The 44,146-nt window shown below is 42.7% G+C and carries 63 protein-coding genes and 3 pseudogenes; 2 read left to right on the top strand and 64 right to left on the bottom strand.

Annotation, left to right across the window (positions count from 1 at the left end; genetic code table 11):
- The 13 genes and pseudogenes from istB to cpu_RS12230 form a co-directional block, all read right to left on the bottom strand.
- A pseudogene (gene istB / locus cpu_RS14060) lies at nt 1-266 on the bottom strand (IS21-like element ISChy4 family helper ATPase IstB); the annotation flags it as partial.
- Nucleotides 263-517: pseudogene (locus cpu_RS12285) on the bottom strand (IS21 family transposase); the annotation flags it as partial. The pseudogenes cpu_RS12285 and istB, both read right to left, overlap by 4 nt.
- Before the next feature lie 464 nt (nt 518-981).
- Nucleotides 982-1,110: an AgrD family cyclic lactone autoinducer peptide gene (locus cpu_RS14310; RefSeq protein ID WP_077177349.1), complete on the bottom strand. Its 129-nt coding sequence runs from the start codon at nt 1,108-1,110 to the stop codon at nt 982-984.
- Nucleotides 1,088-1,540: a hypothetical protein gene (locus cpu_RS12280; protein ID WP_075860279.1), complete on the bottom strand. Its 453-nt coding sequence runs from the start codon at nt 1,538-1,540 to the stop codon at nt 1,088-1,090. The genes cpu_RS14310 and cpu_RS12280 overlap by 23 nt, the downstream gene beginning before the upstream one ends.
- Nucleotides 1,541-2,228: 688 nt before the next feature.
- Complete coding sequence (locus cpu_RS12275; protein WP_077177348.1) at nt 2,229-2,366, bottom strand: cyclic lactone autoinducer peptide; 138 nt, start codon at nt 2,364-2,366, stop codon at nt 2,229-2,231.
- Between the two features lie 111 nt (nt 2,367-2,477).
- Nucleotides 2,478-3,044, bottom strand: a pseudogene (locus tag cpu_RS12270) (accessory gene regulator ArgB-like protein); the annotation flags it as partial.
- 79 nt (nt 3,045-3,123) lie between these two features.
- On the bottom strand, nt 3,124-3,300 hold the full coding sequence (locus cpu_RS14165) for an ATP-binding protein (RefSeq protein WP_200800695.1): 177 nt from the start codon (nt 3,298-3,300) through the stop codon (nt 3,124-3,126).
- Nucleotides 3,301-3,308: 8 nt separating this feature from the next.
- Nucleotides 3,309-3,587 (bottom strand): GHKL domain-containing protein, encoded by a 279-nt coding sequence (locus cpu_RS14160; RefSeq protein ID WP_075860276.1) that lies wholly within the window; start codon nt 3,585-3,587, stop codon nt 3,309-3,311.
- Nucleotides 3,588-3,721: 134 nt separating this feature from the next.
- Nucleotides 3,722-4,195, bottom strand: coding sequence for a ferritin-like domain-containing protein (locus cpu_RS12255; protein WP_075860275.1), 474 nt, complete (start codon nt 4,193-4,195; stop codon nt 3,722-3,724).
- Between the two features lie 37 nt (nt 4,196-4,232).
- Nucleotides 4,233-4,664, bottom strand: a complete 432-nt coding sequence (locus tag cpu_RS12250; protein WP_075860274.1) for a zinc ribbon domain-containing protein — start codon at nt 4,662-4,664, stop codon at nt 4,233-4,235.
- Between the two features lie 33 nt (nt 4,665-4,697).
- Nucleotides 4,698-5,606 carry a LysO family transporter gene (locus cpu_RS12245; RefSeq protein ID WP_075860273.1) on the bottom strand — a complete coding sequence of 303 codons (909 nt, stop codon included), beginning with the start codon at nt 5,604-5,606 and terminating at the stop codon, nt 4,698-4,700.
- Nucleotides 5,607-5,644: 38 nt separating this feature from the next.
- Nucleotides 5,645-6,436: an enoyl-CoA hydratase/isomerase family protein gene (locus tag cpu_RS12240; protein ID WP_075860272.1), complete on the bottom strand. Its 792-nt coding sequence runs from the start codon at nt 6,434-6,436 to the stop codon at nt 5,645-5,647.
- Between the two features lie 452 nt (nt 6,437-6,888).
- Nucleotides 6,889-7,296, bottom strand: a complete 408-nt coding sequence (locus tag cpu_RS12230) for a YckD family protein (protein ID WP_075860270.1) — start codon at nt 7,294-7,296, stop codon at nt 6,889-6,891.
- Between the two features lie 322 nt (nt 7,297-7,618).
- Here cpu_RS12230 and cpu_RS12225 point away from each other — a divergent pair, with 322 nt between their 5' ends.
- Complete coding sequence (locus cpu_RS12225) at nt 7,619-8,407, top strand: hypothetical protein (protein WP_075860269.1); 789 nt, start codon at nt 7,619-7,621, stop codon at nt 8,405-8,407.
- A 53-nt stretch (nt 8,408-8,460) separates the two neighbouring features.
- Here cpu_RS12225 and argH read toward each other — a convergent pair whose 3' ends face one another.
- From argH to cwlD, 12 genes are all read right to left on the bottom strand, one after another.
- Nucleotides 8,461-9,834, bottom strand: coding sequence for an argininosuccinate lyase (gene argH / locus cpu_RS12220; protein ID WP_075860268.1), 1,374 nt, complete (start codon nt 9,832-9,834; stop codon nt 8,461-8,463).
- 15 nt (nt 9,835-9,849) lie between these two features.
- Nucleotides 9,850-11,061 carry an argininosuccinate synthase gene (locus tag cpu_RS12215; protein WP_305764301.1) on the bottom strand — a complete coding sequence of 404 codons (1,212 nt, stop codon included), beginning with the start codon at nt 11,059-11,061 and terminating at the stop codon, nt 9,850-9,852.
- A gap of 37 nt (nt 11,062-11,098) precedes the next feature.
- The gene (gene argF / locus cpu_RS12210; protein ID WP_075860266.1) at nt 11,099-12,076 is read right to left on the bottom strand and encodes an ornithine carbamoyltransferase; all 978 of its coding nucleotides are present in this window, start codon (nt 12,074-12,076) and stop codon (nt 11,099-11,101) included.
- Complete coding sequence (locus cpu_RS12205) at nt 12,063-13,259, bottom strand: acetylornithine transaminase (protein ID WP_075860265.1); 1,197 nt, start codon at nt 13,257-13,259, stop codon at nt 12,063-12,065. The genes argF and cpu_RS12205 overlap by 14 nt, the downstream gene beginning before the upstream one ends.
- A 15-nt stretch (nt 13,260-13,274) precedes the next feature.
- Nucleotides 13,275-14,159, bottom strand: coding sequence for an acetylglutamate kinase (gene argB / locus cpu_RS12200; protein WP_075860264.1), 885 nt, complete (start codon nt 14,157-14,159; stop codon nt 13,275-13,277).
- Nucleotides 14,160-14,173: 14 nt separating this feature from the next.
- Nucleotides 14,174-15,373, bottom strand: a complete 1,200-nt coding sequence (argJ, locus tag cpu_RS12195) for a bifunctional glutamate N-acetyltransferase/amino-acid acetyltransferase ArgJ (RefSeq protein WP_075860263.1) — start codon at nt 15,371-15,373, stop codon at nt 14,174-14,176.
- Nucleotides 15,374-15,385: 12 nt separating this feature from the next.
- Entirely contained in the window at nt 15,386-16,402 is a 1,017-nt protein-coding gene (gene argC / locus cpu_RS12190) for an N-acetyl-gamma-glutamyl-phosphate reductase (protein WP_075860262.1), read from the bottom strand.
- A 148-nt stretch (nt 16,403-16,550) separates the two neighbouring features.
- Complete coding sequence (locus cpu_RS12185) at nt 16,551-17,783, bottom strand: MFS transporter (protein WP_075860261.1); 1,233 nt, start codon at nt 17,781-17,783, stop codon at nt 16,551-16,553.
- Nucleotides 17,784-17,877: 94 nt separating this feature from the next.
- Entirely contained in the window at nt 17,878-18,870 is a 993-nt protein-coding gene (gene amrS / locus cpu_RS12180; RefSeq protein WP_075860260.1) for an AmmeMemoRadiSam system radical SAM enzyme, read from the bottom strand.
- Between the two features lie 10 nt (nt 18,871-18,880).
- Complete coding sequence (amrA, locus tag cpu_RS12175) at nt 18,881-20,281, bottom strand: AmmeMemoRadiSam system protein A (protein WP_075860259.1); 1,401 nt, start codon at nt 20,279-20,281, stop codon at nt 18,881-18,883.
- Nucleotides 20,282-20,518: 237 nt separating this feature from the next.
- Nucleotides 20,519-22,441, bottom strand: a complete 1,923-nt coding sequence (locus cpu_RS12170) for an OPT family oligopeptide transporter (protein WP_075860258.1) — start codon at nt 22,439-22,441, stop codon at nt 20,519-20,521.
- 190 nt (nt 22,442-22,631) lie between these two features.
- Nucleotides 22,632-23,357, bottom strand: coding sequence for an N-acetylmuramoyl-L-alanine amidase CwlD (gene cwlD, locus cpu_RS12165; RefSeq protein WP_075860257.1), 726 nt, complete (start codon nt 23,355-23,357; stop codon nt 22,632-22,634).
- 172 nt (nt 23,358-23,529) lie between these two features.
- Here cwlD and cpu_RS12160 point away from each other — a divergent pair, with 172 nt between their 5' ends.
- Nucleotides 23,530-24,045 (top strand): ferritin-like domain-containing protein, encoded by a 516-nt coding sequence (locus cpu_RS12160; RefSeq protein WP_075860256.1) that lies wholly within the window; start codon nt 23,530-23,532, stop codon nt 24,043-24,045.
- A gap of 195 nt (nt 24,046-24,240) precedes the next feature.
- Here the strand turns inward: cpu_RS12160 and rpsI are convergent, their stop codons facing one another.
- From rpsI to cpu_RS11965, 39 genes are all read right to left on the bottom strand, one after another.
- The gene (rpsI, locus tag cpu_RS12155) at nt 24,241-24,633 is read right to left on the bottom strand and encodes a 30S ribosomal protein S9 (protein WP_075860255.1); all 393 of its coding nucleotides are present in this window, start codon (nt 24,631-24,633) and stop codon (nt 24,241-24,243) included.
- Between the two features lie 25 nt (nt 24,634-24,658).
- Nucleotides 24,659-25,075, bottom strand: a complete 417-nt coding sequence (rplM, locus tag cpu_RS12150; RefSeq protein ID WP_200800696.1) for a 50S ribosomal protein L13 — start codon at nt 25,073-25,075, stop codon at nt 24,659-24,661.
- 118 nt (nt 25,076-25,193) lie between these two features.
- Nucleotides 25,194-26,198: a sodium:calcium antiporter gene (locus cpu_RS12145; RefSeq protein ID WP_075860253.1), complete on the bottom strand. Its 1,005-nt coding sequence runs from the start codon at nt 26,196-26,198 to the stop codon at nt 25,194-25,196.
- A gap of 15 nt (nt 26,199-26,213) precedes the next feature.
- Nucleotides 26,214-26,936 carry a tRNA pseudouridine(38-40) synthase TruA gene (gene truA / locus cpu_RS12140; RefSeq protein ID WP_075860252.1) on the bottom strand — a complete coding sequence of 241 codons (723 nt, stop codon included), beginning with the start codon at nt 26,934-26,936 and terminating at the stop codon, nt 26,214-26,216.
- A 4-nt stretch (nt 26,937-26,940) separates the two neighbouring features.
- Nucleotides 26,941-27,753, bottom strand: coding sequence for an energy-coupling factor transporter transmembrane component T family protein (locus cpu_RS12135; RefSeq protein ID WP_075860251.1), 813 nt, complete (start codon nt 27,751-27,753; stop codon nt 26,941-26,943).
- A complete protein-coding gene (locus tag cpu_RS12130) occupies nt 27,746-28,585 on the bottom strand; it encodes an ATP-binding cassette domain-containing protein (protein ID WP_075860250.1) in 840 nt (279 codons plus the stop codon). Before cpu_RS12130 ends, cpu_RS12135 begins: the two co-directional genes overlap by 8 nt.
- On the bottom strand, nt 28,570-29,403 hold the full coding sequence (locus cpu_RS12125) for an energy-coupling factor transporter ATPase (RefSeq protein WP_075860249.1): 834 nt from the start codon (nt 29,401-29,403) through the stop codon (nt 28,570-28,572). Before cpu_RS12125 ends, cpu_RS12130 begins: the two co-directional genes overlap by 16 nt.
- 1 nt (nt 29,404) lies before the next feature.
- Nucleotides 29,405-29,743 carry a 50S ribosomal protein L17 gene (gene rplQ, locus cpu_RS12120; RefSeq protein WP_075860248.1) on the bottom strand — a complete coding sequence of 113 codons (339 nt, stop codon included), beginning with the start codon at nt 29,741-29,743 and terminating at the stop codon, nt 29,405-29,407.
- 13 nt (nt 29,744-29,756) lie between these two features.
- Nucleotides 29,757-30,698: a DNA-directed RNA polymerase subunit alpha gene (locus cpu_RS12115; RefSeq protein WP_075860247.1), complete on the bottom strand. Its 942-nt coding sequence runs from the start codon at nt 30,696-30,698 to the stop codon at nt 29,757-29,759.
- A gap of 39 nt (nt 30,699-30,737) precedes the next feature.
- The gene (gene rpsD, locus cpu_RS12110; protein ID WP_075860246.1) at nt 30,738-31,364 is read right to left on the bottom strand and encodes a 30S ribosomal protein S4; all 627 of its coding nucleotides are present in this window, start codon (nt 31,362-31,364) and stop codon (nt 30,738-30,740) included.
- Between the two features lie 15 nt (nt 31,365-31,379).
- Nucleotides 31,380-31,766: a 30S ribosomal protein S11 gene (gene rpsK, locus cpu_RS12105; protein ID WP_075860245.1), complete on the bottom strand. Its 387-nt coding sequence runs from the start codon at nt 31,764-31,766 to the stop codon at nt 31,380-31,382.
- Nucleotides 31,767-31,784: 18 nt separating this feature from the next.
- A complete protein-coding gene (gene rpsM, locus cpu_RS12100; RefSeq protein WP_075860244.1) occupies nt 31,785-32,156 on the bottom strand; it encodes a 30S ribosomal protein S13 in 372 nt (123 codons plus the stop codon).
- Nucleotides 32,157-32,174: 18 nt separating this feature from the next.
- Nucleotides 32,175-32,288 (bottom strand): 50S ribosomal protein L36, encoded by a 114-nt coding sequence (rpmJ, locus tag cpu_RS12095; protein ID WP_003448032.1) that lies wholly within the window; start codon nt 32,286-32,288, stop codon nt 32,175-32,177.
- 21 nt (nt 32,289-32,309) lie between these two features.
- The gene (gene infA, locus cpu_RS12090; RefSeq protein WP_075860243.1) at nt 32,310-32,528 is read right to left on the bottom strand and encodes a translation initiation factor IF-1; all 219 of its coding nucleotides are present in this window, start codon (nt 32,526-32,528) and stop codon (nt 32,310-32,312) included.
- Between the two features lie 16 nt (nt 32,529-32,544).
- On the bottom strand, nt 32,545-32,838 hold the full coding sequence (locus cpu_RS12085; RefSeq protein WP_075860242.1) for a KOW domain-containing RNA-binding protein: 294 nt from the start codon (nt 32,836-32,838) through the stop codon (nt 32,545-32,547).
- Between the two features lie 24 nt (nt 32,839-32,862).
- Nucleotides 32,863-33,609: a type I methionyl aminopeptidase gene (map, locus tag cpu_RS12080; protein ID WP_075860241.1), complete on the bottom strand. Its 747-nt coding sequence runs from the start codon at nt 33,607-33,609 to the stop codon at nt 32,863-32,865.
- Between the two features lie 12 nt (nt 33,610-33,621).
- Nucleotides 33,622-34,881, bottom strand: coding sequence for a preprotein translocase subunit SecY (secY, locus tag cpu_RS12075; RefSeq protein WP_075860240.1), 1,260 nt, complete (start codon nt 34,879-34,881; stop codon nt 33,622-33,624).
- Nucleotides 34,882-35,322, bottom strand: coding sequence for a 50S ribosomal protein L15 (gene rplO, locus cpu_RS12070; RefSeq protein ID WP_075860239.1), 441 nt, complete (start codon nt 35,320-35,322; stop codon nt 34,882-34,884). It lies immediately after the preceding gene.
- An 11-nt stretch (nt 35,323-35,333) separates the two neighbouring features.
- A complete protein-coding gene (gene rpmD, locus cpu_RS12065; protein WP_075860238.1) occupies nt 35,334-35,516 on the bottom strand; it encodes a 50S ribosomal protein L30 in 183 nt (60 codons plus the stop codon).
- Between the two features lie 12 nt (nt 35,517-35,528).
- Nucleotides 35,529-36,032 carry a 30S ribosomal protein S5 gene (gene rpsE, locus cpu_RS12060; RefSeq protein ID WP_075860237.1) on the bottom strand — a complete coding sequence of 168 codons (504 nt, stop codon included), beginning with the start codon at nt 36,030-36,032 and terminating at the stop codon, nt 35,529-35,531.
- A gap of 17 nt (nt 36,033-36,049) precedes the next feature.
- Entirely contained in the window at nt 36,050-36,418 is a 369-nt protein-coding gene (gene rplR, locus cpu_RS12055) for a 50S ribosomal protein L18 (RefSeq protein WP_075860236.1), read from the bottom strand.
- Between the two features lie 26 nt (nt 36,419-36,444).
- Nucleotides 36,445-36,993: a 50S ribosomal protein L6 gene (gene rplF, locus cpu_RS12050; RefSeq protein ID WP_075860235.1), complete on the bottom strand. Its 549-nt coding sequence runs from the start codon at nt 36,991-36,993 to the stop codon at nt 36,445-36,447.
- Nucleotides 36,994-37,015: 22 nt separating this feature from the next.
- Nucleotides 37,016-37,414, bottom strand: a complete 399-nt coding sequence (rpsH, locus tag cpu_RS12045) for a 30S ribosomal protein S8 (protein ID WP_075860234.1) — start codon at nt 37,412-37,414, stop codon at nt 37,016-37,018.
- Nucleotides 37,415-37,432: 18 nt separating this feature from the next.
- Nucleotides 37,433-37,618 (bottom strand): type Z 30S ribosomal protein S14, encoded by a 186-nt coding sequence (locus cpu_RS12040; RefSeq protein WP_011345178.1) that lies wholly within the window; start codon nt 37,616-37,618, stop codon nt 37,433-37,435.
- A gap of 16 nt (nt 37,619-37,634) precedes the next feature.
- Nucleotides 37,635-38,174, bottom strand: a complete 540-nt coding sequence (gene rplE / locus cpu_RS12035; protein WP_075860233.1) for a 50S ribosomal protein L5 — start codon at nt 38,172-38,174, stop codon at nt 37,635-37,637.
- Between the two features lie 24 nt (nt 38,175-38,198).
- Nucleotides 38,199-38,522, bottom strand: coding sequence for a 50S ribosomal protein L24 (rplX, locus tag cpu_RS12030; RefSeq protein WP_075860232.1), 324 nt, complete (start codon nt 38,520-38,522; stop codon nt 38,199-38,201).
- Nucleotides 38,523-38,534: 12 nt separating this feature from the next.
- Nucleotides 38,535-38,903 (bottom strand): 50S ribosomal protein L14, encoded by a 369-nt coding sequence (rplN, locus tag cpu_RS12025; RefSeq protein WP_075860231.1) that lies wholly within the window; start codon nt 38,901-38,903, stop codon nt 38,535-38,537.
- Nucleotides 38,904-38,934: 31 nt separating this feature from the next.
- Nucleotides 38,935-39,231 carry a 30S ribosomal protein S17 gene (gene rpsQ / locus cpu_RS12020; RefSeq protein ID WP_075860230.1) on the bottom strand — a complete coding sequence of 99 codons (297 nt, stop codon included), beginning with the start codon at nt 39,229-39,231 and terminating at the stop codon, nt 38,935-38,937.
- A 17-nt stretch (nt 39,232-39,248) separates the two neighbouring features.
- Entirely contained in the window at nt 39,249-39,458 is a 210-nt protein-coding gene (rpmC, locus tag cpu_RS12015; protein ID WP_075860229.1) for a 50S ribosomal protein L29, read from the bottom strand.
- On the bottom strand, nt 39,448-39,879 hold the full coding sequence (rplP, locus tag cpu_RS12010) for a 50S ribosomal protein L16 (RefSeq protein ID WP_075860228.1): 432 nt from the start codon (nt 39,877-39,879) through the stop codon (nt 39,448-39,450). Before rplP ends, rpmC begins: the two co-directional genes overlap by 11 nt.
- A 2-nt stretch (nt 39,880-39,881) precedes the next feature.
- Nucleotides 39,882-40,550 (bottom strand): 30S ribosomal protein S3, encoded by a 669-nt coding sequence (rpsC, locus tag cpu_RS12005; RefSeq protein ID WP_075860227.1) that lies wholly within the window; start codon nt 40,548-40,550, stop codon nt 39,882-39,884.
- 1 nt (nt 40,551) lies between these two features.
- Nucleotides 40,552-40,893 carry a 50S ribosomal protein L22 gene (rplV, locus tag cpu_RS12000; RefSeq protein ID WP_075860226.1) on the bottom strand — a complete coding sequence of 114 codons (342 nt, stop codon included), beginning with the start codon at nt 40,891-40,893 and terminating at the stop codon, nt 40,552-40,554.
- 20 nt (nt 40,894-40,913) lie between these two features.
- The gene (gene rpsS, locus cpu_RS11995; RefSeq protein ID WP_075860225.1) at nt 40,914-41,198 is read right to left on the bottom strand and encodes a 30S ribosomal protein S19; all 285 of its coding nucleotides are present in this window, start codon (nt 41,196-41,198) and stop codon (nt 40,914-40,916) included.
- A gap of 21 nt (nt 41,199-41,219) precedes the next feature.
- Nucleotides 41,220-42,044: a 50S ribosomal protein L2 gene (gene rplB, locus cpu_RS11990; RefSeq protein ID WP_075860224.1), complete on the bottom strand. Its 825-nt coding sequence runs from the start codon at nt 42,042-42,044 to the stop codon at nt 41,220-41,222.
- A gap of 29 nt (nt 42,045-42,073) precedes the next feature.
- The gene (rplW, locus tag cpu_RS11985) at nt 42,074-42,361 is read right to left on the bottom strand and encodes a 50S ribosomal protein L23 (protein WP_075860223.1); all 288 of its coding nucleotides are present in this window, start codon (nt 42,359-42,361) and stop codon (nt 42,074-42,076) included.
- Complete coding sequence (gene rplD, locus cpu_RS11980) at nt 42,362-42,982, bottom strand: 50S ribosomal protein L4 (protein ID WP_075860222.1); 621 nt, start codon at nt 42,980-42,982, stop codon at nt 42,362-42,364.
- 27 nt (nt 42,983-43,009) lie between these two features.
- Entirely contained in the window at nt 43,010-43,639 is a 630-nt protein-coding gene (gene rplC, locus cpu_RS11975; protein WP_075860221.1) for a 50S ribosomal protein L3, read from the bottom strand.
- Nucleotides 43,640-43,651: 12 nt separating this feature from the next.
- Nucleotides 43,652-43,960 carry a 30S ribosomal protein S10 gene (rpsJ, locus tag cpu_RS11970; RefSeq protein ID WP_075860220.1) on the bottom strand — a complete coding sequence of 103 codons (309 nt, stop codon included), beginning with the start codon at nt 43,958-43,960 and terminating at the stop codon, nt 43,652-43,654.
- Nucleotides 43,961-44,055: 95 nt separating this feature from the next.
- A partial coding sequence (locus tag cpu_RS11965) for an EF-Tu C-terminal domain-related protein (RefSeq protein ID WP_143299322.1) occupies nt 44,056-44,146 on the bottom strand: 91 nt, incomplete at its 5' end.

The following is a 44,146-nucleotide window of genomic DNA, read 5'->3' as shown; positions in this document are numbered from 1 at the left end:
TTTATCAGTTTTTCATCGATACTGGGCTGGAAGGTAAAGTCAAATTCCTTCAGGGTCTTTTTATACGGAAGCCGGGCGAGTTTTGACCTTACTTCGACATTTCGCCTTAGCCTTTCGGCAAGTTCAGTTTCAAGCAGGTCATTTAAAAAATCAACATATGTGCTATTTTCCCGCTGGGCCCTTTCCAGGAGGGCGTCAAGAAAAGCTGCTGCGCTTAAAAGCCCAAGTTCTTCAAGGTGGGAACGAGCTTTTTCAAGGTCTATCATACTGTGCCCACCTCCAGGAGGCTTTCGTAAACCCCCAGAGGACGCTTCTCAACTTCCAGGGAAGATAACTTGATCGCCCTCGGCCTGGGATAAAACATGCCCTCGGCTTCTTTTAGACCCTTATACTGGTCTTTGAGGAAAACGGTGCTCCTTGAGCGGTAATGCTTTTCGTGGACAGCTATCACCTTCCCATCATAGAGGATTTCGATTTTACCGTTTTTGTCCCTTACAACCACCTTTTTTCCGCTATACCATTGGTAAGTTCCTTATCCTGAATTAATCCACATGAATTTAAAATTAATGCAACAAACAATAAAATCATTATAAAAAATGTGAATCTTTTACTATTTGTTAATATAAACATTATTCATTTACCCCCTCCATGCTAACGCAGTAAGTAAGAAAATAAAGTTTTTTCGGTAAAGAAGTTTACAATTGGGTCAATTAAATTGCTTATTAGAAATGGTGTACCTCTTGGTTTTTTCTGGTTACTCCAATTTTATACAATTCCACCATTCAATTTCAATAGGTATTGTCTATAAAGGTAAAATCCCTGTCTGAAAAGTCGTTTTCATTGTCGGAAACTTCCTTTTCATTGATTTAAACTTCCGTGAATTCTCCTTTGAAGGTACAAAAAAAATTGCTCTAACTAACCCAAGAGCAATTTTTTCACAGACAATATTTTAGTAGCATCTTCAGGAATTATCACCAGTAATTAATTTTGTTTAAGGTGTTCGGATACTTTTGGTTGGTACCACAGAAAGAAACTTGTCTTAAAAAAATAAGCAAATATTGCGTTAGTTAGTGTAGATCTAATACATCTAATTAGTATGAGTAGTAACATTTGATTTAATAAAACCTTTAATAAAGTCAGATAATCTTTTGTTATAAATGATACCTTCTTTACTATTATCCTTTACATAAAAATATTGTTCAACAAAATCAGAATATAGTATAAGTTTATTTCCGTTATGATACGTAAATATCAATAACACAGTCGATTTTGGATCCTCTATTGGTCTATAAGGTCTCTGGCTTTGATTGTATAATTTTATAATTTGGTAAAATAAAATGTTATTTTTATCAAATACATATTCCTTATCTTCACACAATAAAGTTATCTTTGTAATTTCGTTACTATTAATTTTTTTAAAATAATACTTATAATTTGCATTAATTGAATTTGCTTTTATATATACAAATGCAAGTAAAATAAAAATTAAGCTAAATATTGCAAAAAATAATTTATAATTAAAATTATCTTTAGTTTTCATTATTTAAAATCAACTCGCTAGATTTTATTAAATTTTTATCCTCAAGTTCCCAAAATAAACTTGGCATTCTTTTTTTCTGGGGATTTTTACAAATAAATCATCCATAGAATTATCAACCAAAAAAACAGATGATTCGTTGTTTAAATCAACTAAAAATTTACCTTTTAGGTAACCTGTTAAATCAATAACACCTTTAAGTTCACTATTTCGCCGGCTTATTTCTTTTTTTAGTTCTAAGCCTATTCAGATCACCACCTTCGCAATTAATTGTCCTTCTCCATTTAAGATTTTTCTTTTTCCCCGAACTATGCCACCTCCTTAATCGTTAAAATGATTTTTATTAAGAAAAAAACCCTCCATGCTAACGCAATAAGTAAAAAAATTAAGTTTTTTCGGTAAAGAAGTTTACAATTGGGTCAATTAAATTGCTTATTAGAAATGGTGTCCCTCTTGGTTTTTTCTGCTTATTCCAATTCTAAACAAATCCTCCATTCAATTTCAATAGGTATTGTCTATAAAGGTAAAATCCTTGTCTGAAAAGTCGTTTTCGTTGTCTGAAAATTCTTTTTCATTGATTTAAACTTCCGTGAATTATCTTTCAAAGGTACAAAAAAATTGCCCTTGCTAAACCAAGAGCAATTTTTTACATACAATATTTAGGATCACCTTCAGCAATTAAAACTAGCAATTAATTTCGTTTAAGGTGTTCTGGTACTTCAGGCTGGTACCACAAAAAGAAACTTGCCGGTTTAATGCTAAGAAAACCTGCATAAAGAGCCAGGGTTGCTACAGCGGAAAGAAAAGTGAGTTTTACCCTTTTAAACATGCTACCGTCCCCCCTTTTTACATGTTTTAATGCTTTCTATATATAAATTTTGTTATAATCTGCATTTTCTTTATCTAATAAATCAGTCTTGCTTAGCAAAAATGTAAGGAGCTATGCAAAAAATTTACCAAGCATACGGTCAATTCTACCTATCATCCGGCAACCGGCCGGGCATAAACTTAACAGCTGAACGGTAAAACCTCCCATACTGGCTAAAATAACAGGAAAAGTCACCGATATTTCAGCCCGGTTAAATAATGATAAAATCATAACGGTAACCCAGGTAATAACGTAGATTGCTGAAAGCTTTTTGAATTTTCCCTTTTTCTCTGAAGGGATTGGTTTGTTTGGATTGTCCACCGGAGCCCACTTTTTTACAAAATATAGTCCCACCAACGCCAGCGCAATTACAGAAAGCAGCAATAAGTTTTCCTTAACATACGGAGCAATTAAAAGAGCCAAAATGCCTATTAAAAGCAGTGTGGTTGAGCTAAATATCAAGCAACGCATATATGTAATGCAATGGGCTCCCCCGGAAAGTAACCGGAATATACTGGAAGTAATTAGTGCTGCCAAAACGTAAGGAACTATCCCCAACCAGTAGGAAAAACCAATAATTATTAACCCTTTTAATAAAGCTCCAAGGATTATTTCCATTCCGTACCGTAACACTTCGGTATTCTTCGGATCAAGGTCTAACTCTCAGGCCAAATAACGGGCCAAACCCGAAGCAGTATTTTTTATATTAACCACCCTTTCACCTCCCCGAGCCACTTTTATCCGGTATCCGAACCGTAAAGATAGTCCAGTTTGCATCACTTTTTACCTGAATATTTCCGTTATACTTCTTCACAAGTTTTTTCACGCTGTAAAGCCCCATCCCCCTGCCCTCGCCTTTGGTAGAAAATCCCGGTTCAAAAATTTTTTCAATCAACTCCGGCTTTATCGGCAAGCGTAGTTTCTAACTATAAAAACATAACCCATTAAGTCTTTTGTAAGTTCCACCTCTACCTTTCTTTGATCCGAAGGCAGTTTTTCGACCGCTTCAAAAGCATTGTCTATCAAATTTCCCAAAACAATAAAACCGGTAGAGACATCCTGTCCAATTTTACTTTCCTCCATTTTTCCTGGCACTTGTATGACAACCAAAGTGTACTTTGGTAAGTAATTCTCCACAAAATCTCTAATTCCTTTTAAAGCAGTATAAAGTCCACCTGCCAATTGGTTCAAGTTCCCTTATCGGCATTGTTTTAGCTAATACATTCCATAGAGGGAATTTCCAGCAAAAACTTGTGCCCTCCTCAAGGCCAAAAAATAAACAGCAGGAAAGATTAACAATCCTGCTGCCAAGGATTTTAAGATATTAGCTTTTTACTTAGCTTTAACACGTGTCCCCGTTCTTCGTTTATTAATTTATCGACCATAGCTTTATCTTTATCATCAACTAAATTTTTTAATTCCAGGAAAAACAACAAACTATCTTTTTCAAACTCCAAAGCAAATTTTAAAGCTTCATTGGCATCCGAAATTTTCGCTGCCACCTCTTCAACTTTTTTACCCTGGAAAAGATGAAGATTAACGATACTTTCTAAATACTGCCGGTATTCATCAAAATAGCTTTCCGGCAGGTTTTCCACTTTAGCTTCGCCAAGCATCCTTTTAAAATCTTCTTCGTGCTTTACTTCTTCATCGGCCAGCTCATCAAACAGTTTTTCTAACTCCGTTCCGGCAAAAGTCACCGCAAACTGGCGGTACATGGCAAGGCCGTTTCTTTCCACACTTACGGCAAATTCTAAGACTTCTCCTAAACTAAGTTTTCCAAGATGCATGATAAAACCCCCTGTTACTCTTTTTTAATTATATTCTTCATTTTTCGAAAAATCCCTTTTTATTCTTACCGGTAAATATTTTTTTCGCCACTTTTAACCAAAAATAAGTGATAAGAACCGTAAATCCCAAAAGCAACAGTTCGTTAAGTCCTTCACTTAAAATAATTTCTATCGATTCCCTTACTCCAAGCATTTCTTTTAAGCTCTTAATAAACTGGGAAAAAGTAAAAATACAAACAATAAGCCACAGTATCCCCATAAAGATCAATCCTCTAATAACCCCCGGCTTGCTGGATAAAGGTTTATCCAAAAGCCGCCGGCTAACATGTACCCCTTGCCACATCGCAGCCGCCGGGTCAATGATTACTTGGTTTAGGTCAAGGTTATTGCCGCAGTTTTTGCAAATTTTAACTCCTTCTTCATTTAAAAAACCGCAGTAAGGGCAAAGGGGTGAGGTTTGAGAAACCATCTGTAAACTCCCCCTTAAGGTAAATGCTTACCTCTAAAGCAGGGTTAAAAAAGGCAGGACTATTGGCACAATAATTGTTAATACCGTCCCAGATAAAAGGGCGATAGCCCCGTAATAGGGTCCCTGGACCCGGGTAATTACCCCTAAGGTGGTATCCATGGAAGTAGCTCCGGCCACCGATAGAGGAAAATACGGGAAAAGGCGGGCTAATAACGGGGTTAAGAGGATAGTAAATAACTCCCGTAAAACATTGGCTAAAAATCCAATTGTCCCGGCTTCAATCCCCAGGTTTTTGGCTAAAATGGCGGTAGTTACGCTGTAAAACCCCATGCCGCCTGCGGATGAAACCGCGATTCCTGGATTTATGTTAAATATTAATGAAGCAGCAAAACCCCCAGCAATACTTCCTAAAAGAGCTAACAGAGGAAAGGAAATTATTTTTACCCCTTTTTCGCGCACCTTTTTTATGAGTTCCCGATCTCCGCCAAAGCTAACGCCGGTTCCCAGGTACAAAAAAGCAAGGGCAAAGGTAATGATCCTGTCACTTAGGTTAAGAAATTTTTCCGGTAAAAGATATGCTCCCCCTACTCCTCCTAAAACCACCGTTAAAACTAAGACACCTACAAATTTAAGGTCATCGTGAGTTTGGGAAAGATTTTCTTCAGCTACTTCTACTTTGGCTTTTCTTTCAAAAAGGTAGATTAAAAGCATACTCCCCAAAGCCGCAAAAAGCATAATTCCAAAACTTTTAAGCCCAAGAACCATAAGGTTTTTTAAAACTTCCTCGTTGGTAGCAAGTTTTGCTCCAATCACAAAAAGTAGAACAAATAAAGAAAGACTAAACATTTTAACAAAAATGCGGTTTAAAAAGTAAGACCACTTAAAATATCCCAAAACAAAACCCAGAGAGAATAAAACAAGCGGTAAAGCTATATAAAACAATGCCTATTCCCCTACCCTTATAAATTTTCTTTTTTAGTTTATCTTCCTTTAAACTTGGGAGGTCTTTTTTCAATAAAGGCATTAACCCCTTCCCGGTAGTCTTCGGTTTCCGCCACTAAAGACTGATAAAGCCGCTCATATTCAAAGAAAGTATTTAAGTCCAAAGATGGAGCTAAATGTAAAAGCTTTTTTGCATAGCCGTAGGCCCGGGTGGGGCCTTCCGCTAACTGCTTCGCTAAATTCATCGCCTCATCTAAATAAAGGTCATCATCCACCACCCGGTTTACTATTCCCAGTTCATAAGCTTTTTCTGCTGAAAACCGGTCGGCAGTAAAGATTAGTTCTTTCGCCCGGTGTACTCCTAAGGTTCGGGCCATAAAAAACAGGCCCGAAAGGTCGGGCAGTAACCCTACCTGGGCAAACGCCATGGAGAAAATAGTTGACCGGGCGGCAATAATAATGTCGGTGGCAAGAGCAATACTAAGTCCTGCCCCAACTGCATAGCCGTGAACTGCTGAAATTACCGGTTTTTCCAGATTAATTAAAAGGGTCAACCAATTATGCACTAAGTTTTCCATTAAAGTAGCCCGCTGGTCCGCCGGTGTTTTGGCAAAGTTAGCAAGCATCCTTTTCACATCGCCACCGGCACAAAAACCGGGACCGGCACCGGTTAAGACCACCGCTCGTATATTTTCGTTATTTTTAACCTGAAGGAGAATTTCGGCCAATTCCACCTGCATTTCTTCATTAACCGCATTGACAACTTCCGGACGGTTTAAGGTTATTATCCCCACTTTGCCGTTTTGTTCAAAAAGTACCGTGTTACCCACTTCCTCATTCCCCTTTGCTCATATTTTCCTCATTATTATAAGGGGTTTGTGAATAATTTTCAAACTTTTTAGGCAAAACTTTTAACTTTTCCTTAACACTTTTTGTGAATGAGAGCACTTGTTTTTGAATGATTTTTTGTATACAATATACTTAGAGCAGGAGGTGCCACCGATGACAATTTTTTATTATGAAATTCTCGCCCTGATAAATAAAAACCATTAAAACTTTTGCGCTTGGCCCCTGCTTTTCAGCGTACTTTAACAAAAACTTTACCAAAACCCTCTGGTATTTATGATGTTTTTGGTATACAATATGCACTGCAAGCTTCCTTAGTTTAACGTTTCTTTTTCTTAATGTACACAACCCGAATCTTCCCGCCAAAATTGGCGGGTTTTTTATTAAGCATAAAAAAAGAGCCTTCCGTAAAGGAAAGCTCTCTTTACCTAATAAACTAATTGGTTGCCGGAGGGGTAGTTGGAGCATAAGCACCGCCGCCAAATCCGCAGCCACCAAAGCCGCCTCCAAATCCGCAGCCGCCATATCCAGCTAAAGCGTTAGGACAGGCAACTCCAGGGCCAAAGCCGTAACCACCGGCACCAGGTCCGGGAGTAACAGCAGCAGGATTTTTCTCAAGATAGTCAAGTCTTGCATCGATGTTCTTTTTAATCACTTCACCCTGCTCTTTAGTTAATAGCCCAGCTTTCACCCGCACATCCACCATCTTTTTCTGGACCTCAGCCATCTGACGGTACAATCCTTTAAGTTCCTCTAACTGCGGATTGGTAACTGCAGCAATTGCCGGAACGGCTATGGCCAGCAGTAAAACAACAATTAAACCTACCAGAAGTTTTTTGTTCATTGTTCCACCTCCCGTTTCTTATTTCCTGCTTCTAAATTTACCACCAAATCTTTAGCAAACCGTGCCGAATTTGTTACGATTTTGTTACAGAAAACAGTATCCGGTAAACTACCGAAACATTAAGCGCTGAACCTAATAGTAACCACCCGTAATAATTAAAACAACAGCAAAAAATATTACCTCAGGGTTACGAAGAGAGTAGGAAAGGCTAAAGTTAACCTAATTAGATTTCATCATATGATTTAAAAAAATAATCTTTGCCAAAAGTACACAAAAAATTTTAAAATATTTTTAAAAAAGTTCAATAACAAGGTGAGAATTGATGTTTTACAAAAAGCTTCAAGAAATCGCCAATGAAGATACTCGAAACTTTTTTAACGAATATGCTCCCCACCGGGAAAAACTGATGGCCGAAATCTTAAAGGCAAAATCTTCCGGACGGGCTATTATCCTGGGAGCAGGAAATTGCAATGACATAGATTTAAATGAGCTCAGTAAAAAATTCGACCAGGTTTTTCTTCTCGATATTGATGTAACGGCAATGGAACTGGGATTGCAAAGGCAAAAACCCATTTATCCGGAAAAAATTAAAATTTTAGAATTTGATTTAACCGGTATTTTAGCCAACATTCAACTGGTAATCCGGGATACTTCCCTGGATACACTCTTAGAGGCCTTAAAAGCGGTAAACGATAATCCAAAACACCCCGAAGAATTCGAACAAAGCTTTGATTTGGTTGTATCCGCCGGTGTTATTACCCAGATAATTTATCCGTTAAAAGCAGCCGATTTCATGGCCGGCTTTTATTCCATCCATGATTTGTTGGAATTCTTAAGAGACCGTCTTTTTCGTCAACATCTCAAGTTAATTTTCCGGCTTTTAAAGGATGACGGTCGAGCAATTTTTACCGTTGACCATCCGCTGCTCGATTATCCCCCGGAAGAAGCAGTTAAATGGCCCAGACTTTATATCCGAAGAACTTCCAGGCTCTACGATGAACTAATTGAAGAGTCTCCTTTAGAAGATGCTATCCCACCTACCTACTGGCACTGGGAAATACCGGGGAATCACTTTCTCGTGGAATGCCATATACTAAAGCGCAAACTCTAATAAAAACCCCTTTCGGTCTTTAAATTGCCAAAAAAAACCACCCGCGCGGGTGGTTATTTTGCTAATGCTTCCCGGGCTTGTCTTAACTGTTCAATTACCGCCTGAGGGGCAGGCCCCCCGAGAAGCTCCCTTTTAGCTAAGACATTTTCAATTTTAAGCTTTTCGTAAATATCCTCTTCGATTAATGGCGACATCTCTTTAAGCTCATCCAAGGAAAGCTCCAACAGTTCCCTTCCAGTTTTTTCGGCTTTTAACACCAGTTCTCCAGTAATCCTGTGAGCTTCTCTAAAAGGAACTCCTTTTTCCACCAGGTATTCGGCCAAGTCGGTAGCATTAAGAAATCCTTTTAAAGCCGCCTTATACATAGCCCCCTGGTTAAATTTAATTGTTTTCAGCATTCCAGTAAAAACCCTTAAACTTCCCTTTAAGGTATCGACGGTATCAAAAAGCGGCTCCTTATCTTCCTGCATATCCTTGTTATAAGCTAAGGGCAAACCTTTCATCATCGTTAATACCGCCATTAGATTGCCGTATACCCTGCCGGTTTTACCCCGGATAAGTTCGGCAGCATCGGGATTTTTCTTCTGGGGCATCATGGAAGAGCCGGTAGCATACCGGTCATCAATTTCCACAAAGGAAAATTCTTTGCTATTCCAAAGAACAATTTCTTCGGAAAAGCGGCTTAAATGCATCATCGTAGTGGCCGCCGCAAAGAGAAATTCTAAAATATAGTCCCGGTCCGATACCGCATCAAGACTGTTTTCACAGACACCATTAAAACCTAAAAGTTCGGAAACAAACTCCCGGTCTAAAGGTAAGGTGGTACCGGCCAGTGCTCCGGCTCCCAGCGGCGACCTATCAGCCCGTTTTAAACAATCGTAAAAACGGCTTCGGTCCCGGTCAAACATCCAGAAATATGCCAAAAGATGATGGGCCAGGGTCACCGGCTGCGCCCGCTGCAGGTGAGTATAACCGGGCATGATAGTGTTTAAATGCCCTTCGGCCAGATTAATTAAAGTTTCCTGGAGCTCTTTTATAAGAGCAATAATAGCCGTACCTTCTTTTTTTACATAAAGCCGGGTGTCTAAAGCCACCTGGTCGTTACGGCTACGACCGGTGTGGACTTTTTTCCCCACGTCCCCGATTTTCTTAATTAACAGCGTTTCAATATTCAGGTGAATGTCTTCGGCTTCAGGGGAAAAATCCACCTTACCGGCTTTTATCTCCTCTAAAATTTCTGTAAGTGCCCCAACAATTTTCTCTTTTTCCTCATTGGTGATTATACCCTGCCGGGCCAGCATCGTCACATGGGCAATGCTCCCCCTGATATCTTCTTCGTAAAGCCGCCAGTCAAAGTGGATTGAGGCATGAAAATCCCGCATTTCCCGGTCGGTATCCTTTTCAAAGCGTCCACCCCAGAGCTTCATTTTCCTCTCCTTTACCTACTTCTGGTATGGTTTCTGGGTCATAGCCCTTACTTTAAGTGGAAGGCCAAATAAATTAATAAATCCTTCGGCATCCTTCTGGTTATAGAGGTTATCTTCACCAAAGGTAGCTAAATCTTTAACATAAAGGGAGTAAGGAGAAGTTATACCGGCCGGGTAAATATTTCCTTTGTAAAGCTTAACTCTGACTTTTCCTGTAACCGTTTCCTGGGTTTTGTCCACAAAAGCTTCCAGAGCTTCCCTTAGAGGCGTAAACCATAAGCCATCGTAAATAAGTTCGGCATACTTTAAGGCTACCATCTGTTTAAAGTGCATGGTCTGCCGGTCTAAAGTTAAGCTCTCTAACTCCCGGTGAGCAAAGGTTAAAATGGTCCCTCCGGGAGTTTCGTATACTCCCCGGGATTTCATACCCACCAAACGGTTTTCCACCATGTCGGCAATACCTATTCCGTGCTTGCCGCCAAGCTCATTAAGCTTAAAAATTAATTCCACCGGCGAAAGTTTTTCCCCGTTTACCGCTACCGGTTCTCCTTTAACAAACTCTATTTCTACATACTCCGGCTTGTCCGGGGCTTTTTCCGGAGGGTTGGTAAGTAGGAGCACATTTTCCGGCGGTTCAACGGCCGGGTCTTCTAAAATACCCCCTTCGTGGGAAAGATGCCAGAGGTTTCTATCCATGCTGTAAGGCTGCTTCTTGGTAACCGGTACCGGAATCCCTCTCTTTTCGGCATAATCAATGGCATCTTCCCGGGATTTTATCTCCCATTCCCGCCAGGGAGCGATGATTTTTAAATCCGGATTTAACGCTTTAACGGTAAGTTCAAAACGTACCTGGTCGTTACCCTTACCGGTTGCCCCGTGAGCTACCGCCACCGCCCCTTCCTTTTCCGCTATCTCCACCAACTTTTTAGCAATAAGCGGACGGGCTACCGAAGTTCCCAGAAGGTATTTATTTTCGTACACCGCTCCTGCTTTCAGCATGGGAAAAACAAAATCCCGGACAAACTCTTCCTTAACATCTTCAATATATATTTTGGCAGCGCCGCTCTTAATCGCCTTTTCCCTTAAAGGTTCTAATTCTTCCCCCTGGCCCACATCGGCCACCATGGCAATAACTTCGTAACCGTAATTTTCTTTAAGCCAGGGAATAATAATCGAGGTATCCAGGCCACCGGAATAAGCCAAAACTACTTTTTCCGCCATATTTATGCCTCCCGTTGTATTTTTATACGCATTAAATCCTAAATTATCCTAAGAGTAAAGTCAAGATAGCCTTTTGGGCGTGCAGCCGGTTTTCCGCCTCAGCAAAGACCACCGAATGTTCACCATCGATCACTTCGGCGGTCACTTCTTCACCCCGGTGGGCCGGCAGGCAGTGGAGGAAGATAAAGTCCTGCTTGGCATGGCTTACCAGTTCACCGTTAACCTGATAGGGTTCAAAGACTTTAACCCGCTCAGCACTTTCCGCCTCCTGCCCCATCGAAGCCCAAACATCGGTTACCACCACATCGGCACCGGTAACCGCTTCCACCGGATTGTGGGTTAATAATAATTTTGTTCCCCACCTGCTGGTTTCCTTTTGGGCAATTAAACTTACTTTTTGATCCGGTTCATAGCCCGGTGGGGTAGCTACGGCCACCTCCATACCTACCTTGGCTGCACCAATCATTAACGAATGGCAGACGTTGTTGCCATCCCCTACCCAGGCCACCTTTAAACCTCTTAACTGCCCCTTATGTTCTTTAATTGTCAGTAAATCCGCCATGATTTGACAGGGGTGTTCGTAATCGGTAAGACCGTTAATAACCGGCACGTCGGCATAGTAGGCCAGTTCTTCTACTTCGCTATGACTGTAGGTGCGAATCATAATACCATCCACCATCCGGGATAAGACCCGGGCAGTATCGGCAATCGGTTCACCACGGCTTAGTTGCGAGTCGGTAGCGGTTATAAAGAGAGGATATCCTCCTAACTGCACCATACCCACTTCAAAGGAAACCCTGGTCCGGGTAGAATTTTTGCTAAAAATCATGGCCAAGGTTTTCCCTTTTAAAATCGGAGTCGAAATTCCCTTTTTTTGCCGTAATTTTAACTCCGAAGCTAAATCCAATACTTCCTCTATCTCCTCCCCGGTCAAATCGTTCATTGAAAGAAAATCCCGTCCCCGGTAGGATGCTATCATCTTTTCTAATTTCTCGGCAAAGGCGAAATCATAAAGCTCCATCGATGCCTGCCTCCTTTACGGCCAGCAAAATTTTTTCCGACGCTTCCCGGATTTCTTCCCGGGTAATTATTAGCGGAGGTACAATCCTTAAAATCCACTCCCCAATGTTATTTATTAACACTCCTTTGGCTAAAAGTATTTCAGAAACCCGGCCTGCTCCCGGGAAATTCAGCTCAATTCCCAGCATAAGTCCGTATCCCCGCACTTCTTTGATACCCGGTGCATCCGCTAAGAGGCTATAAAATAACTTACCTTTATCCAAAACCTCCTCTAAAAATCCCGGCGCTAAAACTTCTTCAAGAACGGCCAAAGCTGCGGTACAGGCCAGGGGATTTCCCCCGAAGGTCGAAGCATGGTCCCCCGGCTCAAAAGCCTTGGCCACTTCTTCTTTGGCCAACACCGCCCCAATGGGTACCCCTCCGGCAAGGCCTTTGGCCAGGGTAATGATATCCGGCACCACCCCGAAGTGTTCAAAAGCAAATAATTTGCCCGTCCGGCCAACCCCCGTCTGTACTTCATCAAAGATAAGCAAGATATTTTTTTCCCGGCAAAGTTCTGCTACTTTTTGCAAATACGCGGGGTCAGCCGGATTTACTCCCGACTCCCCCTGCACCGGCTCTAAAATAACCGCTGCAGTTTTGGAAGTTAGAGCTTTTTCCAGGGCATCCAAATCATTATAGGGCACGTGAACAAAACCGGGCACCAAAGGTCGAAAAGGTTTCTGGTATTTTTCCTGACCGGTAGCCGAAAGGGCTCCCATGGTTCTTCCATGGAAAGAGTTAACGGCAGAAATAATTTCGTATTTTTCTTCCCCTTTTTGCCACCAGTATTTGCGGGCAAGCTTTATAGCCCCTTCCACCGCTTCCGCCCCGGAATTGGCAAAAAATACCCGATCAAAGGGGGAATTTTCCACAAGCTTTTGGGCCAGTTCCACCTGGGGCCGGGTGTAAAATAAGTTACTGGTATGGTGTAAAGTTTTAACCGCCGTTTCGACCGCTGCCGTTAACTTGGGATGAGCATAACCCAGGGTATTTACCGCAATGCCCGCAACCAAATCCAGGTATTTATTCCCCGCATCATCGTAAACATAGGAACCCTTACCGGAAACCAAATAAACCGGTTTTCGCCGGTAAGTTTGCATTAAGTATTTACTTTCCTTTTCAATGAGCTCCTTGTACTCCATCGCTACCTCCCATTTTCAGGGAGTGAGCATTGTGCCCACCCCAGCATCGGTGAAAATTTCTAATAGCAATGAATGGGCAATACGGCCATCGATAATGTGCACCGAACCAACGCCCCGCTTTATAGCGCTTATGGCACTTTCGGCTTTGGGAATCATCCCGCCGCGGATTACTCCCCGGTTAATTAGCTCTTTCACTTCAGCAATACTGGCCTTGGAAAGAAGAGAATTTTCGTCCTTTTCATTAAGCAAAATTCCGGGAGTATCGGTTAAAACAATCAGTTTGTCGGCTTTTAAAGCTACTGCCACCTCAGCCGCCACTTCATCGGCGTTTATGTTATAAAATTCCCCGCTACCATTGGAGCCCACCGGCGCAACTACTGGAATGTAGCCTTTATCAATTAAAGTTAAGAGAATTTCCGGATTTACTTCCGAAATTTCCCCTACATACCCGAGATCAAGGTACTCTTCCCCCGTAGGCTCCGGATTTTTCGCAAGTTTTTTATGGGCTTTTATAAGTCCCGCATCCTTCCCCGAAAGGCCCACCGCTTTGCCTCCGGCTTTTTCAATAAGTCCAACAATCTCTTTATTGACCTTTCCCACCAGCACCATTTCCACTACTTCTAAGGTAGCTTCGTCGGTAACCCTCAACCCATTTATGAAGTTTGACTTTATGTTTAGCTTATTTAACATGCGGCTGATTTCCGGGCCACCGCCGTGTACTACCACCGGGTTAATCCCCACAAATTTCATCAATACTAAATCATTAATAACCGCTTCTTTTAACTGGTCACTGACCATGGCATGACCGCCGTATTTAATGACTATTGTCTTGCCGTAAAACTTTTTAATATAGGGAAGAGCTTCTATTAAAACTTTAGTTTTTTCCAAGTATTTTTCCATCTTTTTCCCACCTTCTAAGTCCGGTAACTGGCATTGATTTTCACGTAATCGTAGGTTAAATCACAACCCCAGGCTACCGCATTTGCATCGCCTTCGTTTAAATCAATGGTTACTATTACTTCCTCGCGAGCCAATTCTTCTTTAGCTTCTTCCTCCGAAAAAGGAAGGGGTACGCCCTTTTGCAATACTTTTACCTTACCCAGGTAAATATCGATTTTCTCCACCGTTATTTCTTCTCCGGCATACCCAACCGCAGTAATTATCCGTCCCCAGTTAGCATCTTCCCCAAAAACCGCTGCTTTAAAGAGGTTAGAAGAGGTAACTGTTCGCGCAATTTTCCGGGCTTTCTGAAGGCTTTCAGCGTTAATCACCCGTACCTCGATAAGCCGGGTCGCTCCTTCCCCGTCCCGGGCAATAGCTTTTGCCAAATAAATTGCCACGTATTCCAGAGCATTCTTAAATTTTAAGTAAGCTTCTTCCTCTTTACTTTCTACCCAGACTCCAGAAAGTCCATTGGCTAAAACCGCCACCATATCGTTGGTACTGGAATCGCCATCCACCGAAATCATATTAAAGCTTTCGTCTACCACTTCCCGCAATGTTTCCTGTAAAAGCTCTTTTTCCATACCAATATCGGTGGTAATAAACGCCAGCATTGTCGCCATGTTAGGGTGAATCATTCCTGAACCTTTAGCTATACCACCGACCTTCACCGTCTTCCCGTAAACTTCAAATTCTACCGCAATTTCTTTGGGAACCGTATCGGTGGTCATAATCGCTTCCGCCGCAGCTCCGCTTCCCTCCCTGGATAAAGCCTGGCAGGCCATCCTTATTCCATTAAGCACCTTATTAACAGGAAGCGGCACGCCGATTACCCCGGTAGAAGCCACCAGAATCTGCGAAATAGGTATTCCCAGGCATTTTCCTGTTTCATCAAGCATCTGGCGGGCAGCCAGCATTCCCTCTTCGCCAGTACAGGCGTTGGCATTGCCGCTATTGACTACAATGGCTGAAATAAGCTGGTCTTTGATATTTTCCATAGATAAAAGTATTGGCGCTGCCTTCACTTTATTGGTCGTGAAAACCGCAGCTCCTACCGCCGGTTTTTCGGAAAAAATCACCGCTACATCTTTTTTGCTCTTTTTTATCCCCGCATGAACCCCGGCCGCCAAAAAACCTTCGGGTGCAGTAACTCCACCTTGAATTTTCTTCATTTTAACTCCCTCCTAAAAGTAAATTCCCGTATTTTTAAGTCCGCAGGTTTCATCAAGTCCGGCCATTAAATTCATATTTTGCACCGCCTGCCCCGCAGCCCCTTTGCCCAGGTTGTCAATGGCCACAGTAATTATCACTTTTCCACCTGGTTCCTTATTTAACGCAATTAAAACATTGTTAGTCCCTGCCACCGCTCTGGTTTCCGGTAAATATCCTTCCGGTAATATCTTTATAAATGGATTATCATGGAATTTATTTAAATAAATTTTCCTCAATTCCTCAGTAGAAAGATTTTGCTTTAGGTCTAAGTATATTGTCCCTAGAATTCCTCGTTTCATCGGAATCAGATGGGGGGTAAAGATTACCCTTAAGCCTTGGGCATAATTGTTTAGAATATTTTCCATTTCCGGTAAATGCCGGTGCACACCACCAACTCCATAAGGGCGAAAGTTTTCAGCAACTTCCCCAAAAAGCATCTCCCTTTTAGCCGATCTTCCGGCACCCGTAACCCCCGACTTCATATCGCTGATGATCACCCCTTGAAGCAAATCCTTTTCGGCTAAAGGAAGAACCGCCAGCAAAAACGCTGTCGGATAGCATCCTGGATTGGCTATAAGCCTGGCAGTTTTTATTTTTTCGGAAAAATATTCCGAAAGACCATATACAGCTATTTCCACTAGCTCGGGAGCCGGATGCGGTCCGTACCATTTTTCATAAACCGCAAGGGGCAGCCGAAAATCCGCCGATAAATCGATAACTTTCACCCCTCGTCGGACAAGTTCTCCAGCATAACGACCACTTTCTCCGTGGGGTAGAGCCAAAAAGGAAAAGTCAAATTCTTCCTTAGCAAGCTCATCAAGCGGTTTTATTTTCCCGGCAAAATCAAGCCCTAAAAAGTTTTGCCGGAAGTCTATCTCTCCATCCCCTCGACTAAAGAGAAATAGCCCCGACACTTTTGGATGCATAGACAATAATCTTACCAGTTCTGCCCCCGTATAACCAGTGGCACCTACTACCGCAACTTTCAAGGCTACCCCTCCTTTTTCTGATATATTTATAATATTACATACTTTTGTATAATTATGCAATATTTTTCCCAAAAAAATTTCCGGGTATTTATTGAGCCCGGAACTAAACTTTATTATTGTCGTTGCCTCCTCCTTAATTTTTATTCATTTAAACCTCTTGCCCAAGATACGAATACTTTTTAAAAGCTAAATAATAAAATGCCGTTCCGCAAAAATACAGTATACCAACTGTCGTAAAAATCAAGGGGTAGCCTCCTGCTTTAAAAATTAAGGCACTAATCGGGCCTCCTAGAGCCCAACCTAAGGAAAAAGTAGCCTGATTTAAACTTAAAATAAGTCCTTTACGGGAAGGATCAATAATTAAAACATTAGCAGCTTGAAAAAGTGGCGTTCCAGCATTCATAAAAGTATGGCGAACCAGAAAAACTACCACCGCCCAGGATAAATAGGGAACATACCCCAGATAAACGGTAAAAGGAAGGGATAAAAAGTTTAAAATAACAAAAGCCCGCACTAACCCAAAGTAACGGGCAGACTTCGTTCCCAGAATCATTGCCAAAGACGTAAGGCCCTGGGCTCCCGCCAGCGCAAGGCCGATAAAGGTATTAGTAACCCCAAAACGGTTAGCAAAATAAAGATTAATATAAGGCATAAAAAGCCCCGATCCCGTTCCTATTAAAAGTGAAAATATAAAGATAGCCCTAAAAATGGGAAAATCTTTTTTATCCGAAAAAATCCCAAATATAATCTTTTTAAGATCCTCTTTTATTTCTACTTTCCGTCCCTTTTCCAGGTTAGTTAAAAATAAATTTCCCACTAAAAAAATTAAAGCCCCTAAAATTAGCGAGGCCCGGTAGCTGTTTTTCAGGGATAATATTCCGGATAAAAGGTCAGTAATGGCCCCTCCTCCGAAATTTCCCAGCATTGAGGCAATCATAATAGACGAATAGTGTAAGCCAATTAATTTTACTTCTTCCCCCGGCCGAGAAACTTCCGATAGATATGGTACACCATTTACCACCAGCACCGAAAATCCCAGGCCAAAAAGAAAAGCAGCCAGAATTATCAGGCCAGGAGTTTCAAATACTCCTTGAAGAATTAACATTCCCCCGGCAGCAAAACTTCCCCAAAAAATAAAACGGCGCCGGCCATACCTATCCCCAATGTAACCGGCAGGAATCATAAACAAGGCCTGGGCTAAGGAGCTTGCCGCCACCACCTGACCCGCTACCTCCATCCCCAAACCCAGCTGCTTTAAATATAAATTAAAGAGTACCTGATAGATTCCATAACCAATATTCACAAAAAGCTGGGATATTAAAAATTTTTTTGCACTTTTTCCTGCAGTAAAAAAAGCTTTAATAATTGACTGTTCCCCCATAGTTTGCTCCTAAGTTACAAATTTTCTTTTTAATATATAAAATAAAACTGGTGGTGTTTTTTATTATTTATACCTCTTTTAAAAAAATCCTTCTTTAGAGAATAACTTTAACTTTATTTTTACATTGCCGGCAGGTATTTTCCAAAAGTCCAGAGGTATCTACTTCAAAATAATTCCGCCGAATTAACAACGCCCCACAGTTAGGGCAAAAAGTATCATTAAAAATTTCAGGTAAATTCCCCAGGTAAACATAGTTTAAATATTTCCTTGCTAACTTTTGCGCCCGCATTAAACTTTCCACTGGAGTAGGCGGTAGATTAAATTTATACCTGGGGAAGTACCGGGAAAAGTGCAGGGGAATATCCGGATTTAAATTTGCTAAAAAACTTGCTAATTCCTCAATTTGTTCATAAGTATCATTCAGCCCCGGAACAAGCAAAGTAGTTATCTCCACATGGACGCCATACATTACTGAAGTTTTTATCACCTCTAAAACCGGAGTAAGACTCCCTTGACAAACCTGATGATAATACTCCTCGGTTATCCCTTTTAGGTCAATATTGAGAGCATCTATAAAAGGTAAAAGCTTTTCTAAAGGTTCTTTATTGATAAATCCATTGGTAACTAAAACGGTTTTAAATCCGAGTTTTTTTAGTAAAGGAGCCGAAGCAAAAATATACTCGTACCACACGGCCGGTTCCGAATAGGTATAAGCTACCCCAATCATCCCCTCCCGTTGATATCTCTGGGTAAACTTAACCAAATCTTCGGGTAAAAGTTCGTCACCATTTATAGCAAGATGGGCTATTTCATAGTTTTGGCAAAAACCACACTGAAAATTACAGCCAAAAGTACCAAGGGAAAGGATTTGGCTTCCCGGATAAAAGTGATAAAGTGGTTTTTTTTCGATTGGGTCAAGGTTTACTGCTGTAACCAATCCATAATTTAAGGAATAAAGTTTGCCTTCTATATTTTTTCTTACCCGACACCGACCAGCCTTACCGTTTGCTATCCGGCATTGATGCGGACAGAGATGGCACTGGACAAAAAAATTACCCAAAGTTTCATAAAACAAGGCCTCTTTCATCGCGCCACCTCTAATAATAGCGTTCCACCAAAAACCTTTCAATTTTCACCGACTCGTCGGGAGCTATACCTGCTTTTCGTCGAGCAATGTCTAGCTGCTTTTCAACCGTATCTACCCCCTCTAAAGCGGGAAGTAGTAATCCCCGGCGGTAGCCTTTGGAGACAATTACCCCGTATTTTTTAGGATCTAACTCAGAAAGGTCTGATACTTCTTCTGGAGGATAAAGGATGTCCACCGAATAGGTAAGTTCATCCAATTCCTTTTCTTCCACCGGCTCAAACCGTGGGTCATTTAACCCCGCTTCCAAACTGTTTTTTATAATCTCTTCCGCCAAATTACCGGTAGTCGGCGCTATCGTACCAATGCACCCTCGAAGCTCCCCGTCTTTTTTTAGCGAGACAAACACTCCCGCTTTACGGCTAAAAATCTCCGGCAACGGCATTGGCGGGGTAATGGTCTTTCCGGTACGGACGTAAGTTTCAAGAGCCTCCCGGGCAAGCCGCACATAAGGCGACTCCTGTTCCCGGCGCTTTTTTATTTCTTCCTTTTTTTTATTCATTAATTTTGGATAAAAATTTCGATTCGCGTCTTCCTCTCCTTTTGCCACTTCCGCCACCATATAGCCTACCCCAAAAGGCCCTTCGTAGCTAAGCACTCTGCTTCTTACCTGGTATCCTTCAAAAGCACCAAATAACATAATGAAGGAGCGAAGTCCGCACTCCCCGGCCTGTTCAGCAAAACTTGTATCTAGAGTCAAAAGCTCCCAGGGATCCCCTTTGGAAAATATCTCAACCATCATCCGGTCAAAGTATCGTCCTGAAGGATCATAACCTGCAGGAGCATCTTCGGTAAGTCGATGGGATAAGTCGCCAGAGGCAATGAGGGCAATTCGACGTTGAAATTTTGCCGCAACTTCTTTGATTACAGTCCCTAACCGGTAGAGCTCGGAAAAAGGTATTAACCCCTGGCTTACCACCACAAGCTTATACTTTCGCTCCGGGTCTAAATAATAAAGCGGTACCATCGTTCCGTGATCAAGAGAAACTGGAACTCGCAGTACCCGGGCCAGGCTTTCATCAATCCCGGCAACCGCAAGCCCTTCTTGTTTAGCTGCCGCAATTAACGCTTGGGCCAGTTCCCGGTCGTTCTGGTAAGAAAAATTTACATTATAAGCCCCAAAATAGCCAAAGTTTCCGGAAAGTTTATCATTAATATTGATCGCTACCACGTCACTAAAAAGGGGAGCATGCGGAGAAATAACCACTAAAGTCTCGGGATTCATGTTCCTTAACTTTTCCTTAAGCTCTAGCAAAGCATTAATAGTTTTTTGACAAGCTTTTTCTTCCCCCCGCCCTATTTCCGGTATGATAAGCGGCGGATGGGGAACGGCAAAACCAATAAAATCCCCCATTTTTAATCCTCCCCAGTGTCCAATTCCTTAGGACAGTAATCTTTTGGTTCCTGGCAATATGCCTCACACCATTCACAACTACCGTACTCGGCACAATCAAAACAAACACAGGATAAACAGAGGTTAGGCATACCACCACTCCATTCAATGGATTTCTTTAAAATTTATTATATGTAATTTTAGCCAAAATTAAAATAAAAAAGAGGCTGTCTTAAAGGACAGCCCTCAGCAAGTTTTCTATGCTTCTTTTTTACCCCTTGCTACATATCGGAACAAGATTAAACCCAAAACAACAAACATGGCAAAGCCCCACCAGGGATTACCGGATATTGGTAAGTTACTAAAAAACGCTACTTTATCCGAAAGTCCCTTATAGGCCAAGAAAGCGATAACTATCCCCATCAAAGCATCTCCGGCAATTAAACCAGAAGCAAATAAAATTCCTTTTTCCACTTTTTCCTTTAAGATTTCACCGGAAAAGGTTCGGTCAACAATCCAGCGAATTATTCCACCAGCTAAAACTCCGGTACTTAAGTGCAAAGGGAGGTATAAGCCAATTGCCACCGGTAAAATTGGAAGTTTTAATACTGCTAGGATAATACCAATTACCACCCCCGCCAAAACCAGGGCCCAGGGAAGGGTTCCGGTCATAACCCCTTTCACAACCATCGACATTAAGGTTGCCTGAGGAGCCGGCACTCTATCGGTACCAAGGCCATAAGCCTGGTTTAGCATTAAGATTACCCAGCCAACAATTACGGTGCTCGCAATACCACCTATTAAAACCCCGATTTGCACATATTTAGGAGTAGCCCCGATGATATGCGCAGTTTTTAAGTTTTGCGCTAAGCTACCGGCAATGGAAATAGCCACACAAATGGTAGCACCGGTAGTGATCGAAGCAATCATGCCAGTAGTCCCCACAACCCCAGTAGCTTTTAAGAGTAAGGTACTTGCTAAAAGAGCAGCAATCGTCATCCCCGATACCGGCAGGTTAGAAACACCAACTAAACCAGCAATCCGGGCTGAAACTGCAGCAAAGAAAAAGCCGAAGAGAATAATTGAAAGAGCACCCATCCAGGTTACTTTCATTTGGGGAACAATAATTGCGGTAATAAAGACACCAAGAACTCCAAAGAAAATAGCAACAACGCTAATATCCTGATTAGTGCGTTTTTGTTCCCCGCTTTGCCCCTTACTTAAGCCACCCATCGCTGCTTTAAAGGAGTTAATAATCATGGGTAGCGACCGGCCAAGGCTTATAAAACCACCAGCAGCAACCGCCCCTGCACCAATATAGCGAATATATTTTGACCAGATTGCCCAGGCATCCATTTCGGCAATGGGAACGGTGCTAGGGAAAATTGGATTGGGAACCCCTGCCCCAAAGTAAGATATAAGCGGGATTAAAACAAACCAGGCAAGTAATCCTCCAGCAAACATGTAAAGACCAATTTCTAAGCCTACAATGAAGCCTACGCCCATTAGTGAGGCTAAAATGTCAAAACCAAAAATACCGTTTTTAAACCCCGGAATTTTCCATTCGATTTCTTCTTTAAATAGACCAAAAGCCCCAGATAACAGCTTATAAATACCACCAATAAGTCCACCCCATAAGATTCCGGCCGCTGAAGAACCACCAACCTGCCCTGCTACTAAAACTTCAGCGGTAGCCATCCCTTCAGGATAGGGCAAAATCCCATGCTCGTCCACCGTTAGATTTTTCCTTAAAGGTACTACAAATAATACTCCCAGGATTGTCCCCAGGGTAGCTACTACTGCAATTTTGGCTAAAGTAAATTGATCTTTAAAGCCCCAGATGATTAATGCGGGAAGAGTGAACATCACCCCGCTGGCAATACTCTCCCCGGCAGATCCAATAGCCTGAATAATGTTTGTTTCCAAAATATTTTGCCGCCGTAATAAGCCACGAATAATTGCTGTACCCAGCACCGCACCGGGAATGGAAGCCGATACGGTCATTCCCACTTTTAACCCCAGGTATGTATTGGTCGCACCAAATAATAAAGCTAAAATAATACCCATAATAAGCGAAACAACAGTCATTTCCGGCAAACGGGTTGATGCTGGTACGTACGGTTCATACTGATCACCGGGTACACCGCCATATGCAGTGTGGGATAAACCTTTTTTCTCCACGTCTCTTACCTCCGTTTTTCAGTGTTTTTTGTTAGTTTAAACCAAGCTTTAAATTTTTACTCCTACTGTAGCTCGCCATCCTACAAAATATATTTGTATACAGAGTAAATTATACATACTCTACATAATTCGTCAATCTTTTTCTTTCTGTATAAAAATAGGGCCAGTCCCTAAGGACTGCCCTAGATTGCTATTCTTGGTCAAAATATCTTAAAACCGCAAAATATATTGCCAAACTTACTTTTTCCCGATATTCGGGATTTAATAATAGCTTTTCTTCTTCCGGATTTGATAAAAAACCTACTTCGGCAATAACCGAGGCCATACGGGAGTTCCGGTTAATAAAATAATCCCCCGCTTGGGCAACGCGGTTGGTATTAGCTAAAATTGTTTTGAAGCTTTCTTGCAGTAGCTCGGCCAGTAACTTTCCCTTAACGTCGCTTTTCTGGTAAAAAGTCTGAGCTCCCCGATACTTGCGTTCGGGAAAACTGTTGGCGTGAATACTTATTAATATCTCAGCCTTTCTATCCTCGGCAATTTGAATTCGGCGGGCTAAATCCTGTTTTTTCCGGACAGAATTTCCTTTTATAGCCGGATCGGCCAGATCGTAATCGCCAGAACGGGTAAGATAAACTTGGGCCCCTGCCATTTCTAATTTTGCAGCCACCCTACGGGCAATATCAAGGGTAATTTTTTTCTCTACTGCTCCCTGTTGACCCTTACACCCAGGGTCCTGTCCCCCATGCCCCGGATCTAGAACAATAATACGGTGAGCAACCGCTACTGATAGTACTCGTACTTCCCGATTTAGTAAGATATTTCTAACGACTCCCCCTAAGATTGCCAAAACTATCATCACCACCAGGACTGTTAAAACTTTGCGTAGATTTAGGTTGAATACTCTAAAGATTATCATCCATTGCACCTCCGGCTTGTAAATTATATGCCAAGCCAAAGGGCATTATTATTTGGTTTAAGAAAAAATGTTAATATGTAACTCCTCCTCTTCAGCATTCCTGAACCGTTGTATTATCCCAAAACTTTTTCCAGCCATAAAATATAATATCACGAATAAAGGAGGGATAAAAATGAACCACACAAATAAAACCCGCCTAACTTCTCCTTATCCTCCAGTCAAGGTTGAATCTCCCAATATCATGTATGCTGAAATTTTAATGGACGATTATGCCGGTATCGCCGGTGAACTTACCGCCATTACCCAGTACTTGTACCATCATTTAGAAAGCGAAAAAGTATCCCCATTAACTTCCGCCCTCTTTAAAGAAATAGCTTTAGTTGAAATGCATCACCTTGATATGGTTGGCAGGTTAATAATGGAGTTCGGCGGTAACCCCACCTATCGGGGAAGTTTTGGCAATAATTTCGCTTACTGGAGCGGAAGCTTTGTTAATTATTCCCAAAGCATAAGAGAACAATTGATTGCCGATATCCAGGCAGAAAAGACTGCAATTGAAAATTATCAACGGCATGCAGCAATTATTGATGACCCTTACGCCCGGGCAGTTCTCTACCGGATTATTGAAGATGAAGAACTTCATTTAAAATTATTCCGGGATGCGTTAAAAAATTTAAGGGAAGGTTAATCCTTCCCTTTTACCTTATTTAAAAAAGCTATTTTTAATCCCGGAACAGTCGTTTTTTTACCCTAACAACCTTATGACATTTTTCTGAATATTTTTATTTTACCATTAAGACCTTAATTTTGCAAATTCGACTGCAGCACCAAACCATTATGGGCCTAAAGAAAAAACCAGGCATAAACGCCTGGTTTTTTCGTGTTATCTCTTGGTCCACTGGGGTCTTCTCCGGGATTTCCTGAAACCGTATTTTTTCCGTTCGACCATCCGCGGGTCCCGGGTAAGGAATCCTGCTTTTTTCAGGGCAGGTCTAAGCGATGCATCCGCTTGAACCAAAGCCCGGGCAATGCCCAGCCTTACAGCTCCTGCCTGGCCGGAAATGCCCCCGCCATGAACTTTGGCCTTAATATCAAACTTCCCGAGGGTATTGGTCAGTTCCAAGGGTTGCTTAACAATAATCTGCAGGGTTTTTCTCGGAAAGTATTCTTCTAGAGCTTTACCATTTACCGTAATGTTCCCTTCGCCGGGAACCACAAAAACCCGGGCGACCGCTTCTTTTCTCCGGCCCGTACCGTAGAAGTTAACTACTGCCATCTAAAACGCCTCCCTTCGCCCGTATCTAAAACTGCCAGATTTCCGGCTTTTGAGCTTGATGCGGATGTGATTCCCCGGCATAAACCTTAAGCTTTTTAAATAGCTTTCTCCCCAGCCGGTTATGTGGAAGCATCCCTTTAACAGCTTTTTCAAAAGCCAGGACCGGATTAGTTTTCATTAAGATACCATAAGGTATTGCTTTTAAACCGCCAGGATAACGGCTGTGACGGTAAAACATTTTCTTTTCTAATTTTTTTCCAGTCAATACCGCTTTCTCCGCATTGATAATAATTACAAAATCACCGGTATCAACGTGCGGAGTAAACTCCGGTTTATGTTTGCCTCTTAAAAGCTTGGCCGCTTCACTGGCAACCCGGCCAAGGGGTTTACCAGCAGCATCTATGACATACCATTTCTTTTCCACTTCATTGGGCTTAGCCATGTATGTGGTTCTCACCTTGTTCCCTCCTTTTGCCGTAACTATAGCGGTACTGCCAATGGGGGCTCGTCACTGGCAAATACCTATACCATTATAATTTTAGGGGAATACCCATAAGCTGTCAAGCAATTCTTCCGCCAAAGATGTAAATAATATAAAAAATATAAATTAAACCGCTTAAAATTAACACCCCGGCCGTTAAACCCTTACGAGTTTTAGCTAAAAATAAATCTATAGCTGCTGCAAAAATCGCTAATAGACCACTTATTAAAACCTCCGGCGATAACTTCCAGGAAGTGAAGGAAATACCTATAGAGGTAATTACCGAACTTTGAAAAACCATCGCACCGGTAATATTTCCTAATGCTAAGGTATCTTTACCGTTTTTCATCCAAACCACACTATTAAACTTTTCGGGAAGTTCTGTGGCAATTGGGGTAATCACTAGTGATAAGGCCATTGGAGCTATTCCTAAAATATAAGCTAATTTTGTTAAATTGACAACAAAATACCTTGCTCCAATTATGATTAACAGCAGACTCACAATAAGCTGCAGGATTATTGCCCGTATACGCGGTATTGACCTTTTGGGAGTAAAGATTAACGGGTCAACTTCCCCAATTTCCCCACTTTCATCATTTAACGTTTTATAAACATAAATTACATAACCTAAAATCAAAATTAGCGCCACAGCACGATGAATTGATGTCCAGGGAATAAAAGCTGCTACATAGGCAAGGATATAAAAAAAGAGAAAACTTTTAATATCTCTAAAAAATATCCGTCGGTCCAATAAAATTTCTCTACCAAGAGGACGTCTTTGGCTAAAGAGAAGCGCGGACGCTCCAGTAACTAAAAAACCAACGGTTATGAGCATAAATGGCGCACCTAAGATGGCCCCAATTCCAATTTCTGAGCTGTCGGCAGTGTTTCCCCCAAAAAATATAGCAATAACCGGTATCATGGTTTCCGGAAGAGCAGTACCTACCGCTGCAAAAATACTACCCACTGCCCCCTGGTTAAATCCAAACCGACGACCAAACCATTCTACCGCATTGGTAAAGGTCAACGCTCCAGTTAAAATGACCAGGAGATTAAATAATAAAAGGCCTCCTAGGTACGTCAAAAGCTTTCCCCTCTTTCAATAAAAAACTTTCATTAAAAAAAGTCCCCGAGCCGGAGCGGTCTTACCGGTAAGATTGCGATTTTTAGTTACCAATATTTCTTTAATTCTCTCGGGTTCTCCCTTTTCAAGGCCTATTTCTACTAATGTTCCGGTTATTCTCCGGGCCATTTTGTATAAAAATGAATTGGCTACAAAGGTAAACCAGCCCAGCACCCCATCTTCTTGGTAAGTCGCTTGATACATAGTTTTAACTGGGTTTTTAGCGCTGCTCCCAACTGCCCCAAAGCCACTAAAATCATGGGTTCCACTTAAGTACTCCAAAGCCTTTTTAACCTTTTCCCGATTAAGCCTTTGGGGTAAAGCCCAGGCATAACGTTCATAAAAAGGTGATGGAGGGCCAAAATATAGGTAATAATTATACTGCTTTTTCTGGGCTGAAAACCGGGCATGAAAATTTTCTGGTACAATTTGCGCGGAAATAACCCGGATTTCCGGTGGTAGAGTGTTATTTAAGATTTCTGGTATTTTCTCAACTGGTGCCCGCCACTTGGCCGAAAAATTTACCACCTGCCCCAGGGCATGAACCCCTGCATCCGTTCGTCCCGCTCCCACAACTTTTACCGGCTCTTTTACAATTTTATGAAGTTTTTCTTCTAAAATACCTTGAATTGTCCGGTGGGTATTTTTTTGCTTTTGAAACCCGGCCAATGAAGTTCCATCATAAGCCAGGATAAGCATAAAATTAGGCAGGAAGACCACCCCAACGCTTTAAAATTAAAAGTATTGCCGCCAACAGAATATCTGTAAGCAGTATAAAATAGTCAATCCTTGAATATCTTAAGGGCTTTAATTTTCCCCGGGGAGCACCGATCCGATATCCCCGGGCTTCCATTGCCACTGCCAGTTCATCTGCTCTTTTAAAGGCATTAATAAATAAGGGCACTATTAACGGTAACATTATCCTAGCTTTATTAGCAAGTCCCCGGGCATTAAAATCCACCCCTCGGGATTCCTGGACTTTTATTAACCGCTCAGCCTCAGCGGTTAAAGTAGGAATAAACCTCAGGGCAATGGTTAGCATTAAAGCAATCTCCCCGTAAGGAACACCAATTTTCCCAAAAGGTTTTAAAAGCTTTTCTAAGCCGTAAGTAAGTTCACTGGGGGAAGTAGTAGCTGTAAGGAGATACGCAGATAAAAGCATAGCAATTAACCGTAAAAATACCACACCACTATTAATTAATCCTTCCCGGGTAATCGCAAGGGGTCCAATTGCCGCAACTTTTTCCCCGGGAGTAAAGAAAAGCTGTAAGATTAACGCAAAGATCAGGATAAAAACTATCGGTCTTAGGGCCTGCCAAAACATTTTCGGTTTAATCCCAGCAACAAAGGTCAGGGCGATGATTACCGCTACCAAAATCCCAAGGGGAATTAATTTGTCCAATAAAAAAACCAGGATAACCGCAACTAATAAACTCAAAAACTTGGTACGCGGGTCTAAATGGTGGATAAGGCTGTTTCCTGGAATGTACTGGCCTATGGTATTAATGTTAAGCATTGCCCCGCACCACCCTTAATATTTCCTGCACGGTATCCTCTAAAATAAATTTAGGATTAACCCTAATTCCGCGGTTTTGCATATGCTTTAGTACCTGGGTATAAACCGGCAGATTTAAGCCCGGTACATTCCTTTCTAGAAGACTTAAAAAAACTTCAGTTTTTTCTCCATAAGCAACTACATTACCGCGGTCTAATACCAGGATCCGGTCACATAGAAGAGCTACTTCGTCCATGTTATGGGATACTATAACTACCGTTACCCCTTGATTTTTTAAAGATAGCAATAAGCGGTAAATAGTTTCCTTTCCTAAAGGATCCAAAGCCGCCGCCGGCTCATCTAAAATAAGGTATTTGGGAGAGATGCCTAGAACCGATGCTATAGCCAGGCGCCGCTTTTCCCCGCCACTTAATTCAAAAGGTGATCGGTACAGACAACCTTTATCTAGTCCTACCTGTTCTAAAAGTTCTAAAGCCTTTTGTTCGGTAATTTCTATTCCAAAGTTTTTCGGTCCAAAAGCTATTTCTTCAAAAACGGTCTCGGCAAAAAGCTGGTACTCCGGGTACTGAAAGATTAACTGAACTTTTTTGCGGATGGCTTTTAGTTCTTGCTTTTGGGTAGTTGATATGCCATCCACTGTCACTTCCCCGCGGTTTGGTTTTAATAAACCGTTTAAAAGCATTAAAAGAGTGGATTTTCCTGACCCGGTCGGCCCTATTACCCCGGTGATGAGACCTTCCTCCAGGGTTACCTTTATTTGATTTAGAGCATAAACCTCCAGGGGAGTCCCCGGATTATAAATAAATGATACATTTTTTAGATCAATTGGCATAATTCCTCCACCAGCTTTTCCGGCGTAGTCGCCGCATCAGAAAGTGTAAGACCTTCAGCTTTTAGGCGTTCCACTAGTTTAAATAGGGGCGGCGAATCCAACCCTAAACTTTCCACCAATGATTTTTTAGCAAAAAATTCCTGCGGTTGTCCATCAAAAGCCACGCCTCCCCCTTTAAAGGCAACTAGCCTTTTTGCCCGTAAAGCTTCATCCATGTAATGGGTTATAAAAATTATTGTAAGGTTTTCTTCCCGATTAAGCTTAATTAAAAGCTCCAAAACTTCCTGCCGTCCCTCGGGATCAAGCATTGAAGTCGGTTCATCTAAAAGTAAAATTTGAGGCTTAAGGGCCAAAGCCCCAGCAATGGCCAGTCTTTGCTTTTGGCCTCCGGATAATGCGTAAGACGCTCTTTTTCTAAACTCCCATAGGCCTGTGAGTCGAAGAGCCTCTTCCACCCGTCTTTTGATTTCCGTAGTCGAGAGATTCAAGTTTTCCGGGCCAAAGGCAACATCTTCTTCCACTACTGCTGCCACTATCTGGTTATCTGGATTTTGAAAAACAAGGCCAATTTTAGTTCCCAAAAGGCCTTCTTCTTTTAGTTCTTTCGGATTTTTCCCGAAAACCGTAACAATCCCCGCGGTAGGTTTTAAAAGCCCAGCTAAGATTTTAAAAAAGGTAGTTTTCCCCGAGCCGTTGGGGCCGACTAACGCTACCATTTCTCCTTGCAAAAAGGAGAGGGATACGTTTTGCAACGCATACCTCTCCTTTTCGGCGAAATAAGAATAACTTAGATCGCTAGTTACAATAATTGGTTCCATATTAAATAAGCTCCACCAACACCATCATTGAACCGTCGCCCCGCCGGGGACCAATTTTAATTAACCGGGTATAGCCGCCAGGACGGTCGGCATATTTCGGACCAATTTCTTTAAAAAGTTTCCGGACGACATCTTCTTCATATAAGTATGCCAAAGCCTGCCGGCGATTGTGCAAAGTATCGCTTTTCGCTAAAGTTATCAGCTTTTCCGCTACCGCTTTAGCCGATTTACCCCGGGTTTCGGTAGTTGTAATCTTCCCTTCTTTTAAGAGGGAAGTCACCAGGTTTCTTAACATCGCTTCCCGGTGGTCTTTCCTTCTGCCGAGCTTATAATGGTACATCCGCTTCCCTCCCTTATTCTTCCTCTTTCCGTAAGGAAAGGCCCATGGAATTTAATTTAGCAATAACCTCTTCTAAAGATTTCTTACCTAAGTTTCTAACTTTCATCATATCTGCTTCGGTTTTTTGGATTAACTCGCCTACAGTATTAATTCCTGCCCGCTTCAAGCAGTTGTACGAACGTACCGACAGGTCTAAATCCTCAATTGGCATTTCCACAACTTTTTCCCGGACATCTTCTTCTTTTTCTACCATGATTTCCACACCGGTAACCCGTTCGTTTAAATTAACAAACAATTGCAAGTGTTCCACCATAATGCGGGCAGCAAGGCTAACGGCTTCATCGGGGCGAATACTGCCATCGGTCCAGACCTCTAAGGTAAGCTTATCATAGTCTGTAATTTGTCCAACCCTCGTATTCTCTACCTGGAAATTCACCTTTAACACAGGAGTAAAGATAGAATCAACGGGTATTACGCCAATGACGTGCTCGCCTTTTTTATTCCTTTCTGCCGGGACATAACCCCTACCCCGAGCCACCGTCATTTCCATGAAAAGCCGTCCGCCTTCAGCAACATGAGCTATAACTAAATCCGGGTTCAAAATCTCCACTTCGGGTGGAGCAATAATATCCTTAGCGGTAATTTCCCCTTCACCCTCAGCTTCAATCCTTAATACCTGTTCCTCGTCCCCATAAAGCTTTAGCGAAAGGTTTTTAATATTTAAGATAATGTCTGTAACATCTTCCACTACCCCCGGGACAGTCGAAAATTCATGCAGTACCCCTTCAATTTTAATGGATGTAACTGCAGCCCCGGGCAGGGAAGACAAGAGAATCCGCCGCATGGAATTGCCCAGGGTAATGCCATACCCCCGTTCTAGCGGTTCAATCACAAATCGCCCGTAACGGTCATTTAACTCTTCGGTTTCAATTTTTGGTTTTTCAATTTCAAGCACTAAGGGACCCTCCTTTAAAGGGAATAGCCCGTCTAGCTCTTATCTGGAGTAGAGCTCAACTATGAGATGCTCCTCGACGGGGATATCAATATCTTCCCGCTTCGGTAAAGCTTCTACTTTGCCGGAAGCCAAGTTAGCATCATAAGAAAGCCAGGCCGGCAAAGCCTTGCTGGCAGCTCTTTCCATAATTTCCTTCGCTACCGGAGAGTCCTTCTTTTCTTCTTTTAACGCAATTACGTCGCCAACTTTAACAAGATAAGATGGTATATTAACTTTTCGTCCATTTACAGTAAAGAAATTGTGCCGTACTAATTGCCGAGCTTGTGAACGGGAATCAGCAAGGCCTAGACGGTAAACCACATTATCAAGTCTTCTTTCTAAGATTACCAGCAAGTTTTCCCCGGTAATACCTGGTTGTCTTTCTGCCATCTCAAAATAACGACGAAACTGAGTTTCTAAAACTCCATAAATCCGCTTTGCTTTTTGCTTTTCCCGCAGCTGCAGGGCATATTCGGTGGGCTTTTTCCTAACTTGCCCGTGCTGACCAGGAGCATAATTTCTCCGGGCAAGGGCACATTTATCGGTATAGCAGCGATCTCCTTTAAGGAAAAGCTTTGTACCTTCCCTGCGGCAAAGCTTGCAAACAGGACCCGTATATCTCGCCATTTCGTTATCTACCTCCTATACTCTCCTACGTTTCGGTGGACGACACCCGTTATGGGGAATAGGGGTTACGTCCTTAATGAGGCTGACTTCAAGACCTGCAGCCTGCAGGGAACGAATAGCCGCTTCCCGGCCGGCGCCGGGGCCTTTTACATAAACCTCTACAGTTTTTACACCATACTCCATTGCTTCCTTAGCTGCCTTTTCTGCAGCCAGTTGAGCCGCAAAAGGAGTACCTTTCCTGGTTCCTTCAAAGCCTACAGTTCCTGCGCTTGCCCAGGAGAGGGTGTTCCCTTTGGGGTCAGATATGGTAACGATTGTATTGTTAAAAGTAGACTTAATATGCGCTACTCCTTGCTCAACATGCTTTTTTTCCTTTTTTCTGGTTCTTGTCCGACGAGCCATTATATCCCTCCTTTAATCTTACTTTTTCCGTTTTACGCCAACGGTCCTTCTTGGCCCTTTCCGAGTGCGGGCGTTGGTCCGGGTTCTCTGTCCCCTTACCGGTAAACCTTTCCGGTGCCGAATACCCCGGTAACAGCCAATCTCAATAAGGCGCTTAATATTTAACGAAATTTCCCGCCGCAAATCCCCTTCTACCTTATAATTCTTTTCAATTTCGTCCCGAAGTTTAGCTACTTCCTCTTCGGTCAGGTCTTTAACCCGGGTATCAGGGTTTATGCCGGTTTTCTTTAAAATAACGTTAGCCGTTGGCCGGCCAATGCCGTAAATATAGGTTAAAGCGATTTCAACCCTTTTGTCCCTCGGAAGATCCACACCAGCAATCCGAGCCATTACCGCACCTCCTAAAAATTATCCCTGCTTCTGCTTGTGCTTGGGATTTTCACAAATAACCATTACCCGCCCTTTGCGGCGAATAATCTTGCATTTTTCACAAATTGGTTTAACACTGGGTCTGACTTTCATTATTAAACCCCCTTTATTTCCCTACTTATGCCGGTAGATAATTCTACCCCGGGTTAAATCGTAGGGTGATAATTCAACGGTTACCCGGTCACCAGGCAGTATTCGAATAAAGTTCATACGAATTTTTCCAGATACATGTGCTAAAACCTTATGTCCATTGGCTAATTCTACCCGGAACATCGCATTGGGAAGGGGTTCGATAACCGTTCCTTCCACTTCAATAACATCGTCTTTCGACATTAAGCAATCAACCTCCTCACCCGTCCAGTTCTTCGCCCCTATTGGCGATAGATTTTAGGACTTTCCGTATCTCCTGATTGCTTACTTTTCCGTAAGTCTGGAGCATTTCAGAAATCTCCTTAACATGGTGGTTTAAAAACTTTAAATGACGGACGTTTTTTTTCTTGGGGTTCTCAACCCGTCGGTGCTGGCCGTCGACTACTTCCACATAACGGTCGTCTATAACCCTGTAGATAAGGTAGATAGTTCCGATATCACGGCCGGCTATGGATAGCACTACTTGGCCGGGACGGATTTTGTCTAAATGCATGACATTCACCACCCATCCCAGGTTTTACGGCAAAGTTAAGATCACAGGCCCATCTTCCGTAATAGCAACGGTATGTTCAAAATGGGCTGACCATTTACCGTCCCGGGTTACCACCGTCCATTTGTCCGGAAGGGTGAAGACCTCAAAGGTTCCAATGTTAACCATCGGTTCGATTGCTAATGTCATTCCCGGGACCAACCGAGCCCCGCGACCCGGCTTACCGTAGTTTGGCACGTTAGGCTCCTCATGCAGGGCTTTACCAATACCATGGCCCGCATACTGGCGGACCACCGAATACCCATGACGAACCACATAGCTTTCCACTGCATGGGAGATATCCGAAACCCGGTTGCCAACTATCGCTGCCTCAATCCCGGCATACAGCGATGCTTCTGTTACCTCTAAAAGCTTTTTTGCCTCAAAAGAAATCTCTCCCACTGGCCAGGTTTTAGCAGCATCACTGTAATATCCGTCCACAACTACTCCTGTATCAATACTAATAATATCTCCAGCCCTTAATTTTCTTAAACCGGGAATCCCGTGAACCACTTCTTCATTTATCGAAGCACAAATTGAGGCTGGAAAACCATAGAGACCTTTAAAGGCCGGCTTACCACCGAGCTTGCGTATTGTCTCCTCGGCTAGTTGGTCCAGCTCTTTAGTCGTAACCCCCGGTTCAATAGCTTTTTCTAAGGCTTGTAGAGTCAGGGCGACTATTCGCCCCGCCTCCCGCATCAGCCGTAGTTCCTTTTCCGTTTTAATAGTAATCAATTTCCTCACCAGCTACTTAATAAACCCTTGATAATGTCTCATTAAAAGGTAAGATTCTAACTGCTTCATAGTATCCAGCGCTACCCCAACCACAATTAAAAGGGCCGTTCCACCAAAGGTAACGTTGGGAATCCGGGCTATCGCCATAACGATATTGGGCAGTATGGCAATAAAGGCTAAGAATACTGCTCCAGCAAAGGTTACCCGGCTCATGACTTTATCAATATATTCGGCCGTTGGCCGGCCCGGCCGGATACCCGGAATAAAACCTCCATACTTCTTAAGATTTTCCGCGATGTCCAGCGGGTTCATGATAATTGCCGTATAGAAATACGTAAAACCTATAATTAGTAAAGCGTAAAGTATTGTATTAATTACACTTCCCCATCCAAAATACTTCAGCACCCACTGGGCAAAGCTATTTTGCGGGAACCACCCGGCGATAGTTATGGGAAACATCAGTAACGACGATGCAAAAATAATTGGGATAACCCCTGCCTGATTTACCTTAATTGGCAGGTGAGTACTTTGACCGCCATATACTCTCCGGCCAACCACCCTTTTGGCATACTGCACGGGAATTCGCCGTTGCGCTTCGTTGACCGCTACTACAGCATAAATTGCTGCTACAGCAATGACGGCTAAGATTAAAACGTTTAAAATATTGGCGGTACCAGCGGAAACATAATCAATAATATTTTTTATGGAGCCAGGAATCCGAGAAACAATTCCGGCAAAAATAATTAATGAAATTCCATTGCCAATACCTTTCTCAGTAATCTGCTCACCAAGCCACATTAAGAACGCAGTTCCCGCTGTTAGGGTTATAGCTACATATAAATAAGTCAAAATTCCCGGATTGTTTAGTGCTGATTTTAAACCAATTGCCATGAAAAAGCCTTGAATAAAGGCCAGGATAACGGTTCCATAGCGAACATATTCAGTAATTTTCCGTCGTCCTTCTTCCCCTTCTTTTGCCAGCTTTTCAAGGTACGGTATTACCACTGTTAAAAGCTGCATAATAATTGAGGCGTTAATGTAAGGGGTAATACTCATGGCAAAAATGGTAAATTTCTTAAAGGCACCACCGGAAATAACATCAAAAAAGCCCAGGATTGTCCCCGATTTAATGAGCTCTTCCATCCGTGCAAGATTAATCCCCGGTACCGGAATATGAGCCCCAATTCGAAAAACAAAAATCATCATTAATGTAAATAGAAGTCTACTTTTTAACTCCTTTGCCTTTAAGGCATTACGGAGGGCCTCAAGCATTTACAGCACCTCCGCTTGCCCGCCGGCGGCGGTTATTTTTTCTTTTGCCGATTCACTGAAAGCATGAGCCTTTACAGTAAGTGCTTTTTTAAGTTCACCGCCACCTAAAATCTTAACACCGTCCCCTATTTTTTTAATTACGCCAGTTTCAAGTAAGAGTTCTGGTGTTACCACTGTTCCATCTGCAAATTTATTCAAACGTTCAACATTAATGGCAATAATTTCTTTTGCAAATTTATTGTAAAAACCTCGCTTGGGAAGCCTCCGGTAAAGGGGCATCTGTCCTCCCTCAAAACCCGGTCTTACACCCCCACCAGAGCGAGCCTTTTGACCTTTATGGCCACGTCCAGCAGTTTTGCCCAGACCTGAACCTATCCCCTGACCTTTCCGGGTGGGTTTTTGCCTTGAACCGGGAACCGGTCTTAAATCATGTAGCCGCATTTTCCCACCTCCTAAATTTCCTCTACTTTTAATAAATGGGCTACTTTATTAATCATACCACGGATTTCTGGGGTATCGGCCTTTACCACAGAATGCTGGAGTTTCCTTAATCCTAAAGCCCGTACCGTTGCTTTTTGGCGTTCGCTTTGACCGATTACGCTCTTAATTAAGGTAATTTTCAACTTCTTTTCCATGGTTTATCCCTCCTAGCCCTTTAAAATTTCGGCCGGGGTTTTTCCTCTAAGTTTTGCTACCTTTTCTACGGTCTTCAAAGACTTTAAAGCTTCAATGGTAGCATGAGCCATGTTATGAGGGTTGTTTGAACCAAGGGATTTCGTAAGAATATCCCGTACTCCAGCCATTTCAAGAATTGCCCGTACTGCACTGCCCGCAATAACCCCAGTACCAGGAGCTGCCGGTTTTAATAATACTTTTCCAGCTCCTGCCTCACCAATAATCTCATGAGGAATGGTGGTATTAACAATTGGAACCTCTATGAGATTTTTTTTGGCATCTTCAATGCCCTTTTTAATGGCATCAGGCACTTCTGGAGCCTTGCCAAGCCCTACTCCAACATGGCCCTTTTGGTCGCCAACCACTACCAGGGCGCTAAAGGAAAAACGCCGTCCGCCTTTAACGACCTTGGCAGTCCTATTTATTGCAATGACTTTTTCGCTTAACTCCAGTTGACTGGCATCAATCCTCGCCATCGGATTCCCTCCTTTTCTTAAAATTCAAGGCCACCTTCCCGGGCTGCTTCCGCCAATGCTTTTACACGACCGTGATAAATATAACCGCCCCGATCAAAAACAACTTTTACAATCCCTTTTGCTTTAGCTTTTTCAGCGATAAGCCGCCCCACCGCTTTGGCAGCCTCAATATTGCCGCCATATCCAATTTTACCTCTCAATTCCGGATCGAGAGTAGAAGCTGCTACTAAAGTATGACCGCTTACATCATCAATAATTTGAGCGTAAATGTGTTTCAAACTTCTATAAACATTTAATCTCGGTCTTTCCGGAGTCCCGTGAATTTTCTTCCTGACCCTTAAATGCCGCCGTTTCCGCTCAAAATTCCGGTTGGTTTTGGTAATCATCGACTACCCCCCTTTTCTAAAACGATTTACTTCTTCCCTTTACCTCCGGTCTTGCCAGCCTTTCTCCGGATCACTTCGTCAATGTACTTAATTCCCTTTCCTTTATACGGTTCAGGCTCTCGTACTGCCCGGATATTTGCAGCAAAATTACCGACCACTTCTTTGTCAATTCCTTTAACAACAATTTGGTTTTGGGCCGGTACTTCCACTTCTACCCCTTCTGGTGGTTCAATTTCTACCGGGTGTGAGTAGCCAACAGTTAAAACAAGTTTCCGTCCTTGCTTGGCTGCCCTGTAACCAACACCCACCAGTTCCAGACTTTTTTGAAAGCCGCTGGTAACACCTATAATCATGTTGCTTATTAAAGTCCGGGTCAGCCCGTGGAGTGATCTATGATTTTTTTCATCCGAGGGTCTTTCGACAATAATTTGCGTGCCATCGAAGGATATTTTCATATCGGGATGGAATTCTCGCGTTAAGCTACCTTTAGGACCTTTTACTGTAACAAGATTGCCTTCTATCTTAACCTCAACCCCTTGCGGAACCGGGATTGGTTTTCTACCAATGCGGGACACAAAATCACCTCCCTGTTTTTTTTTACCAGATGTAACAAATAACTTCTCCGCCTAATCCCTCTTTACGGGCTTTTTTATCGGTCATTATTCCTTTAGGCGTAGAGATAATTGCTATCCCAAGACCTCCTAAAACTTTCGGGAGTTCATCCTTTTTGGCATAAACCCGAAGACCTGGCTTCGATATTCTTTTTAATCCAGAGATAACCCTTTCTTTATTGGGGCCGTATTTTAAGAAAATCCGCAATATCCCTTGCTTACCATCCTCAATATATTCGTAATCTTTAATAAAGCCTTCCTCTTTTAATATTTCCGCAATTGCTTTTTTTACTTTGGAGGACGGTACTTCCACCTTCTCGTGGTAGACCATATTGGCATTTCTAATGCGGGTTAAAAAATCAGCAATGGGATCGGTCATAACCATGGTATAAACCCCCTTTCTTTACCAACTAGCTTTCTTTACGCCCGGAATCTCTCCTTGGTGGGCAAGTTTTCTAAAACAAATCCGGCACATGCCAAAATCCCGTAAGTACGCTCTTGGCCTTCCGCATATCTTGCACCGGTTATATTTCCGTACTTTAAATTTTGGTGGCCGTTGGGCCTTAGCAATCATTGACTTTTTTGCCATTTTTGTCCCCCTTTCCTTATCTACTAAAGGGCATCCCCATTAATCGTAATAATTCTCTTGCTTCTTCATCGCTTTTAGCAGTAGTAACAAAAGTTACTTCCATACCCCGAACCTTATCGACTTTATCATAATCTATTTCGGGAAAAATAAGTTGTTCCCGAAGGCCAATCGAATAATTACCCCGGCCATCAAAGGATTTGGGGGAAACTCCTCTAAAGTCCCGCACCCGGGGAAGAACAATATTTACAAATTTATCCATAAAATCGTACATCCTATCGCCCCGTAAAGTTACCTTTACCCCAATGTTGGCCCCTTGACGCACCCTAAAACCGGCCACTGATTTTTTGGCCTTGGTTACTACCGGTTTTTGTCCGGTAATGGCCATTAGATCAGCAACTGCAGCATCGACTGCTTTCGGGTTTTGCAGGGCTTCTCCAAGACCGATATTAATGACAATCTTTTCAACCTTCGGTACCTGCATTTTATTTTTATAACCGAATTTTTCCATCATTACAGGTATTACATCGTTTAGATATTTATCTTTAAGTCTCGGCACAGTGTTACCTCCTTTCGCCGCGGCTTACTTATCTAGGCTCTCGCCGCATTTTTTACAAATCCTAATCTTCTTACCGTCCGCTAAAAACTTTTTGCCAACCCGAGTAGGCTTACCACAGCTCGGGCAAACTACCATGACATTACTAACGTGAATAGGTGCTTCTTTTTCTACAATACCGCCCTGGGGAAGTTTTTGGTTGGGACGGGTATGCCTTTTAACAATATTAACCCCTTCAACAATAACTCTATTTTCAGCAGGAATAACCTGAACGATTTTCCCCTTCTTACCATTGTCTTTGCCCGCAATGACTAATACGGTATCACCTTTTTTAACCGAAAGTTTTGGCATTATCCCACCTCCTTAAAGGACTTCTGGAGCCAGGGAGATGATTTTCATAAAATCCTTTTCCCTGAGTTCCCGGGCTACTGGTCCAAAAATCCGAGTACCCCGTGGACTTTTATCGTCCTTGATAATAACCGCTGCATTTTCATCGAACTTAATATAAGTGCCATCGGGTCGCCGTACCTCTTTTTTAGTCCTAACAACTACCGCCTTAACCACGTCCCCTTTTTTTACAACGGCGTCGGGAGTTGCTTCTTTAACCGAACAAACTATAATATCACCCAAACTAGCATATCTCCGGTTGGAGCCACCCAAAACCCGAATGCACATGAGTTTTTTGGCACCAGTATTATCGGCCGAGTTTAAGATGGTTTGTACTTGAATCACTTGCTACTACCTCCTTTCAGGTAGAACGTTATTAGCTTTCAAGATTCTCTAGTTTCTCTACTTCTCCTAAAACTTTACCCCGCTCAACAATTTCAACAACTCTCCACCTTTTTTCCTTAGAAAGCGGCCGGGTTTCCGCAATCTTAACTATATCGCCTGTTCTACAAAGGTTGTTTTCATCATGGGCCTTAAATTTCTTAGTTCTACGAATTGTCTTCTTGTAAAGGGGGTGGCGGACCAGTTCCTCAACGGCTACAACCACCGTCTTATCCATTTTATCGCTAACTACCCGTCCGATTTTGGTCTTTTTGGCTTTTTTGGTTTCCATGTTCTAACGCCCCCTTTCTAACCTTCCACTTTTTGCTTGGCTAGTTCTCTTTCCCGGAGAATTGTATTAACCCGGGCAATATCCCGCCTTACTTCACGAATTCGAGCCGGATTATCCAGTTGCCCGGTAGAAAGCTGGAACCGGAGCTTAAAAAGTTCATCTTTTAAATTAGCCAATTTTTCGTTTAACTCAGCGTCGGTTAGTTCCCGTAACTCTTTAGCTTTCATTGGCATCACCACCTACTTCCCGTTTTACAAATTTAGTTTTTATAGGCAGCTTATGGGAAGCAAGTCTTAACGCTTCGCGCGCAACTTCTTCCGGTACTCCAGCAAGTTCAAACATAATCTTCCCGGGCTTTACCACTGCCACCCAGTATTCCGGAGCGCCCTTACCACTCCCCATCCGGGTTTCTGCAGGTTTCTTAGTTATCGGGTGATCCGGAAAGATATTAATCCAGATTTTCCCGCCCCGGCGGATATGCCGGGAGATTGCCACCCGGGCAGCCTCAATTTGCTGACTGGTAATCCAAGCCCCTTCTAAAGCCTGCAGTCCATACTCTCCAAAATGGAGTTCAGTACCACCTTTTGCTTTCCCCTTGAGGCTGGGCCGATGGGGCCTTCTATATTTAACCCGTTTTGGCATTAACATGGTTATTCGCCTCCTTCTGTACTGACGCTCTCCTTCTTAACCTCTGGCAAAACTTCTCCTTTATAGATCCAGACTTTAACACCAATTTTACCATAAGTAGTTAACGCTTCTGCAAAGCCATAATCGATATCTGCTCTTAAGGTATGCAAGGGTACTTTTCCTTCGGTATACCATTCGGAACGGGCAATTTCCGCACCGGCTAAGCGGCCACTACAGGCAACTTTAATCCCTTGAGCTCCCATTTTTAAAGCCCGGCTTACTGCTTGTTTCATGGCCCGCTTGTAGGAAATACGTTTTTCAATTTGGGTAGCAATGTTTTCTGCGACCAGTTGAGCATCAATTTCCGGTACTTTAATTTCGGAAATATTGATGTTTATTTGTCTTCCCGTCATCTTTTCTAAATCTTTTCTTAAAACTTCAATTTCCGCGCCACCCTTACCAATTACCATTCCCGGTCGAGCAGTAAAGATGGTAACTTTTACCCGATTCGAGGCCCGTTCGATTAAAATTCGAGAAATACCTGCTTGATAAAATTTATTTTTAATGTATTTACGAATTTTTAAATCTTCGTGGAGAAGTTCTTGGTAATGCTTTTTATCGGCATACCACTTGGCATCCCAATCCCGAATGATGCCAATTCTAAGTCCTTTGGGATGAACTTTCTGACCCACCTTAGCCCTCCTTCCTTTCCGCAACAACAATAGTAATGTGGCTGGTTCTTACCCGCCATAGGTCTGCCCGACCTTGAGCCCTCGGACTGTAACGTTTTAATGTTGGACCTTGATCCACATAAGCTTTAGCTACATAAAGGTTATCTCTAGCCATTTCGTGATTATTTTCGGCATTTGCTACCGCTGACTTTAAAACCTTTTCAATAAAATATGATGCTTTTTTCGGGGTATACCGCAGAATAGCAAGAGCTTCATCCACGCTTTTGCCCCGGATTAAATCTATTACTTGCCGTGCTTTTCGCGGAGAAATCCGGATATACTTTGCCACTGCACGTGCTTCCATCAAAACCCCTCCTCTCTTGACTACTTGAGGGCTGTAGACCTTTCGGTGTGGTCTCCATGTCCCCTAAATGTACGGGTAGGAGCAAATTCCCCTAATTTATGTCCAACCATATCTTCTGTAATGTATACCGGTACATGTTTTCTCCCGTCATACACTGCAATTGTATGGCCAACCATTTGCGGAAAAATTGTGGACCGACGAGACCAGGTCTTTATAACCCGTTTTTCATTTTTAGCATTTAGCTCCTCAATTTTCTTCAGGAGCTTCGGATCACAATAAGGTCCTTTCTTTAGCGACCGACCCAAATTGGCTACCTCCCTTCAAGGTTACTTCCGTCTCTTAATAATTAACTTTGAACTTGCCTTATTTTTCTTCCGGGTTTTGACCCCTAAAGTCGGTTTACCCCAAGGTGTTACCGGGTGACGTCCAATCGGGGAACGGCCTTCGCCACCGCCATGCGGGTGGTCCACCGGGTTCATCACAACACCCCGAACAGTTGGTCTAATCCCCAACCAACGGGACCGTCCGGCTTTACCAATGGTTATATTTTCGTGGTCTAAATTACCAACTTGCCCAACGGTAGCCCGGCACTCTAAGAGAACTTTCCGCATTTCCCCGGAAGGAAGGCGTAAAATTGCATATCTACCTTCTTTACCGAGAAGCTGAGCTGCCGAACCAGCGGAACGTACCAGCTGCCCGCCTTTTCCAGGATAGAGCTCAATATTATGGATTAAAGTACCTACCGGAATATTGGCTAAAGGTAAAGCATTTCCTACCTTAATATCCGCGTCCGGTCCAGACATTAAAACATCGCCCACCTTTAACCCGTGGGGCGCAATAATATATCGTTTTTCCCCATCCGCATAGGCTAAAAGAGCTATCCGTGCAGTTCGGTTTGGATCGTATTCAATCGCCACTACTTTTGCAGGAATTCCATCTTTATTTCGTTTAAAATCGATAATTCGATACATTCTTTTATGGCCGCCACCCCGATGGCGAACCGTCAACCGTCCTTGATTGTTCCTGCCCGCATGTTTCTTTAAAGGTACTATCAGAGATTTTTCAGGCTTGGTTTTAGTTATTTCTTCAAAGGACGAAACGGTAACAAATCTCCGACCGGGGGAGGTAGGTTTGTAAGTTTTTACAGCCATCCTTTTCCCTCCTTTTTTCCTGCTGCCGGTTATACGCCTTCAAATAATTCGATTTTGTCACCGGCTCTTAACTTAACAATTGCTTTTTTGTATTCAGGAGTACGGCCCACAAAACGGCCAACCCTCTTCATCTTTCCTTTTACGCGAATGGTATTAACTTTTTCCACTTTTACGTTAAACAACTGTTCCACCGCTGCTTTAATTTCAATTTTATTAGCGTTCTTATCCACTACAAAAGTATATTTATTTTCCTGGGCCAAATCCATTGATTTTTCAGTAATTAGCGGTCGAATAATGATGTCTCTGGGGTTTTTCATTTAAAACACCTCCTCGACTTTTAAGACCGCATCCCGAGTCATAATAAGTTTGTCGTGATTCAGGAGGCTTAGGGCATTTAAGCTTGGAGCTGTCATCACCGAAACGCCTGGAATATTCCGCGCAGATTTTTCGACAACTTCATCAAAGCTTGCGGTTACAATTAGGGTTTTACCGTCAATTTTAAGGTTATTTAATACTTTAACCATTTCCTTCGTCTTAGGAGCCGCAAAAGTTAAGTTATCTACTACGATAAGATTGTTTTCATTTACTTTATCCGATAAAGCTGATTTTAACGCTAACCGCCGCACTTTCTTGGGAACTTTATAACTGTAATCCCGCGGATGTGGACCAAAGACAGTACCACCTTTGCGCCAAAGCGGTGAGCGGATGCTCCCATGCCGGGCACGGCCGGTGCCTTTTTGTCTCCAGGGCTTTCTCCCGCCACCGGACACTTCTCCCCGAGTTTTTGTATCATGAGTTCCTCTTCTTTGATTTGCTAGATACATTAATGATACTTCATATAAGACCGCTTTGTTTACTGGAGCCCCAAAAATATCGTCCTTAAGTTCGATCTCTCCTACCTGGGCTCCTTCCATGTTATAAACCGGAACTTTGGGCATCTTTATCCCCCTTTCTTAACAAAACTTCTATTTACCCTTAACTGCTGCTTTAATAATTAAAAGACTGCCCTTAATACCAGGCACAGAACCTTTTATTGCTAATAGATTTCTTTCAGGATCAACTTTTACTACTTCAAGATTCTGAATAGTTACCCGCTCCATACCAAGCCGTCCTGGAAGTTTCCGACCTAAAAATACCCGAGCCGGGCCTTTTGCGCCTAAAGAGCCAGGACGACGGTGGTACTTAGAACCATGGGCCATAGGTCCCCGGTGGAATCCATGCCGCTTAATACCACCAGCAAACCCCTTACCTTTGGTTAATCCAGTAACATCTACTTTCTCACCAACGGCAAAAATGTCAACCTTAATCTCCTGTCCAACCTCGTAAGCATCGATATTTTCTACCCTTAATTCTCTTAAATACCGTACCGGCTTAACATTAGCCCGGCTAAAATGTCCCTTTAAAGGCTTATTAACCTTATTTTCTTTTATTTCACCAAAGCCAAGCTGAACAGCATTATAGCCGTCATTGGCAAGGGTTTTCTTTTGGACAACAACGCAAGGCCCCGCCTCAATGACAGTCACCGGTACTGCTTTACCATCTTCGGTGAAAATTTGGGTCATTCCGACTTTTCTTCCCAAAATCCCTTTCGGCATTTGGTTCACCTCCTACAGCTTAATCTCAATGTCTACTCCCGCCGGCAGGTCAATCCGCATCAACGCATCGATTGTTTTTGGGGTAGGATCGATAATGTCGATTAAGCGCTTATGCACTTTAAGCTCGAACTGCTCTCTGGAGTCTTTATCAATATGGGGCGAACGAAGAACCGTATATAAGCTTCTCTCCGTGGGAAGTGGAATCGGTCCAGAAACGCTCGCGCCCGTCCTCTTGGCAGTTTCCACAATTTTCGAAGCAGACTGATCCAAGAGGGTATGCTCAAATGCTTTTAGCTTGATTCTGATTTTTTGCTTATTCACACGTTACCCCTCCTTTTATTTCCCTTTTACATAAAACACCGGAGGAAGGGGAATTTCTTCCCCCGCCTCCTGTTTTTTCGCCGGGAGAGGCTATCTTATTCTTCGATCGCGGTAACAACTCCCGCGCCTACAGTTCTGCCACCTTCCCGAATAGCAAATCTTAAACCTTCTTCAATTGCAATTGGA

Origin of the sequence: Carboxydothermus pertinax (assembly GCF_001950255.1) — a bacterium.
GTDB lineage: Bacteria > Bacillota > Z-2901 > Carboxydothermales > Carboxydothermaceae > Carboxydothermus > Carboxydothermus pertinax.
Note: the sequence above shows the minus strand (reverse complement) of the source record. Positions and strands in the feature narration are given on the sequence as shown.

Coding starts and splice junctions, on each gene's coding strand:
- rplB (WP_075860224.1), bottom strand. CDS start 42,044: ATGGCTGTAAAAACTTACAAACCTACCTCCCCCGGTCGGAGATTTGTT.
- cpu_RS12255 (WP_075860275.1), bottom strand. CDS start 4,195: ATGCATCTTGGAAAACTTAGTTTAGGAGAAGTCTTAGAATTTGCCGTA.
- rplR (WP_075860236.1), bottom strand. CDS start 36,418: ATGATTACCAAAACCAACCGGAATTTTGAGCGGAAACGGCGGCATTTA.
- rplD (WP_075860222.1), bottom strand. CDS start 42,982: ATGCCCAAAGTTCCGGTTTATAACATGGAAGGAGCCCAGGTAGGAGAG.
- rplV (WP_075860226.1), bottom strand. CDS start 40,893: ATGGAAGCACGTGCAGTGGCAAAGTATATCCGGATTTCTCCGCGAAAA.
- rpmD (WP_075860238.1), bottom strand. CDS start 35,516: ATGGAAAAGAAGTTGAAAATTACCTTAATTAAGAGCGTAATCGGTCAA.
- cpu_RS12130 (WP_075860250.1), bottom strand. CDS start 28,585: ATGCCAATTGATCTAAAAAATGTATCATTTATTTATAATCCGGGGACT.
- rplC (WP_075860221.1), bottom strand. CDS start 43,639: ATGCCGAAAGGGATTTTGGGAAGAAAAGTCGGAATGACCCAAATTTTC.
- argJ (WP_075860263.1), bottom strand. CDS start 15,373: ATGAAGAAAATTCAAGGTGGAGTTACTGCACCCGAAGGTTTTTTGGCG.
- rpsQ (WP_075860230.1), bottom strand. CDS start 39,231: ATGGAAACCAAAAAAGCCAAAAAGACCAAAATCGGACGGGTAGTTAGC.
- argB (WP_075860264.1), bottom strand. CDS start 14,159: ATGGAAAAATACTTGGAAAAAACTAAAGTTTTAATAGAAGCTCTTCCC.
- truA (WP_075860252.1), bottom strand. CDS start 26,936: ATGCTTATCCTGGCTTATGATGGAACTTCATTGGCCGGGTTTCAAAAG.
- cpu_RS12135 (WP_075860251.1), bottom strand. CDS start 27,753: ATGCTTAACATTAATACCATAGGCCAGTACATTCCAGGAAACAGCCTT.
- cpu_RS12230 (WP_075860270.1), bottom strand. CDS start 7,296: ATGAACAAAAAACTTCTGGTAGGTTTAATTGTTGTTTTACTGCTGGCC.
- cpu_RS12275 (WP_077177348.1), bottom strand. CDS start 2,366: ATGTTTAAAAGGGTAAAACTCACTTTTCTTTCCGCTGTAGCAACCCTG.
- cpu_RS12040 (WP_011345178.1), bottom strand. CDS start 37,618: ATGGCAAAAAAGTCAATGATTGCTAAGGCCCAACGGCCACCAAAATTT.
- cpu_RS12205 (WP_075860265.1), bottom strand. CDS start 13,259: ATGGAGTACAAGGAGCTCATTGAAAAGGAAAGTAAATACTTAATGCAA.
- secY (WP_075860240.1), bottom strand. CDS start 34,881: ATGCTTGAGGCCCTCCGTAATGCCTTAAAGGCAAAGGAGTTAAAAAGT.
- cpu_RS12185 (WP_075860261.1), bottom strand. CDS start 17,783: ATGGGGGAACAGTCAATTATTAAAGCTTTTTTTACTGCAGGAAAAAGT.
- rpsD (WP_075860246.1), bottom strand. CDS start 31,364: ATGGCGAGATATACGGGTCCTGTTTGCAAGCTTTGCCGCAGGGAAGGT.
- rplX (WP_075860232.1), bottom strand. CDS start 38,522: ATGCCAAAACTTTCGGTTAAAAAAGGTGATACCGTATTAGTCATTGCG.
- cpu_RS12160 (WP_075860256.1), top strand. CDS start 23,530: ATGAACCACACAAATAAAACCCGCCTAACTTCTCCTTATCCTCCAGTC.
- rplW (WP_075860223.1), bottom strand. CDS start 42,361: ATGAAAAACCCCAGAGACATCATTATTCGACCGCTAATTACTGAAAAA.
- amrA (WP_075860259.1), bottom strand. CDS start 20,281: ATGGGGGATTTTATTGGTTTTGCCGTTCCCCATCCGCCGCTTATCATA.
- rplM (WP_200800696.1), bottom strand. CDS start 25,075: ATGGCTAAGCCCAATGAAGTGGAAAAGAAATGGTATGTCATAGATGCT.
- cpu_RS12225 (WP_075860269.1), top strand. CDS start 7,619: ATGTTTTACAAAAAGCTTCAAGAAATCGCCAATGAAGATACTCGAAAC.
- rpsE (WP_075860237.1), bottom strand. CDS start 36,032: ATGGCGAGGATTGATGCCAGTCAACTGGAGTTAAGCGAAAAAGTCATT.
- cpu_RS12125 (WP_075860249.1), bottom strand. CDS start 29,403: ATGGAACCAATTATTGTAACTAGCGATCTAAGTTATTCTTATTTCGCC.
- rpmJ (WP_003448032.1), bottom strand. CDS start 32,288: ATGAAAGTCAGACCCAGTGTTAAACCAATTTGTGAAAAATGCAAGATT.
- infA (WP_075860243.1), bottom strand. CDS start 32,528: ATGTCGAAAGACGATGTTATTGAAGTGGAAGGAACGGTTATCGAACCC.
- rplO (WP_075860239.1), bottom strand. CDS start 35,322: ATGCGGCTACATGATTTAAGACCGGTTCCCGGTTCAAGGCAAAAACCC.
- rpsM (WP_075860244.1), bottom strand. CDS start 32,156: ATGGCTCGGATTGCTGGTGTGGATCTTCCGAGGGACAAAAGGGTTGAA.
- amrS (WP_075860260.1), bottom strand. CDS start 18,870: ATGAAAGAGGCCTTGTTTTATGAAACTTTGGGTAATTTTTTTGTCCAG.
- cwlD (WP_075860257.1), bottom strand. CDS start 23,357: ATGATAATCTTTAGAGTATTCAACCTAAATCTACGCAAAGTTTTAACA.
- argF (WP_075860266.1), bottom strand. CDS start 12,076: ATGGAGCTTTATGATTTCGCCTTTGCCGAGAAATTAGAAAAGATGATA.
- rpsH (WP_075860234.1), bottom strand. CDS start 37,414: ATGGTTATGACCGATCCCATTGCTGATTTTTTAACCCGCATTAGAAAT.
- cpu_RS14310 (WP_077177349.1), bottom strand. CDS start 1,110: ATGTTACTACTCATACTAATTAGATGTATTAGATCTACACTAACTAAC.
- rpsI (WP_075860255.1), bottom strand. CDS start 24,633: ATGGCAGTAGTTAACTTCTACGGTACGGGCCGGAGAAAAGAAGCGGTC.
- cpu_RS12085 (WP_075860242.1), bottom strand. CDS start 32,838: ATGCATTTAGACAAAATCCGTCCCGGCCAAGTAGTGCTATCCATAGCC.
- rplQ (WP_075860248.1), bottom strand. CDS start 29,743: ATGTACCATTATAAGCTCGGCAGAAGGAAAGACCACCGGGAAGCGATG.
- rplP (WP_075860228.1), bottom strand. CDS start 39,879: ATGTTAATGCCAAAACGGGTTAAATATAGAAGGCCCCATCGGCCCAGC.
- cpu_RS12250 (WP_075860274.1), bottom strand. CDS start 4,664: ATGGTTTCTCAAACCTCACCCCTTTGCCCTTACTGCGGTTTTTTAAAT.
- cpu_RS12280 (WP_075860279.1), bottom strand. CDS start 1,540: ATGAAAACTAAAGATAATTTTAATTATAAATTATTTTTTGCAATATTT.
- rpmC (WP_075860229.1), bottom strand. CDS start 39,458: ATGAAAGCTAAAGAGTTACGGGAACTAACCGACGCTGAGTTAAACGAA.
- argH (WP_075860268.1), bottom strand. CDS start 9,834: ATGAAGCTCTGGGGTGGACGCTTTGAAAAGGATACCGACCGGGAAATG.
- rpsK (WP_075860245.1), bottom strand. CDS start 31,766: ATGGCTCGTCGGACAAGAACCAGAAAAAAGGAAAAAAAGCATGTTGAG.